The organism is Collinsella sp. AM31-2AC, assembly GCF_003469285.1.
Lineage (GTDB): Bacteria > Actinomycetota > Coriobacteriia > Coriobacteriales > Coriobacteriaceae > Collinsella > Collinsella aerofaciens_AT.
Window position 1 is genome coordinate 57672 of sequence record NZ_QSJB01000005.1, and the last position, 57671, is coordinate 115342.

At 61.0% G+C, this 57671-nt stretch carries 55 protein-coding genes and 1 tRNA gene (2 of these 56 cut by a window edge); 7 read left to right on the top strand and 49 right to left on the bottom strand.

Translation table 11 applies throughout. From position 1 onward, the window contains the following. The 3 genes in view from DW796_RS03335 to pyrR are tightly spaced (at most 4 nt apart) and all read right to left on the bottom strand, a layout consistent with a single transcriptional unit that may run on beyond the window. On the bottom strand, nucleotides 1-177 hold the start of the coding sequence (locus DW796_RS03335; protein ID WP_118094259.1) for a dihydroorotase. Its footprint begins 1113 nt before the window's first position; only the first 177 of its 1290 coding nucleotides appear in the window; its start codon is at nucleotides 175-177; its stop codon lies beyond the left edge, outside the window. Continuing rightward, complete coding sequence (locus DW796_RS03340) at nucleotides 161-1105, bottom strand: aspartate carbamoyltransferase catalytic subunit (RefSeq protein ID WP_118094260.1); 945 nt, start codon at nucleotides 1103-1105, stop codon at nucleotides 161-163. Before DW796_RS03340 ends, DW796_RS03335 begins: the two co-directional genes overlap by 17 nt. 4 nt (nucleotides 1106-1109) lie before the next feature. Then, nucleotides 1110-1694 (bottom strand): bifunctional pyr operon transcriptional regulator/uracil phosphoribosyltransferase PyrR, encoded by a 585-nt coding sequence (gene pyrR / locus DW796_RS03345; protein ID WP_117654814.1) that lies wholly within the window; start codon nucleotides 1692-1694, stop codon nucleotides 1110-1112. 450 nt (nucleotides 1695-2144) lie between these two features. Here pyrR and rpmB point away from each other — a divergent pair, with 450 nt between their 5' ends. Continuing rightward, nucleotides 2145-2333 (top strand): 50S ribosomal protein L28, encoded by a 189-nt coding sequence (rpmB, locus tag DW796_RS03350; RefSeq protein ID WP_022094725.1) that lies wholly within the window; start codon nucleotides 2145-2147, stop codon nucleotides 2331-2333. Between the two features lie 207 nt (nucleotides 2334-2540). Here the strand turns inward: rpmB and DW796_RS03355 are convergent, their stop codons facing one another. Further along, on the bottom strand, nucleotides 2541-3317 hold the full coding sequence (locus tag DW796_RS03355) for a transposase (protein ID WP_118094261.1): 777 nt from the start codon (nucleotides 3315-3317) through the stop codon (nucleotides 2541-2543). A gap of 331 nt (nucleotides 3318-3648) precedes the next feature. Here DW796_RS03355 and adhE point away from each other — a divergent pair, with 331 nt between their 5' ends. Both adhE and DW796_RS03365 read left to right on the top strand, forming a co-directional pair. Continuing rightward, nucleotides 3649-6297, top strand: a complete 2649-nt coding sequence (gene adhE, locus DW796_RS03360) for a bifunctional acetaldehyde-CoA/alcohol dehydrogenase (protein ID WP_117716641.1) — start codon at nucleotides 3649-3651, stop codon at nucleotides 6295-6297. An 88-nt stretch (nucleotides 6298-6385) separates the two neighbouring features. Beyond that, nucleotides 6386-7150 (top strand): aminoglycoside phosphotransferase family protein, encoded by a 765-nt coding sequence (locus DW796_RS03365; protein ID WP_006236119.1) that lies wholly within the window; start codon nucleotides 6386-6388, stop codon nucleotides 7148-7150. A 177-nt stretch (nucleotides 7151-7327) separates the two neighbouring features. On the opposite strand, the gene DW796_RS03370 is transcribed toward DW796_RS03365, so the two are convergent. From DW796_RS03370 to rpsP, 26 genes are all read right to left on the bottom strand, one after another. Continuing rightward, entirely contained in the window at nucleotides 7328-9049 is a 1722-nt protein-coding gene (locus DW796_RS03370; protein ID WP_233539648.1) for a proline--tRNA ligase, read from the bottom strand. Then, nucleotides 9050-10132 carry a flavodoxin-dependent (E)-4-hydroxy-3-methylbut-2-enyl-diphosphate synthase gene (ispG, locus tag DW796_RS03375; RefSeq protein ID WP_117564267.1) on the bottom strand — a complete coding sequence of 361 codons (1083 nt, stop codon included), beginning with the start codon at nucleotides 10130-10132 and terminating at the stop codon, nucleotides 9050-9052. A 13-nt stretch (nucleotides 10133-10145) separates the two neighbouring features. Further along, a complete protein-coding gene (locus DW796_RS03380; protein WP_117564266.1) occupies nucleotides 10146-11507 on the bottom strand; it encodes an RIP metalloprotease in 1362 nt (453 codons plus the stop codon). Nucleotides 11508-11532: 25 nt separating this feature from the next. After that, nucleotides 11533-12720 (bottom strand): 1-deoxy-D-xylulose-5-phosphate reductoisomerase, encoded by a 1188-nt coding sequence (gene dxr / locus DW796_RS03385; protein WP_117716645.1) that lies wholly within the window; start codon nucleotides 12718-12720, stop codon nucleotides 11533-11535. After that, a complete protein-coding gene (locus DW796_RS03390) occupies nucleotides 12720-13634 on the bottom strand; it encodes a phosphatidate cytidylyltransferase (protein ID WP_233502344.1) in 915 nt (304 codons plus the stop codon). Before DW796_RS03390 ends, dxr begins: the two co-directional genes overlap by 1 nt. A gap of 2 nt (nucleotides 13635-13636) precedes the next feature. Then, complete coding sequence (locus tag DW796_RS03395) at nucleotides 13637-14431, bottom strand: isoprenyl transferase (RefSeq protein WP_118094262.1); 795 nt, start codon at nucleotides 14429-14431, stop codon at nucleotides 13637-13639. 1 nt (nucleotide 14432) lies between these two features. Continuing rightward, nucleotides 14433-14969, bottom strand: coding sequence for a ribosome recycling factor (frr, locus tag DW796_RS03400; protein ID WP_006236112.1), 537 nt, complete (start codon nucleotides 14967-14969; stop codon nucleotides 14433-14435). A gap of 2 nt (nucleotides 14970-14971) precedes the next feature. Further along, nucleotides 14972-15694, bottom strand: coding sequence for a UMP kinase (pyrH, locus tag DW796_RS03405; RefSeq protein WP_040359955.1), 723 nt, complete (start codon nucleotides 15692-15694; stop codon nucleotides 14972-14974). Between the two features lie 117 nt (nucleotides 15695-15811). Next, entirely contained in the window at nucleotides 15812-16681 is an 870-nt protein-coding gene (gene tsf, locus DW796_RS03410; RefSeq protein WP_022094736.1) for a translation elongation factor Ts, read from the bottom strand. Between the two features lie 45 nt (nucleotides 16682-16726). Further along, entirely contained in the window at nucleotides 16727-17455 is a 729-nt protein-coding gene (rpsB, locus tag DW796_RS03415) for a 30S ribosomal protein S2 (protein ID WP_006236109.1), read from the bottom strand. Nucleotides 17456-17674: 219 nt separating this feature from the next. Beyond that, nucleotides 17675-18595: a tyrosine recombinase XerC gene (locus DW796_RS03420; RefSeq protein ID WP_117716646.1), complete on the bottom strand. Its 921-nt coding sequence runs from the start codon at nucleotides 18593-18595 to the stop codon at nucleotides 17675-17677. Next, nucleotides 18592-19929, bottom strand: a complete 1338-nt coding sequence (gene trmFO / locus DW796_RS03425) for a methylenetetrahydrofolate--tRNA-(uracil(54)-C(5))-methyltransferase (FADH(2)-oxidizing) TrmFO (RefSeq protein ID WP_118094263.1) — start codon at nucleotides 19927-19929, stop codon at nucleotides 18592-18594. The genes DW796_RS03420 and trmFO overlap by 4 nt, the downstream gene beginning before the upstream one ends. A 14-nt stretch (nucleotides 19930-19943) precedes the next feature. Further along, nucleotides 19944-20879, bottom strand: a complete 936-nt coding sequence (locus DW796_RS03430) for a DNA-processing protein DprA (protein WP_338134615.1) — start codon at nucleotides 20877-20879, stop codon at nucleotides 19944-19946. Next, entirely contained in the window at nucleotides 20876-22399 is a 1524-nt protein-coding gene (locus DW796_RS03435) for a YifB family Mg chelatase-like AAA ATPase (protein ID WP_117637239.1), read from the bottom strand. The genes DW796_RS03430 and DW796_RS03435 overlap by 4 nt, the downstream gene beginning before the upstream one ends. Further along, on the bottom strand, nucleotides 22399-22884 hold the full coding sequence (locus tag DW796_RS03440; protein ID WP_117637238.1) for a YraN family protein: 486 nt from the start codon (nucleotides 22882-22884) through the stop codon (nucleotides 22399-22401). Before DW796_RS03440 ends, DW796_RS03435 begins: the two co-directional genes overlap by 1 nt. 189 nt (nucleotides 22885-23073) lie before the next feature. Beyond that, on the bottom strand, nucleotides 23074-23862 hold the full coding sequence (locus DW796_RS03445) for a ribonuclease HII (RefSeq protein ID WP_117639929.1): 789 nt from the start codon (nucleotides 23860-23862) through the stop codon (nucleotides 23074-23076). 93 nt (nucleotides 23863-23955) lie between these two features. Continuing rightward, the gene (rplS, locus tag DW796_RS03450) at nucleotides 23956-24297 is read right to left on the bottom strand and encodes a 50S ribosomal protein L19 (RefSeq protein ID WP_006236098.1); all 342 of its coding nucleotides are present in this window, start codon (nucleotides 24295-24297) and stop codon (nucleotides 23956-23958) included. A 209-nt stretch (nucleotides 24298-24506) separates the two neighbouring features. Continuing rightward, nucleotides 24507-27257, bottom strand: a complete 2751-nt coding sequence (gene ppdK, locus DW796_RS03455; RefSeq protein WP_118094264.1) for a pyruvate, phosphate dikinase — start codon at nucleotides 27255-27257, stop codon at nucleotides 24507-24509. 325 nt (nucleotides 27258-27582) lie between these two features. Then, nucleotides 27583-28458: a pyruvate, water dikinase regulatory protein gene (locus tag DW796_RS03460; RefSeq protein WP_118094265.1), complete on the bottom strand. Its 876-nt coding sequence runs from the start codon at nucleotides 28456-28458 to the stop codon at nucleotides 27583-27585. Between the two features lie 34 nt (nucleotides 28459-28492). Further along, complete coding sequence (gene glyS, locus DW796_RS03465; RefSeq protein WP_118094266.1) at nucleotides 28493-30589, bottom strand: glycine--tRNA ligase subunit beta; 2097 nt, start codon at nucleotides 30587-30589, stop codon at nucleotides 28493-28495. A 3-nt stretch (nucleotides 30590-30592) separates the two neighbouring features. Next, a complete protein-coding gene (locus tag DW796_RS03470) occupies nucleotides 30593-31504 on the bottom strand; it encodes a glycine--tRNA ligase subunit alpha (protein ID WP_006236091.1) in 912 nt (303 codons plus the stop codon). A gap of 59 nt (nucleotides 31505-31563) precedes the next feature. After that, nucleotides 31564-32127: a signal peptidase I gene (gene lepB / locus DW796_RS03475; protein ID WP_055250011.1), complete on the bottom strand. Its 564-nt coding sequence runs from the start codon at nucleotides 32125-32127 to the stop codon at nucleotides 31564-31566. 2 nt (nucleotides 32128-32129) lie between these two features. Further along, nucleotides 32130-32888, bottom strand: a complete 759-nt coding sequence (gene trmD / locus DW796_RS03480) for a tRNA (guanosine(37)-N1)-methyltransferase TrmD (protein ID WP_117654832.1) — start codon at nucleotides 32886-32888, stop codon at nucleotides 32130-32132. Nucleotides 32889-32898: 10 nt separating this feature from the next. After that, on the bottom strand, nucleotides 32899-33390 hold the full coding sequence (gene rimM, locus DW796_RS03485) for a ribosome maturation factor RimM (RefSeq protein WP_226812527.1): 492 nt from the start codon (nucleotides 33388-33390) through the stop codon (nucleotides 32899-32901). 34 nt (nucleotides 33391-33424) lie between these two features. Further along, complete coding sequence (locus tag DW796_RS03490) at nucleotides 33425-33670, bottom strand: KH domain-containing protein (protein WP_171021534.1); 246 nt, start codon at nucleotides 33668-33670, stop codon at nucleotides 33425-33427. A 42-nt stretch (nucleotides 33671-33712) separates the two neighbouring features. Then, a complete protein-coding gene (rpsP, locus tag DW796_RS03495) occupies nucleotides 33713-34054 on the bottom strand; it encodes a 30S ribosomal protein S16 (protein ID WP_022094749.1) in 342 nt (113 codons plus the stop codon). 201 nt (nucleotides 34055-34255) lie between these two features. On the opposite strand from rpsP, the gene dinB reads away from it, so the two are divergent. Next, nucleotides 34256-35509 (top strand): DNA polymerase IV, encoded by a 1254-nt coding sequence (gene dinB, locus DW796_RS03500; protein ID WP_187362362.1) that lies wholly within the window; start codon nucleotides 34256-34258, stop codon nucleotides 35507-35509. 97 nt (nucleotides 35510-35606) lie between these two features. On the opposite strand, the gene rsfS is transcribed toward dinB, so the two are convergent. The 19 genes from rsfS to DW796_RS03595 all read right to left on the bottom strand — a co-directional run bounded on the left by rsfS (nucleotide 35607) and on the right by DW796_RS03595 (nucleotide 55479). Then, the gene (rsfS, locus tag DW796_RS03505; protein WP_118094268.1) at nucleotides 35607-36062 is read right to left on the bottom strand and encodes a ribosome silencing factor; all 456 of its coding nucleotides are present in this window, start codon (nucleotides 36060-36062) and stop codon (nucleotides 35607-35609) included. 27 nt (nucleotides 36063-36089) lie between these two features. Then, a complete protein-coding gene (gene yqeK / locus DW796_RS03510; RefSeq protein ID WP_187362364.1) occupies nucleotides 36090-36623 on the bottom strand; it encodes a bis(5'-nucleosyl)-tetraphosphatase (symmetrical) YqeK in 534 nt (177 codons plus the stop codon). An 87-nt stretch (nucleotides 36624-36710) separates the two neighbouring features. Further along, entirely contained in the window at nucleotides 36711-37388 is a 678-nt protein-coding gene (gene nadD, locus DW796_RS03515; RefSeq protein WP_055285119.1) for a nicotinate-nucleotide adenylyltransferase, read from the bottom strand. A 3-nt stretch (nucleotides 37389-37391) separates the two neighbouring features. Beyond that, nucleotides 37392-38858 (bottom strand): GTPase ObgE, encoded by a 1467-nt coding sequence (obgE, locus tag DW796_RS03520; protein ID WP_172676293.1) that lies wholly within the window; start codon nucleotides 38856-38858, stop codon nucleotides 37392-37394. Nucleotides 38859-38942: 84 nt separating this feature from the next. Further along, nucleotides 38943-39200 (bottom strand): 50S ribosomal protein L27, encoded by a 258-nt coding sequence (gene rpmA / locus DW796_RS03525; protein WP_006236075.1) that lies wholly within the window; start codon nucleotides 39198-39200, stop codon nucleotides 38943-38945. Nucleotides 39201-39233: 33 nt separating this feature from the next. Further along, nucleotides 39234-39608 (bottom strand): 50S ribosomal protein L21, encoded by a 375-nt coding sequence (rplU, locus tag DW796_RS03530; protein ID WP_035138585.1) that lies wholly within the window; start codon nucleotides 39606-39608, stop codon nucleotides 39234-39236. 67 nt (nucleotides 39609-39675) lie between these two features. Further along, complete coding sequence (locus DW796_RS03535) at nucleotides 39676-40488, bottom strand: TIGR03936 family radical SAM-associated protein (RefSeq protein WP_117757141.1); 813 nt, start codon at nucleotides 40486-40488, stop codon at nucleotides 39676-39678. Beyond that, nucleotides 40485-42362, bottom strand: coding sequence for a TIGR03960 family B12-binding radical SAM protein (locus DW796_RS03540; protein ID WP_118094270.1), 1878 nt, complete (start codon nucleotides 42360-42362; stop codon nucleotides 40485-40487). The genes DW796_RS03535 and DW796_RS03540 overlap by 4 nt, the downstream gene beginning before the upstream one ends. A 10-nt stretch (nucleotides 42363-42372) precedes the next feature. Continuing rightward, a complete protein-coding gene (locus DW796_RS03545; protein ID WP_118094271.1) occupies nucleotides 42373-43302 on the bottom strand; it encodes a YcjF family protein in 930 nt (309 codons plus the stop codon). 18 nt (nucleotides 43303-43320) lie between these two features. Continuing rightward, entirely contained in the window at nucleotides 43321-44547 is a 1227-nt protein-coding gene (locus DW796_RS03550) for an FtsW/RodA/SpoVE family cell cycle protein (RefSeq protein ID WP_022094759.1), read from the bottom strand. Between the two features lie 9 nt (nucleotides 44548-44556). Continuing rightward, on the bottom strand, nucleotides 44557-46626 hold the full coding sequence (mrdA, locus tag DW796_RS03555) for a penicillin-binding protein 2 (RefSeq protein ID WP_118094272.1): 2070 nt from the start codon (nucleotides 46624-46626) through the stop codon (nucleotides 44557-44559). A gap of 13 nt (nucleotides 46627-46639) precedes the next feature. Then, nucleotides 46640-47206, bottom strand: coding sequence for a hypothetical protein (locus tag DW796_RS03560; protein ID WP_117646379.1), 567 nt, complete (start codon nucleotides 47204-47206; stop codon nucleotides 46640-46642). Nucleotides 47207-47217: 11 nt separating this feature from the next. Beyond that, the gene (gene mreC / locus DW796_RS03565) at nucleotides 47218-48159 is read right to left on the bottom strand and encodes a rod shape-determining protein MreC (protein WP_117564242.1); all 942 of its coding nucleotides are present in this window, start codon (nucleotides 48157-48159) and stop codon (nucleotides 47218-47220) included. Between the two features lie 78 nt (nucleotides 48160-48237). Continuing rightward, complete coding sequence (locus tag DW796_RS03570; protein WP_006236061.1) at nucleotides 48238-49269, bottom strand: rod shape-determining protein; 1032 nt, start codon at nucleotides 49267-49269, stop codon at nucleotides 48238-48240. 127 nt (nucleotides 49270-49396) lie between these two features. Continuing rightward, nucleotides 49397-50701, bottom strand: a complete 1305-nt coding sequence (locus DW796_RS03575; protein WP_233539649.1) for a tetratricopeptide repeat protein — start codon at nucleotides 50699-50701, stop codon at nucleotides 49397-49399. A gap of 11 nt (nucleotides 50702-50712) precedes the next feature. Next, nucleotides 50713-51255, bottom strand: a complete 543-nt coding sequence (locus DW796_RS03580) for a peptidylprolyl isomerase (protein WP_117842713.1) — start codon at nucleotides 51253-51255, stop codon at nucleotides 50713-50715. A gap of 107 nt (nucleotides 51256-51362) precedes the next feature. Then, the gene (locus tag DW796_RS03585; RefSeq protein ID WP_158550965.1) at nucleotides 51363-52505 is read right to left on the bottom strand and encodes a zinc ribbon domain-containing protein; all 1143 of its coding nucleotides are present in this window, start codon (nucleotides 52503-52505) and stop codon (nucleotides 51363-51365) included. A gap of 103 nt (nucleotides 52506-52608) precedes the next feature. Next, nucleotides 52609-55326: an HAD-IC family P-type ATPase gene (locus DW796_RS03590; protein ID WP_118094273.1), complete on the bottom strand. Its 2718-nt coding sequence runs from the start codon at nucleotides 55324-55326 to the stop codon at nucleotides 52609-52611. 76 nt (nucleotides 55327-55402) lie between these two features. Beyond that, a tRNA-Arg gene (locus DW796_RS03595) sits at nucleotides 55403-55479 on the bottom strand. A gap of 204 nt (nucleotides 55480-55683) precedes the next feature. On the opposite strand from DW796_RS03595, the gene aroF reads away from it, so the two are divergent. The 3 genes in view from aroF to aroB are tightly spaced (at most 36 nt apart) and all read left to right on the top strand, a layout consistent with a single transcriptional unit that may run on beyond the window. Beyond that, entirely contained in the window at nucleotides 55684-56709 is a 1026-nt protein-coding gene (aroF, locus tag DW796_RS03600; RefSeq protein WP_117716665.1) for a 3-deoxy-7-phosphoheptulonate synthase, read from the top strand. A 3-nt stretch (nucleotides 56710-56712) separates the two neighbouring features. Further along, the gene (locus DW796_RS03605) at nucleotides 56713-57627 is read left to right on the top strand and encodes a prephenate dehydrogenase/arogenate dehydrogenase family protein (RefSeq protein WP_117820546.1); all 915 of its coding nucleotides are present in this window, start codon (nucleotides 56713-56715) and stop codon (nucleotides 57625-57627) included. 36 nt (nucleotides 57628-57663) lie between these two features. Then, nucleotides 57664-57671 carry the 5' end (the start) of a 3-dehydroquinate synthase gene (gene aroB, locus DW796_RS03610; RefSeq protein WP_118094274.1) on the top strand. It continues 1099 nt past the right edge of the window, so the window shows 8 of its 1107 coding nt (coding positions 1-8); the start codon lies at nucleotides 57664-57666; its stop codon lies off the right edge, out of view.

Consider the following 57671-nt stretch of genomic DNA (forward strand, 5'->3'; position numbering starts at 1 on the left):
CATATCCACCAGGCCGGGGACGAGGTACTTGCCGGAAAGGTCGCGGACCTCGGCTCCCTCGACGGCGAGATTCTCGCCGACCTCGGCGATCTTGTCGCCGTCAATCAGGACGTCAACGACACCGTCAAGCTCGACAGACGGGTCGACGACGTGGGCATTCTTAAGAAGCAAGGCCATTATCGGCACCTCCAAGCAGCAGATACAGGATAGCCATACGCACGCAGATACCGGCGTAGACCTGCTCCAGGATGACGGAGCGTTGCGGGTGGTCGGCCATATAGGAGTCGAACTCGACGCCGCGGTTGATGGGGCCCGGGTGGCAGATGATCGTATCGGGCTTCATGAGCTTCTCGCGGTCCTTGGTCAGGCCGAAGAGCTTGTGATACTCGCGAATCGTGGGGAACGGAGCGCCCTCAAGGCGCTCCTGCTGCACGCGCAGCATGTAGACGACGTCCAGCTCGGGCAGGACGGAATCGAGGTCGCTCGTCACGTGGTCGCAACCCAGAACCTCGGGCGCCGGCGGCAGCAGCGTGCCGGGGGCGACAGCGTAGGTCTCGCAGCCCATGATCTTAAGGGCGGGGATCAGCGAGCCGCAGACACGGGAGTGCGCGATATCGCCGACGACAGCGACCTTCAGACCGTGGAAGTCACCCTTGTGCTCCCAGATGGTGTACAGGTCGAGCAGGGCCTGCGTAGGATGGTTGTGCTTGCCGTCGCCGGCGCAGATAACGCTCGCGGGCGAGTTCTGCGTGACGATGTAGGGAGCACCGGCGTGCTTATCGCGAACGACGATGCAATCAATCTTGTAGGCGTTGAGGGTCTCGACGGTGTCGACGAGGCTCTCGCCCTTGACCGTGGAGGTCGAGGAGCCGCCAAAGTTGAGGCTGTCGGCCGAAAGGCGCTTCTCGGCGAGCTCGAAGGAGCTGCGGGTGCGCGTCGAGGGCTCGTTGAACATGTTGACGATGGTCTTGCCCTTGAGCGTGGGGACCTTCTTGATCGCACGCTCGTTGACCTCGGAGAACGCCTTGGCGGTCTCGAGGATGAGCTTGATGTCCTCTTCGGAGTACTCGGTAATGTCGATCAGGTGCTTATGGTTGAACGCCACGGTACTACTCACCTCCCAGCGGCGCGGAGCCCACATGGGAACCCGGCGCGACGTCGTTAATCTCGACAGCGGTGCGGCCGTCTACTTCCTTCATATATAGGTGCACGTTCTCCTCATGCGACGAGGGAACGTTCTTGCCGACAAAGTCCGGCGAGATGGGGAGCTCACGGTGACCGCGGTCAACGAGAACTGCCAGCTCGATGCGGCTCGGACGGCCCAGGTCCATGACAGCATCCAGAGCGGCGCGGATAGTACGGCCCGTATACAGGATGTCGTCCACCAGCACGACGCGCTTGCCGTCGACGCTGAAGGGAATGTTGGTAGCGTGGATCGCGGGAGCAAAATTGGTAGCGTAGTCATCGCGGTAGAAGCTGATGTCGAGGCTACCGAGCGGAACGTCGACGCCCTCGATCTCCTTGATCTCCTCGGCGAGCTTCTTTGCCAGAAGGTCGCCGCGCGTGACGATGCCGACCAGAGCGAGGTCTTCACAGCCCTCGTTGCGCTCGAGAATCTCGTGCGCAATGCGGGTCATCGCTCGATTGACGGCGGTCTCGTCCATGATGACCGCCTTGGGGGAAGTCGTGCCCATCGATCTCCTTCCTCACATGTCTTGACTGCTGACACAGTCAAAAAAATAGATGCCCGACCGCTTAAGCGGACCAGACACCCACAGGAAAGGCTGCTCTTTGGCAGCTATGTAATTCCATGTGGGTATCTCGTACCCCTTTAATGGTCAAGGGATAGTGTAGCCAACCTCGAGCTTAATTGCGAGCATAAATACAGAGCAATCCGTAAACGTGCGCAGGCGCTCCATAAACCTATATATATTTGTGGGACGAGCTTGAAAACACACGCACGAGCTGGCATAATCCCCTCTGCTGCACGCAAATCGGATCTACGTCCAGGGCCGTAGCGTGGGCACTATCGCCAAAAGAGGAATATCTCTGTGTAGATTGCGCACAGGGAGCGACTTCTGTGCTATAGTTCAGGCTTGTTTGTTAACGCGACATGTTCGTTTGTCGCCCAAGGAGGGTCAGTTATGTCCAAAGTTTGCGAAGTTTGCGGTAAGCACCCCGTTGCCGGTCGCTCCATCAGCCACTCTCACCGCGTCACCAACCGTAAGTTCCGCCCCAACATCCAGCGCGTCTACGTCGTCGTCGATGGTCACCGTCGCAAGATGAACGTTTGCTCCACCTGCCTTAAGTCTGGCAAGGTTGCGCGCTCCTAAATAAGGTCTTACCAACAAGTACCTCGGACTCTCCGGGTCAAAGACCTCGCGTTCATATAGAACTTACCAAAGGCGTCCTCCCCCACGGAGGGCGCCTTTTTGCACTCATTGGGGACAGACTTACATGAGTGTTTTCACGCATTGGGGACAGACTTAGATGAATGCTTTCCTAAGCTCACAGTGCATCGATCGGCCCCAATCCATACCTCAGGCCGCCTCGTTCCAGCCTGTGGTGGCCTTGGTTACGCTTGTAGCGCCGATACCGGTGATACGGGCAATTTGCTTGACCGTAAGATGGGCCCGCCTGAGCCTTAGCAGACAGGCATCGCGTTCGGGGCGTGGCAGGGCCTTGAGCAGCGCAGGATCAATGCTCGGCAGGGCCTCGTGTGCGACGGTAAGGGCATCCTCGTCGGGAATCCGTCGACGCGGAAGAATCTCAACTGACCAGATCCGCTCGGCAACTTCCTTAAGATGCTCGCAATAGCGACGGGAACCCCCGACAATATCGAGCATGGGGGCCGCATCGCAGATATCAAAGGGATCGTATCCCAGCTGGTATGCCTTGTAGCTTGACCAGCGGTAGGCATCAAGCGAGTCGAGCGCACCTTTCACGGGATTGAGATGGATATAATCGAGCAACTGCACCGCCTGCGTGTCCGACTCGACCGCGACCCGCGAATAGCGATTATCAAACAGGTGGCCCGTTCTTCCGGTTTTCCCATTGAAATACTTGGCATAGGCCGTCAGCGCGCACTGCATTGCCTTTGAAAGGTTGTCAAATGGATCATCAACCATCAAATGAAAGTGGTTGTCCATAAGGCACCAAGCCAACACCGCCACTTCAAGGCGCGCAAACCTGTCCGAGATATCCGATAGGAAACGATAGCGGTCGGAATCATCTTCAAAAATAATCTGTTTGGAGTTGCCGCGGTCAAAGACGTGGTAATAGCCGGTAATCGAAACGGCGCGGGCGCATCGGGGCATAATCTCTCCTTTCAAAGCTGTACAGGCAACACCTAAAAGGAGAGAAGCAACGCGAAATGCTGAGCCTGTGACCTATTTATATCCAATGAGCGGCAAAAACAGGCCCAGAACGGCAAAATGGCAAATCGATGTCTGTCCCCAATGAGTGAAACCACTCATGTAAGTCTGTCCCCAATGAGCGGGACGATGCACTGGCAGATAGTTTTAGTTAAAACGCTTCAGTTTGTTAAAGCGTTTTAGTGTGCCTTTTACGGGAATCTTACCGTTCGCCGAATAATTTCTTGCTATCATGCAAGACGTAGGGTAAATCTCCGATCGCAAGGAGACACAAATGGTGAAAAAGTCACCGGAAAACACTACTCCCGCAATTGTGGACAACGTAGAGGCGCTTGAGGCTAAGCTCGCTCAGATGCGAGAGGCCCAGGCGCTTTTTGCTACGTACACGCAGGAGCAGGTCGACAAGATCTTCTATGAGGCCGCCATGGCCGCCAACAAGGCTCGTATCCCGTTGGCGAAGATGGCCATCGAGGAGACCGGCCGCGGCGTTCTTGAGGACAAGGTCATCAAGAACCACTACGCCGCAGAGTACATCTACAACGCTTACAAGAACACCAAGACCTGTGGTGTCCTGGAGCGCGACGAGGCCTACGGCATCACCAAGATCGCCGAGCCCATCGGCATCGTGGGCGCCGTCATCCCGACGACCAACCCCACCTCCACCGCGATCTTCAAGACGCTGATCAGCCTGAAGACCCGCAACGCCATCATCATCTCCCCGCACCCGGCTGCCGCCAAGTGCACCATCGCCGCCGCTAAGCTCGTGCTTGACGCCGCCGTCAAGGCCGGTGCCCCCGAGGGCATCATCGGCTGGGTCGATGTCCCCTCCATCGAGCTGACCAACATGGTCATGCGCGACGTCGACATCATCCTCGCAACCGGTGGCCCGGGCATGGTCAAGGCCGCCTACTCCTCGGGCAAGCCCGCCCTGGGCGTTGGCGCCGGTAACACCCCGGTCGTCATCGACGACACCGCCGACGTGCTGCTCGCCGTCAACTCCATCATCCACTCCAAGACCTTCGACAACGGCATGATCTGCGCTTCCGAGCAGTCCGTGACCGTCATCGACACCATCTATGACCAGGTTAAGGCCGAGTTCCAGAAGCGCGGCTGCTACTTCGTCAAGCAGGGTGCCGAGATGGAGGCCCTGCGTGCCGCCATGTTCAAGAATGGCGCCCTCGATCACCGCATCCCCGGCATGGCTGCCGCCAAGATTGCCGAGCTCGCCGGCATCGAGGTTCCCGCCAAGACCAAGATCCTGATCGCCGAGGTCACCTCCACCGACCCCGCCAAGGAGGAGTTCTCCCACGAGAAGCTCTCCCCGGTCCTGGCCATGTACCACGCCAAGGACTTCCAGGAGGCCGTCGACAAGGCTGAGCACCTGGTGCTCGCCGGTGGCCCGGGCCACACCGCCTCTCTGTACGTGCACCCCGCCCAGGCCGAGAAGATCAGCCTGTTCGAGCACGTCATGAAGGCCTGCCGTATCGTCATCAACACCCCGTCCTCGCACGGCGGCATCGGTGACCTGTACAACTTTGGCATGAAGCCGTCTCTGACCCTGGGCTGCGGCTCCTGGGGCGGCAACTCCGTCTCCGAGAACGTTGGGGTGAAGCACTTGATCAACGTTAAGACTGTGGCCGAGCGCCGTGAGAACATGCTGTGGTTCCGCGCTCCCGAGAAGGTCTACTTCAAGAAGGGTTCCACGCCCGTCGCCCTCGACGAGCTGGGCAACGTCATGGGCAAGAAGCGCGCCTTCATCGTCACCGACCAGTTCCTCTTCAAGAATGGCAACACCCGCGCCATCGAGGCCAAGCTCGACGAGATGGGCATCGCCCACGACTGCTTCTACGACGTCGAGCCCGATCCGTCGCTGCAGTGCGCACGTCGTGGTGCCAAGCAGATGGCTCTCTTTGAGCCGGACGTCATCATCGCCGTCGGCGGTGGCTCCGCTATGGACGCCGGCAAGATCATGTGGATGATGTACGAGCACCCCGAGTGCAAGTTTGAGGACATGGCCATGGACTTCATGGACATCCGCAAGCGTATCTTCACCTTCCCCGAGATGGGCAAGAAGGCCTACTTCGTCGCCGTCCCGACCTCCTCGGGTACCGGCTCCGAGTGCACGCCGTTCGCCATCATCACGGACAAGGAGACCGGCATCAAGTGGCCGCTCGCCGACTACGCGCTGCTCCCCAACATGGCTATCGTCGACGCCGACAACTGCATGACCGCCCCGCGCGGCCTGACCGCCGCCTCCGGCATCGATGTCATGACCCACGCCATCGAGTCCTACGTCTCCATCATGGCTTCCGACTACACCAAGGGCCTCTCCGAGCGCGCTGCTAAGCTCGTCTTTGAGAACCTGCCCTCCAGCTTCACGAACGGCGCCAAGGACCCGCACGCCCGCGAGGAGATGCACAACGCCTCCTGCATGGCCGGTATGGCCTTCGCCAACGCCTTCCTGGGCCTCAACCACTCCATGGCCCACAAGCTCGGCGCTTTCCATCACCTGCCCCACGGCATCGCCAACGCCGTCATCCTGACCCGCGTTATGCGCTACAACGCCGCCGAGGCTCCCGTCAAGATGGGTACCTTCTCTCAGTATCCTTACCCCAACGCGCTGCACAACTACGCCGAGATGGCCAAGTACTGCGGCATCGAGGGCAAGGACGACAAGGAGGTCTTCGAGAACTTCATCACGAAGCTCGAGGAGCTCAAGGACTTCATCGGCGTCAAGAAGACCATCGCCGACTACGGTGTCGACGAGCAGTACTTCCTCGACACCCTCGACGAGATGACCGAGCAGGCATTCAACGACCAGTGCACCGGCGCTAACCCGCGCTACCCGCTCATGAGCGAGATCAAGGAGCTCTATCTGGACGCCTACTACGGCCGCGAGCCTCAGGATTACGCCGTCTGCTAGTTCTAGCACGGTTTTTAACGGCGGGGGTGCACGGGTGTTTCACACACCCCCGCCGTCGCTTCTATCGCATCGTTGAAAGGATGCAACCATGCTGCTACCCGATTCCAAGACCGAGCTCGTCCGCCGTGGCAACAAGGTCGTTTACGACCTGGGCGACAAGATCGTCAAGGTCTTTAACGAGACCAAGCCCGTCTCCGACGTGTTCAACGAGGCTTTGAATCTTGCCCGCATCAATGAGTGCGGCATCCGCAGCCCCAAGGCTCTCGAGGTTTCCCAGCTCGAGAACGCCAACGGCTGGGCGCTCGTGACCGAGAAGGTCCCGGGTACCACCCTTGCCGAGAAGATGACTGCCGAGCCCCAGCGCTTCGGTGAGTACCTCGAGATGTTCGTCGACCTCCAGATCGAGATCCACGGCTACACCTCCCCGCTGCTCAACCGTCAGCGCGACAAGTTCGCCCGCATGATCGACAGCCTGGATCAGCTCAATGCCACCACGCGCTACAACCTTCAGGAGCGCTTGGACGGCATGACCAAGGAGTTCAAGGTCTGCCACGGCGACTTCAACCCCTCCAACGTCATCGTCGGCGACGACGGCCAGCTGTACGTCTGCGACTGGGCACACGCCACCCAGGGCTCCCCTGCTGCCGACGTTGCCACCACCTACCTGCTCTTTGCCCTCAACAGCAAGGATCAGGCCGAGGCCTACCTGGAGCTCTACTGCGACCGCGCCGACATGCCCATGCAGGTCGTGCGTCAGTGGACGAGCATCGTAGCCGCTTCCGAGCTCGCTCGTAAGCGCAACGTGAACGATGAGTTCCTGAAGAACTGGATCGACGTCGTCGATTATCAGTAATATCTGAGCGATTTATTTCGCATCGGAGGCACAAGAAAACCCCGCAGCTCATTAGGGCTGTGGGGTTTTCCTTTTAGATATCGAGCATGCCACAAGATAAAAGGACGACCCCACATGTCCCCGATCTGGAGAAATGCGGGGCCGTCCCGTATTTCGAACTACATGTGAAATCGCCGATTAACGGCGGGCAGCCTTCACGAGCTCGGCGACCTTGGCGACGACCTCGTCGATCGCCACGTCCTCACGCTCGCCCGTGGCACGGTCCTTGAGCTCCACAGTACCATTCTTGAGGCCACGCTTGCCAAGCACGACCTGATACGGGAAGCCCATGAGGTCGTTATCGGCAAACTTAAAGCCGGGACGCTCATCGCGGTCGTCGACGACGACCTCGATACCCTCGGCGCACAGACCGTCGACGATCTGTTCACAGACGGTAGCGCACTCCTCCTTCTTGGGGTCGAGCGGAATCACCGCGACCTCGTACGGGGCGACTGAGACCGGCCAGACGATACCGTGCTCGTCGTTGTGCTGCTCCACGACGGCAGCGAGCGAGCGGGAAACACCAACGCCGTAGCAACCCATGATGAGCGGCTTCTCCTTGCCGTCCTCGTCCATAAAGGTGGCACCCATGGCCTCGGAATACTTGGTGCCCAGCTGGAACACCTGGGAGACCTCGATACCGCGGGCAGCAGAGAGCGGCTTGCCGCAGTGCGGGCAGGGATCGCCGGCAACGACGGTGACCAGGTCAGCCCACTCATCGACGGTAAAGTCGCGCTCGGGGCAGGCACCGGTAAAGTGGTAGTCGACCTCGTTGGCGCCACAGGCCCACTGTTTGGACTCGCGCAGGCTCTCATCGCAGACCAGACGAATGCCCTCGGGCAGGTTAACCGGTCCGATAAAGCCCTTATGCAGACCGTAGGTCTGGAGCTCCTCGTCGGTCATCATGCGATAGCCCTTGCCAAAGACATGCTCAGCCTTGCAATCGTTGAGCTCGTGGTCTCCCGGGACAATGGCAACGACCGGTTTGCCCTCGGCGTCGATCAACGCCAGGGACTTGCGCGTACCGTTCTCGGGGAACCCAAAGAACTTAGCGACGGCCTCAATGGTGCCCATACCCGGGGTCTCGACCTTGGTGAGCTTACCATCGCCGGGGCCCTCGGCCACGACCACCTTAGTGCTCGCGGCCTCGTCATCGGCGGCAAAGCCGCAATCGTCGCAGTAGACCAGTGAAGCCTCACCAGCGTCAGCAAGAGCCATGTACTCGACGGAGGTGTCGCCGCCGATCTCGCCGGAGTCGGCGACAACGGGCAGAGCCTTGATGTAGCAGCGCTCGCAGATGTTGGCGTAAGCCTGCTTCATCTTGTCGTACTCCTCCTGCAGACTCTCCTGCGTGGCAGAGAAGCTGTAGGCGTCCTTCATGATAAACTCGCGGCCGCGCATCAGGCCAAAGCGGGGACGGAACTCGTCGCGGAACTTGTCCTGAATGTGGTACAGGTTGACGGGCAGCTGTTTGTAGGAGCGCAGCTCGTTGCGCACCAGGGCCGTGACGGTCTCCTCGTGCGTGGGGCCCAGGACGAACTCGCGACCGTGACGGTCGTCAAAGCGCACAAGCTCCTTGCCATAGGCGTCGATGCGGCCGGACTCACGCCACAACTCGGCGTCGACCATGATAGGCATCATAAGCTCCTGGGCGCCAGCGGCGTCCATCTCGTCTCGCACGATATTCTCGATCTTGCGAATCGAGCGCCAAGCAAGCGGCAGATAGGAATAGAGACCGGCGGCCTCCTTGCGGATCATACCGGCACGAAGCAGCAGACGATGGCTTGCAAGCTCGGCGTCGGCCGGATCCTCTTTGAGCGTCGGCGCATAGAGCTTAGACATATACATTGCTCGGGTCATTTATTTCTCCTCAATAAGTTTGTCGACCTCGGCCATAAGCGCGTCGACAATTTGATCCTCAGCTACTTTACCAATGATCTGGCCATGCGAAAAGAGCAGGCCCTGACCACGTCCGCAGGCAACACCCAGGTCGGCGTCAGATGCCTCTCCGGGGCCGTTGACCGCACATCCCATCACGGCGATCGAAAGCGGCGCGGAATAGTTCTTAAGCCGCTCGGTGACCTCCTCGGCGATGGGAATCAGGTTAACCTGGCAGCGGGCGCACGTGGGGCACGAGACAATCTCGGGACCACGGCGACGCAGGCCCAGCGACTGTAGAATTCCCCAGGCGACCGGCGGCTCCTCAACCGGATCGGCCGTGAGCGACACACGCATGGTGTCACCGATGCCTTCGGAAAGCAAGATACCCAAGCCTACAGAGCTCTTGATGGTGCCCTGAAGCTTGGTCCCCGCCTCCGTCACGCCCAGGTGGAGCGGAACATGCGGTATCTCGCGCGACAGGGCGCGATAGGTATCAAGTGTCGTCTGTACGCTATGGGCCTTGGCGGATAGCACGATGTTGGTAAACCCACGGTCCTCAAAGTGCCGCACAAAGCGTTCGCTCGACATCACGAGCTTTTCGGGCTGCGTGAGGTCGTCGCGCTCGGCAATATCTTGCTCAAGCGAGCCCGCGTTCACGCCGATGCGAATCGCGCAGCCCGCGGCACCCGCGGCATCGATGACGGCATCGACCTTAGCCCAATCGCCGATATTGCCGGGGTTGATGCGCAGCTTAGAGGCGCCAGCCTCGACAGCGCCAATGGCAAGCTTATGGTTAAAATGGATATCGGCGACGATTGGCACCGGAGACTCGGCACAAATCGTGCGAAAGCCCTCGAGCGCAGCCTCGGTAGGCACGCTCACGCGCACGATATCGCAGCCAGCCTGCGCCAACGCGCACACTTGCGCAAGCGTTGCCTGGGCATCAGCAGTATCGGTGCAGGTCATAGACTGAACCACGACCGGAGCGCCACCACCGATCTGCACGCCGCCCACATGCACGGGGCGCGTCAACTCGCGAGGCAAAGGATGGGATAAAGACAATCCAAACACTCCCCTACAGAATAAATCGAAGGATGTCGGAACGAAGCATATAGACAAACAGCAGTGCAAAGAGCGCGATGCCGACATAGCTGACGATTGTCTGCACTTTGAGCGGCAGCTCGCGGCCCGCAATCTTTTGAATGATCTCGATGACCAGCTTGCCGCCATCGAGCGGTGGGATGGGCAGCAGGTTCATAAAGCCAAGCGAGAACGAAATGAGGGCGGCAAAGGAAAGGAACGTGGCAGGGCCGGCAGCAGCGGCCTGTGAGGACATAACGCTAATACCCACGATCGAAGAAGACTGATCGAGAATCTCCATCGTATGCTGCGGCTGGAGCAGGCGCATCACGCCATCCGCTGTCTGCACGACATAGGAGAACGACAGGCGAGCCGACGTGATGGGGTCTAAACGGACCACCTGCGTAGAGGCATACACACCTAGGCGCTCGTCCTCTTTGAGCGCAACCGTGGTCGAATGCTGCTTGCCGTCACGCTCGTACTCGATGGCGATATCGTCCTTACCGGCAGCCTTGCCGATGGCATCGTAGACATCCATCCAAGTGGAACATGAGACACCGTCAACCGAAAGGATCGCGTCACCGCCCTCGATACCCGCCTTGGCGGCAATAGACCCCTCGTCAACCTGACCGATCACGTTGGTATCCATCGGCACGGTGACACCCGCAATGGAATAGATGCTCATAAGGAGCAAAAAACCCGTCAAGATATTGACGATAATGCCCGCGAGCAGCATAAAGGCGCGCTTGAGAAAGCCTTGGCCAAGATAGGTGTGCGAGCGCTCTTGCGCAAGGAACTCGGCCTCGCCGCACGGCAGCTCCCACACATCGCCCTCGGCAGTCGCATGTTCGCGATCGAAACGGCGACCATCAAAGGTGGTATAGCCTGCCTTGTCTCGCGGCAACGTCTGATATTTGGTGGGATAGTAGCTCGGCGAGGGCTTCTCCCCTTCCTCATACCAGGGCGCGATGGAGCCCCAGCCCAGCAAAAGGGCGCATGCCTCGAGCACATCCTCCTCGGAAAGCTCGAGCTCGACAGCAAGGTCGGCCACGGTCACGCGACCATGACGATAGATAGCCGCGAGCACGCGGTCGGCGCACGAAACATCGGTCGGATCCATACCGCAGATGGCAGCGTAGCCACCCAGCAGCAGCGGGGTCACGCCAAACTTGGTTCCAATGCGACGCGACGTGTAATGGATGTCAAAGCGGCACGGCAGACCCAAAAAGAACTCGGTCACACGGACGCCGCAGGCGCGCGCCGCCAAAAAGTGGCCGCCCTCGTGCAAAAACACGAGGACGGAAAGCATCAGCAGGCCCCAAAAGACCGATGAGAGAACGCTCAGAACAGTATCCATAAAACGAAAAAGCAATCCTTATGGGTTAGGAACGGGTTGCGGCGAGCACCTGCGCAGCCTTTTCACGCGCCCACGCATCGATGTCGCGAAGCTGCTCAAACGAATCGACCACCTGCATATCGTGGGCGTCCATGCAGGATTCCACAATGCGATCGATATCGGTAAAGCTGCAGCCATCGTGCAGGAAGGCATCGACGGCGACCTCGTTGGCGGCATTGAGCACGCACGGCATGGTGCCACCCGTCTTGCCGGCACGCTCGGCCAGTGCCAGACAGCGGAAGGTATCCATGTCGGCAGCATCAAACGTGAGCTGCCCCAGCTCGCGGAAATCGATACGAGGCGCCGGAGTATCCCAACGCTCGGGATACGAGAACGCGAACTGGATGGGAATACGCATGTCGGATGCACCGAGATGCGCCATCACGGAGCCGTCGGCGAACTCGACCATAGAGTGAATCTTGGACTGACGCTGCACGACCACGTTAATGAAATCGAGGTCGCAGTTAAACAGATGCATGGCCTCAATGCGCTCCAGGCCCTTGTTCATGAGGGTGGCGGAGTCAATGGTGATCTTGGCACCCATGGCCCACGTGGGATGCGCGAGGGCATCGGCACGCGTCACGCGATCGAGCTCGTCGCGCGTGCAGCCAAAGAACGGACCGCCCGAGCAGGTGAGCCAAATGCAGTGGGCCTCGCGCGGGTTCTCCCCCAGATAGCACTGGTAGATGGCGGAATGCTCAGAGTCGACCGGAATAAGCTGGCCCGGTTGCGCCAACGGCATAAGCAAGTCGCCACCGACGACGAGGGACTCCTTGTTGGCAAGGGCAAGGCGCTTATTCGAGGTCAAGGCCGCATGGCTCGCCTCGAGACCGGCGGCGCCCACAATAGCGACGAGCACGCAGTCGACATCGTCGCGACGCGCGAGCTCGCAAACCGCCTGCGCGCCAACGCCGAGCTGTGTGCCCTCGGGCAACTCCTGCAGCACGGCGTCATCGCCATGAGCGACATCGGCAACGGCAACCGCCGGAACCGAGAACTCGCGGGCAGCGGCAACGAGCTCCGAGGTGCTGGAATTAACGGACAGCGCCGTCACCTGCAGGCGATCGGCATGCTGGCGGCACACATCGAGCGCCTGGGTGCCGATAGAGCCCGTACAACCCAGGATGGCAACGCGAAGGCGTCCATCGGGGCCATACGTCGTCTGGAAGGACATTACAGCACGCCTCCAATCATCAGCAACAGCTGTGCGGTGATGCAACCGAAGATAAGCGAATCGCTACGATCGAGCATTCCGCCGTGGCCCGGGATAAGGTTGCCGGAATCCTTGACGCCCACACCGCGCTTGATGCGCGACTCGATAAGGTCGCCGATAACGCCCAGAATGGACACGACCACGCCGCACAGCAGCGCATAGGGCAGGCTGAGCTTGTAGAAGTGCGTCGCCCACAGGATGAGCCAAATCAAAACCGAGCCCAAGATGCCGCCGGCAAACCCCTCCCAGCTCTTTTTGGGGGAGATCTTGGGAACCATCTTGTGCTTGCCGATACGGCTGCCCACGATGTAGGCAAACGAATCGGAGACCCAAAGGGACGCGCAAACGCCCACTGAAAGCAGGGCGCCGGCAAAACCGGGCACGGCATCGCGCAGCAGCACGATAGCCGACAGCATAAAGCCAGTGTAGATGGGACCCATGAGCGTCACGGCCACATCAGAGATGCGGGTACGCGGCGACCAGACATACCAAATGCCCACCGCGAGCATCAAGGCAAAAAGCAGGGCATTCAGCAACATCGAATCGCCCAACGCCGACAGCGGAAAGAGTACGGCGGCAGCGATACCCATGCGCTCGTTAGCCATCTTGCCATCGAGCCTTGTCATACGGAAAAACTCATAGCAGCACAGACCGCTCATGACAGAAACAAAGATGGCCGTGGGCACGATACCCAAAACCAGGCACAGGATAAAGACAACGGCGTAGACGATACCGGCGGCGGCACGGGTAATAAAGCCCGCCAGCCACGAACCGGTGCCGCTCTTCGCTGCAGGCGCTCCCGCAGTGGCAGCCTTGCGCGCAGGCGCCGCGGAAACTGGCGTCTTGGGAGCAGATGCCTTGGGACGATCGGACACGATTAAGCCTCCTCGGTCTTGCTCAGTCCACCAAACCTACGGTCACGGCCCTGATAGGCCAAAATGGCGTCGACAAGGCCCCAACGATCAAAGTCGGGCCAATAGGTATCGGTGACGTAGAATTCGGAATAAGCCACCTGCCACAGCAGATAGTTCGAAAGGCGCAGCTCACCAGAGGTGCGAATCACAAGTTCGGGATCGGGAAGACCGGCGGTATAGAGGTGGGAAGTCACCATGTCGTCATCAATTGCGGCAGGATCGATCTTACCGGCGGCAGCGTCGGATGCGATCTGACGGACAGCGCGGGTAATCTCGGCACGCGCGCCGTAGTTGACGGCAAGCGCCAGCGTCATACCGGTGTGATCGGCGCACTCGGCAAGACCGCGCTCAAAAACGTCGCGAGTCTTCTTGGGCAGCGCGGAAATGTCGCCCAAAAAGACAACACGCACATTTTCGCGCTTCAGAAGCGGCAGCTCGTCGATAAACGTCTTGGCAAACAGATGCATCAAGACGTTGACCTCGTGCTGCGGTCGATTCCAGTTTTCAGTCGAAAATGCATAGGCCGAAAGCACGTCGACGCCCAGGCGCACGCAGGCGGTAATGATCTCGCGCAGCGAGACGATACCCGCCTTGTGGCCCTCGGTGCGTGCAAGACCGCGCGACGTGGCCCAACGACCGTTGCCGTCCATGATGCACGAGATATGGTGCGGAATGTTATTGAGGTCAAGGTCGGAAAAACCGACGCCCGCAGGGGCGTCGGCAAAGTACTCGACCAGTTTATGCTCGTCGTATTGCACCTTAGATCTCCATGACCTCGGCTTCTTTTTCCTTCAGAAGCTCCTCGACCTTGGCGACATACTCATCGGTATGCTTCTGGACCTTGGCCTGCTCGCGACGTACGTCGTCCTCGGTGAGCTCCTCATCGCGCTCGAGCTTGTTGTTGAAGTCGCGACGGATGTTACGGATAGACACCTTGGCCTGCTCGGCGTACTCGCGGCACTCCTTGACGAGCTCGCGACGGCGCTCCTCAGTGGGAGCCGGGAACGGAAGACGAACGACGGTGCCATCGGAGTTGGGGGTAATACCCAGATCGGAAGCGCCGATGGCCTTGACGATAGCATTGATGAGCGCCTTATCCCACGGCTCGATGAGCAGCATGTGAGCCTCGGGGGTCTTGACGGCGGCAACCTGCGTGACCGGCGTGGGGACACCGTAATAATCGACGGTGATGTCGGACAGAATGTTGGCGTTGGCACGACCGGTACGGACCTTGGAGAAGTTATGCTTGAGGGACTCGAGCGACTTGTCCATATGGGCGGTGATGTTCTCTGCCATGCTTAATCCTCCTGATAGACGAGCGTGCCGACGGGCTCACCCGCGAGCGCGCGCTTGACGGTGTCCTCGCCATCGATGTTGAGGACCAAAATCGGCATACGGTTATCCTGGCACAGTGCCGTAGCCGTGGAATCCATAACCTGCAGACCGCGGACGAGAACCTCGTGATAGGTAATCTTGTCAAAACGGACGGCATCGGCGCACTTGACGGGATCCTTGTCGTAGATGCCGTCAACCTTGGTGGCCTTAATCAGAATCTCCGCACCGATCTCGCAGGCGCGAAGGGCCGCGGCGGTGTCAGTCGTAAAGTACGGATTGCCCGAGCCGGCGGCGAAGATAACGACATTACCCTTGGACAGGTGGTTGATAGCACGACGACGAATATAGGGCTCGCAGATCTCGTTCATCTGGATAGCGCTCATCACGCGGCAGGGAACATCGTTATGCTCGAAGGCATCCTGCAGGGCGAGCGCGTTCATAACGGTTGCCAGCATGCCCATGTAGTCGGCCTGAGCACGCTCCATGCCACCGGCAGCGCCGGCCATGCCACGGAAAATATTGCCGCCGCCGACAACGACGCCGACCTCATGGCCAACGGCGAGCAGCTCCTTGACCTGCTTGGCAAGATGGTCGGTAACCTTGGGGTCAATGCCATATTGGCCGTCGCCCATCAGTGCTTCGCCGGAAAGCTTAAGAAGCACGCGTTTATATCGGATGTCGGACAAAGCGATCCTCCTTTAATTAGACTCTCAATATGATATCAAAGGCTCTGATAAGAGCCATGAAAAAGCAGGCTGTGAGTAAAACCCACAGCCTGCTCATTACCAGCTACAAGAGCTTATTTACTCGCCACGGACCAGACGGTCAAAGGCAACGACGGTAATGGTGTCGCCGAGCTCCTTGGAGACCTGCTCAGCGTACTTCTTGATGGTGAGGGAGCTGTCCTTGATGAACTCCTGCTCGGTGAGCACGGACTGCTTGTAGAACTTCTCCAGACGACCAACAGCCATCTTCTCCTGGATAGCCTCGGGCTTGCCGGACTCGGCAGCCTGGGCCATGTAGATCTGCTTCTCGTGCTCGACGGTCTCGGCCGGAACCTGATCGCGGGTGGCGCAGATCGGTGCGACGGCGGCAACCTGAAGGGCAACGTCGTGAGCGAAGGTCTTGAAGGACTCAGCCTGAGCGGTCTCGGCCTTCTCGAAGGCGAACTCGACGAGGACGCCGATCTTACCACCCATGTGGATGTAAGAAGCGAGCGCGCCGTTCTCAGCCTTGCGGGCAGCGAAGCGGGAGATCTTCATGTTCTCGCCCATGATGTGAATCATCTCGGTGAGCTCGGAGGAAACGGTCTCCTCGCCCATCGGCTTCTCGAGCAGAGCGTCGACGTCAGCAGGCTCGGTGGTAGCGACAACCTCAGCGACCTTGGAAGCAAAGCCAGTGAACTTGGCGTTGGAGCCAACGAAGTCGGTCTCGCAGGAGAGCTCGAGCAGAGCGCCGGTCTTGCCATCCTCGGAGACGAACGCGGCGACAGCGCCCTCGTTGGTCTCACGGCCAGCCTTCTTGGCAGCCTTGGCAAGGCCGTTCTTACGCAGAACGTCGACAGCGGCGTCCATGTCGCCGTCAGCCTCGACGAGAGCCTTCTTGCACTCCATCATCGGGGAGTCGGTCATCTCGCGGAGCTGCTTGACCATAGCGGCGGTAATCTGGGCCATTGTGGTTCCTTTCAAAGAGATGAAAAAGAATTAACTAAGACTGATTTACTCGGCCTTGGGCTCAGCGGCCATCTCGGCCTCGGAGACCTGCTCCTTGCCGGAGCCAGCGAGGCAGGCGTCAGCCATGAGCTCGCACATAAGGGTGACAGCAGAGATAGCGTCATCGTTGCAGGGGATGCCGTACTCGACCTCGTCGGGATCGGAGTTGGTGTCGATCAGAGCGACGACGGGGATGTTCAGGCGCTGAGCCTCCTTGATGGCGTTCTCCTCGCGCTTGGTGTCGATGACGAAGAGAGCCTGGGGCAGACCCTTCATGTCGCGGGCACCACCGAGGTTGGTCTGGAGCTTGGTGAGCTCCTTGCCGAGAACAGCCTGCTCCTTCTTGGGGAGCACTGCCATGCGGCCGTCCTCGACCATGGCCTCGAGCTCCTCCATGCGGTTGATGCGGGAGCGGATGGTGACGAAGTTGGTCAGCATGCCGCCGAGCCAACGCTGGTTGATGTAAGGCATGTTGGCGCGCTCAGCAGCGTTCTTGACGGCCTCCTGAGCCTGCTTCTTGGTGCCGACGAACAGCACATTGCCGCCCTTGGCGACGTTCTTGACGAAGGTGTAGGCCTGATCGGCGTCGAGGATGGTCTGCTTGAGGTCGAGGATGTAGATGCCGTTGCGCTCACCGAAGATGAACGGCTTCATCTTGGGGTTCCAGCGACGGGTCTGGTGACCGAAGTGGCAGCCGGCCTCGAGCAGGGTGCGGATATTAATCTTGGTAGCCATGTTAAACCTCCTGTGGTTTGCCTCCGCGCGGGGTCATCCTCCAAAACCAACCCGGACATGTGCTACCAAAGCCCGGGCACCACGGTATGAAGTAGCCGCGCGTGCGTGATAAAAACCTGTTGCCGTGAAGCAACCCGATGAATGATAGCAGGAATGCATCTTCCTGCCAACCCGCAATCAAAACCACACACCTGAGCGCGGCGCGGGACGTCCCAGCCACTATTCGCCGCGGGGATGGGCTTGAGCCACAGCCCGCTTAAGCCGATCGGGTGTGAGATGCGTGTAGATCTGCGTCGTGGACAGGCTCGCATGACCCAGCAGCTCTTGAACCGAGCGCAGGTCCGCGCCGCCCTCGAGCAAGTCGGTCGCAAAGGTATGGCGCATCGCATGCGGGGCGATGTCGGCCGGAATGCCGGCGAGCGTCGCCAGCGTATGGAACCGCCGCCTGAGCATGGCTGCACTCATGCGATTACCGCGCGCCGATATAAGCAGCGGATGCGGCCCGGTAGCGGGGTCACGACGCTTTGCCTGAGCGAGCAACTTCGGCCTCCCCTCCTCAATATAGAGACGCGTCGCCTCGAGCGCACGACGATACAGGGGGACGATACGTTCTTTGCTCCCCTTGCCCCACAGGCGCAGCGTGCGTTCGGACCACGCAATGGACTCCACATTGAGTGCTGCGAGCTCTGAGATACGGGCGCCCGAGGCATAGAGCAGCTCGAGCATCGCCGCATCGCGCAGTCCCGCGGGTGTTGAGGTATCAGGCGTCTTGAGCAGCGCATCGACCTGCTTGATCGTAAGGACGCCCGGCAGGTCACGCGGCAGCTTGGGCGATGCGATCGCCGAGACTGCATCGCCCTCGACAATCCCCTCGGCAGCCATCCAGCGATAGAGCGATCGGATAGCCGAAAGGTGCGCCGCAAGCGTTCGGGGAGCCACCTGTTCACGCGAAAGCTCGGCAAGATAGCGACGAATGGTGCGCACGTCGGCAGCGAAGGCATCGATATCCTCGCGCTCGCACCAGGCAGCAAAGCGCTCCAGCCTCGAGCCATAGGCCGTCACCGTGTTGGGAGAAAGTCCCTCGACACGTGCGATATAGGCGATAAACGAGTCGACGGCATCGTACAGGTCAAAGGCTATGACCGGTCGCCTCCAAACAGATCGGGGCGAGTGGCCAGATAGGCATCAAGAGCCTCGAGCGCACGGTCCGCATACGCCTGGTAGCGGTCGCGCTTGCTGCGACGCTTACCGTCCTCGAGCGGCGGCACCAGGCCAAAGTTGACATGCATGGGCTGGTAGCCCACGGTGGCAGGATCGGTCGCATAGCCCACGAGCGCGCCCAGGGCGCCCACGCGGGGCAACTCGACGCCCGCGGCGCCGATAGCCTCGGCATAGGTGTTGAGCGCCGCGAGCAGACCGGTCGCCACGGCTTCCATGTACCCCTCGGTGCCGGTGATCTGACCGGCCAGGCGCACGCCGGTACCAGGCACGGCAAAGGTGCCATCGAGCACGTGCGGGGCGTCGACAAAGGTATTACGGTGCATGACACCGTAGCGGAAGAACTCAGCGTTCTCCAGGCCCGGCACCATATGGAAGACGCGCTTCTGCTCGCCAAAGGTCAAGTTGGTCTGGAAGCCCACCAGGTTATAGGCGGTCTTCTCCTTATTCTCGGCACGCAGCTGAATCGCCGCCCAGGGACGACGACCGGTTCGCGGGTCGGTGAGGCCGACGGGCTTCATGGCGCCAAAGCGAATGGCGTCCTTGCCGGTGCGCGCAACTTCCTCGGCAGGCTGGCAGGCCTGGAACAGATCGCCGCCCTCAAAGTCCTTGAGCACCACGCGGTCTGCCGTGGTAAGCGCCTCGATAAAGGCCTCGTACTCCTCCTTGTTGAGCGGAGCGTTGAGATAGTCGCCGCTCCCCTGCTCCTCGTAGCGCGACTGCGAGAACAGCACGTCCATATCGAGCGTGGAGGCATCGACGATCGGCGCCGCGGCATCGAAGAACGCAAGGGCGTCGCCACCGACGAGCTTCATGACCTCTTCGCTCAGCGCCGGCGAGCACAAGGGGCCGGCGGCAATGACCACGTGACCTTCGGGAATCTGCGTGACCTCGCCGTGAATGATCTCGATATTGGGACGGGCGGCAACCTCGGCCTCGACAAGCTCGGAAAACTTGACGCGGTCGACCGCCAGGGCACCGCCGGCGGGAACAGCCGCGCGATGGGCGCAATCGAGCAGGACTGAACCCATGCGCTCAAGCTCGGCCTTCAGCAAACCAGCCGCGGAATCCGGACGGGTCGACTTAAACGAATTGGAACAGACGAGCTCTGCCAGGTGATCGGTATGGTGGGCCGGGGAGCTCACCTGGGGGCGCATCTCGCACAGCTTTACGGAAAACCCGCGATCCGCCAGCTGAATCGCGCACTCCGAACCCGCCAGACCGCCACCGATAACCGTCACCTGATCAAACAGCATCTGCAAACACCTTTCTAATTGACATGTTTTCCATTGTGACCGAAGGGTGTCTGGGCGTGAAGAGCAAACTTGGAGGGCGCATACCTTCCATCCATCATGCGCTCGATAAGGCCCTCGAGCTCAAGCGAACCCAGGAGCTTAAGTACGCCAACGGCATCGAGCGAGACGAGTGCCGCGATGTCGTCGACCTTGAGCGGAGAGGCGATGAGTGCATGCATCACGGTCTGCTGTGTTTGATCTAGGTCGGCAATGCCGGGAGCATCGGGGCGCGAGTAGCGCAGGGTGCCGTAGATGCGTGAAATAGCCATCTCGATAGATTCCTCGTCGATGATGCAGCAGGCACCGTTCGCAATGAGGTAATTCGTGCCACGCGACTCGGGCGATAGGATCGACCCCGGCACGGCAAGAAGTTCTCGCCCCAAATCCATAGCAGCCTCGGCTGTAGAAAACGTCCCGGAAGGCATACCCGCCTCGGATACAAAGAGGGCTTGCGACAAGGCCGCGATTACGCGATTGCGGCGCGGAAAGGCAAACTTGCGCGGACCCATGCCCCACGGAGAGATCGACACGACCGCGCCACCCGTATCGAGCGTGCGCGTAATAAGCCCCGCGCTCGAACGCGGGTAGACCACGTCGGCGCCCGTCCCCAGCACCACGACGTGTTTGCCGCCAGTGTTGACCGCAGCCCAACCCGAGGCCTGGTCACAACCGACCGCGCCGCCCGAGACTACCGTCACGCCCGCCTCGACCGCCACCTTTGACGCAAGCTCTGCCACGGCAAGACCATACGGCGAGGCCTTGCGCGCGCCGATGATGGAGAGCGCGGGCGTCGAAAGCACCTCGGGGTTGCCGCGCACATAGAGCGTCTGGGGTACATCAGAAAGCTCCAAAACGGTCTCGGGATACAACGTATCACCTGGATGCAGCTCGAAGGTTCCCTCGGCCATCATTGGTCCCTCCTTCCCTGGTACATCGCCGCCTCGAGCACGTGGTCCTGCGTCACATGCTCGCTCTCGGCGACATCTGCGATCGTGCGCGCAATGCGAACCAGGCGCACGATGCCGCGGCCCGTGAGATGCGTGCGCTTCGACAGGCCGAGCACACACTTCTCCGCCGCATCATCGAGCTCAAAGGTCGAAACGACGCCGTCAATGGACCGTGTCTCGTCATCCTCGGCCTCGGCATCCGCATCGTCCATACGGGATTCGCGCCAAGCGCGAAAAGCGCGACCGCGCACAACGTAGTCACGTAACTCAGCTGACGACATACCCTCCGCGCCCTCGATAATCACCTGAGGGTCGGGACGGGTCACATCGATCATCATGTCGATACGGTCGGCCAAAGGACCGCGCAGTTTAGACCGATAGCGCTCGACCATCGCCGCCGAGCAGCGACACGGTACCTCACGATCGCCCAAAAAGCCGCAGGGGCAGGGATTGCTCGCAGCCAGCAGCTGAAAGCGCGACGGGAAGGTAAAAGCCCCGTCGACGCGTACGATCCTGACGTAGCCGCGTTCGATGGGCTGACGCAGCGTCTGCAGCACACCCGTGGGAAACTCGGCAAGCTCGTCCAAAAATAGCACGCCGCCATGAGCAAGGCTGATCTCACCCGGGTGCACCGGGCGCCCACCGCCGATAAGACCTGCGGTCGAAATACTGTGATGGGGACTGCGGAAGGGCCGGTGCCCCGCCAACAAGCCATCAATGTTCTCACCCAAAACCGAATGGATGCACAGCGCCTCCTGTTGATCCTCAACGGAAAGCTCGGGCAGGATGCCGGTCATACGACGCGCGAGCATCGTCTTGCCCGATCCCGGGGACCCGATCATGAGCAAGCCGAGTTCTCCTGCCGCCGCAAGCGCCATGCCGCGTTTAGCGACTTCCTGCCCCAGCACGTCGGCATAGTCGAGCTCAGGCTCAAAGGTCGCCTCGACGCCCTCGGAATCCAGATAGTGCCGAGCCGCCTCGCCCATGCCATGGGCAAGCTGAGACAAATGATCGATGAATCCACAATCCACGCCCGCGAGCGGCACATGCTGATCGGACCTGCCGGCGATAAAGGACAGCCCCATATCACGCGCCAATAGCTGAAACGCCACCTCGCCCTTGACGGGAAGCACCGTACCGTCCAAGCCGAGCTCGCCGGCGATAAGGCAGCGATCGAGGTTGTCACGGGGAATCTGCCCATCGGCCGCCAGAACCGCGATGGCGATGGGCAGATCAAAGCCGCTACCGGTCTTGCGAATATCGCCGGGCGCTAAGTTGACCGTAATGCCCGAGCGTGGGATCTCGAACCCGGCGGAGCGCATCGCGCAGCGAATACGACCGCGTGACTCCATCACCTCCATACTCGGAATGCCGAGCATTTGGATGCCCGGAACACCACCGGCAAGCGAGACCTCGACCGTGACATGAATCGCCTCGACGCCACGGATGCAGGCCGCGTGAACGGCAAACGTCTCGAACGCCATCACGACACCTGCCAATCGAACGCGTTGTACTGATGCTCGATCTCGGCGATATGCCCGCCACGAATGGTGACACCCACGGCATCGAAGCGAATCGCCTTGAGCGGATAATGCTCCATGAGATAGCAACTTGCGATGCGGCGGTAACGGCGTTGCTTTTGGGCGTCCACGGCCTCCTCGGGAAAGACCCGCGTGCTGCAATCCAGTGCGACGCGTCTGGTCTTGACCTCGGCCATCACCACGACATCGTCGAGTTCATCGAGCAGCACCAGATCGGCCTCGCCCTCGGAGCAACGATAACCCTGCTCCAGCAAGGTGTAGCCGCGCTCGTTAAAGTAGTCGATGGTGATCAGCTCGCCCAGCATGCCCAGCTCGCGGGGACTGAGTCCCTTGATAAACTCAGGCGTCATCGCCCCGCAGTCGAGCTCGCCGTTTTCCCAACGCTCCTTGAGCTGCTGCGTCTTGCTCTTTTTGCTTGCGGCACTCATGGGGTCTCCTTTCCCGCACGCTGCATTGCCCCGATGATGAGGGCACCTTTCGTGCGGGTAAGTACCGGAAGCAAACCAAAAGCTGACCAAATGCCGTCAAAAAACGGGCCGTACGCAGCAATGGTGTTGCATACGGCCCGCCACCAGCAGGTTTATAAAACCCCAGAGGTCCCTGTCTCCACAATTGACCTAGAAAAGGCGCTCAGTCTGCAGAAAGTTTCCGCAAAAGCTCACGCGGTGCAGTGGACAAAGTCCATGTTTGCGAATGGCCTCGATATGCTCGGGGCTTGCATAGCCCTTCGACTCGGCCAGATGGTACTCGGGATACTCGGCGTCGTACTCGACCATCATCTCGTCACGCGTGACCTTGGCCATGATGGACGCCGCGGCGATACAGGCGATCTTGGCATCGCCCTTCACCACGTCGCGCTCGTTGGGAACGGCGCCCAAGGGGTTACCGTCCATAAGCACGCAATCGGGCTCGAGCCCCGTATCGGCCACGGCGCCCGCGACAGCGGCTCGAATGGCGCGGGCCATGCCCATCTCATCGATATCCTTAGGCGCGATATGGCAAAAACCAATTGCCGTCGCCACCTCGGCAATCTTCACTGAGAGCAACTCGCGGCGCGCCGGCGTGAGCTTTTTGGAATCGTTGATGCCCCAGACGCGCGGCTCCATAGGAAGGCAGACGGCGCATACCGTCAAAGGACCGGCCACCGATCCGCGACCTACCTCGTCGACACCAACGACTACCCCATCGCCGCCAAGCTCATGCATAAGCTCGTACATGTCATTGACGCGCTCGCGCTCGGCAAGTTCCTTGGCATGGCGCTTAAGAGCACGCTCGCAAGCCTTGATCACCTGCTGGCGCGGGTCCTCGCGATAATGCTCCACGAGGGCGGGGATCTCCTCAAACGTAGCGCTCGCCAACTCACCGGCAACCTGCGATGCCGAAACCGAGCTCGTCATATTGGCCATACCAGGCCCTCCTTGCATGCAAATCAGATAAAAAGAAGGGCCACCCGAAGGTGACCCTTGTGTCCAAACGAGTGGACAGACGCTGCGATCTTCTTAGCGCTTCTCGGGGATGCGAGCAGCCTTGCCCACCTTGTCGCGGAGGTAGTACAGCTTGGCGCGACGGACGCGACCATGACGAACGACCTCGAGCTTGGCGATCTTGGGGCTGTGAAGCGGGAAGGTACGCTCAACACCGACACCGAAGGACATCTTGCGGACGGTGAAGGTCTCGCGGGCACCGGCGCCGGCCATGCGGATGACGTCGCCCTGGAAGACCTGAATGCGCTCGCGGTCGCCTTCCTTAATGCGGTAGTGAACCTTGACGTTGTCGGCGACGCGAACCTGAGGAATGTCCTCGCGGATCTGCTGACGCTCGATTGCGCGGATGTAATCCATGTGCAATTCCTTACTCTTCTAGAGGTGCCGTACCATCTTGGCCGGCACGTAGTTGAACAAACGTATTCGAGTATACACGCGCGGGTTTCTGCTGCAAGAACAATTTTTTACGCAGACAAAAAGACAAAACCCGCACATGATAACCGCCCGCCTCGCGAATGAGACGGGCGGCATGAGGGGGGCTACACTAGGCGTCTACACCCAAAACGTTAGGCGTTGCGCTTGGCCTCGAGCTTGGCCTGAGCGGCAGCCAGGCGCGCGAGGGGCACGCGATAGGGCGAGCAGGACACGTAGTCCACGTCGGCCACGTTAAACAGGCCCTTGATGGACTTGGGGTCGCCGCCGTGCTCGCCGCACACGCCAAAGTGCATGTCGGGATTGGTGGCGCGGCCCTTCTCGACGGCCAGGCGCACGAGCTCCAGCACCGCCGCGTCGATGGTCTCGAAGGGGTTGTCTTTCAGGATCTTTTTATGCATGTACAGCGGGATGAACTTGGCCTCGGCGTCATCGCGCGAGAAGCCAAAGGTCGTCTGGGTGAGGTCGTTGGTGCCAAAGCAGAAGAAGTCGGCATGATGGGCGATCTCGTCAGCGACCATGCAGGCACGCGGCAGCTCGAGCATCGTGCCCACGGGAATATTGAGCCCGACGCCCTCTTCGGCGGAAACCTCGGCGATTACGCGCTCAATGACCTCGCGGGTCTGGACATGCTCGGCCGTGATGGAAACGAGCGGAACCATGATCTCGGGGCGCGGGTCGACACCCTCCTTGATAAGGCGGGCAGCGGCCGTGGCGACGGCGCGAACCTGCATGAGCGGCAGATCGCCAAAGACGACGGACAGGCGCACGCCGCGCAAGCCCAGCATGGGGTTGGACTCGACCATGCCGTCGATGCGACGCAGGCGGGCGCGCAGGGCAGTGAGCTCCTCCTCGGGAGCGCCGGCGGCCTCCTTCTTGGTGATGGCGACCTCGAGCTCGCGAGGATTATCAAGGAACTCATGAAGCGGCGGATCGAGCAGGCGGACGACCACATCGCGACCGGACATGGTCTTGAACATCGCCAGGAAGTCCTCGGTCTGAACCTTGAGCAAGTCGGCCAGGGCCTGCTGCTTCACGGCCTCATCGTCAGACAGGATAAAGCTCTGGATGATGTTCTTGCGATCGCCCAGGAACATGTGCTCGGTGCGGCATAGACCGATGGCCTCGGCGCCAAACTCGAGCGCGAGCTCGGCATCCTCGGGGTTGTCGGCGTTGACGCGCACGTGGTTGGCGTGACCGTCGGTCTCGTCCAAACGGATCTCATCGGCCCAAGACAGGATGGTGTCCAGGTCGCCGGTGAGCTCTGCAGAGACCAGGTCAACCGCGCCGTCGACGACGATACCCTGGGTGCCGTCGATGGAGATGACATCGCCCTCGCGCAGCACGCGGTCGCTGCCCTCGATGCGCACGACCTTCTCTGCCGCGTCAATGTGGAAGCGCTCAACGCCGCAAACGCAGGGCGTACCCATGCCGCGGGCGATAACGGCGGCATGGCTCGTCTTGCCACCGTGGCTGGTCAGGATGCCCTCGGCGGCGACCATGCCCTTCAGGTCGTCGGGGTTGGTCTCCCAGCGGACCAGAATGACCTTGTGGCCCTCGTTGGCGCGCGCGACGGCGTCATCACTCGAGAACACGACCTCGCCCACGGCGGCACCAGGGCTGGCGTTAAGGCCGCTGGCCAGGGCCTCGTACTTCTTGGAGGCGTCGAACTGCGGGTGCAGGAGCTGGTCGAGCTGCGCGGGATCGATGCGGCTCACAGCCTCCTCGCGGGTGATGAGGCCCTCCTCGACCATTTCGATAGCAATGCGCAGGGCGGCAGTGGCGGTGCGCTTGCCCACGCGGGTCTGGAGCATCCAGAGCTTGCCCTGCTCGATGGTAAACTCGATATCGCACATATCGCGGTAATGATCCTCGAGCGTCAGGAACACGCGCTCGAGCTCCTCGCCTGCGGACTCGAGGCCCGAGGTGGTCTTGAGGTCGGCGATGGGCTCGGTGTTTCGGATGCCGGCGACGACGTCCTCGCCCTGGGCATTCACCAAAAAGTCGCCATAGAACTCCTTGGTGCCGTCGGCCGGGTTGCGCGTAAAGGCGACGCCGGTCGCAGAGGTCTCGCCCTTGTTGCCAAAGGCCATGGCCTGGACGTTGACGGCGGTGCCGAGCTCGTCGGAAATGCCGTGCTGCTTGCGGTAGATGCAGGCGCGCTCGTTCATCCAGCTGCCAAAGACGGCCTGGATGGCAAGGCGCAGCTGGAGCTCCGGATCGTGCGGGAAGACAGGCTTGCCGTCAACAACCTCGAGCTCGGGGTACAGGGCGGCATCAACGTTCTCGGAGAAGATGCCCTTGAAGGTCTCGACGAGCTCCTGCAGGTCCTCGGCCGAAAGCTCGGAATCGACACGAACGCCGGCGACCAGGCGGGCCTGGGTCAGGGCGTTCTCGAATAGGTCGGCGTCGACGCCCATGACGACGTTGGAGAACATCTGGATAAAGCGACGGTAGCTGTCCCAGGCAAAACGCGGGTTTTGTGTCTGGGCGATAAGGCCCTGAACGGAGTCGTCGTTGAGGCCCAGGTTGAGAACCGTGTCCATCATGCCGGGCATGGAGAACGGAGCGCCCGAGCGAACCGACACGAGCAGCGGATCGGAGGCGTCGCCGAGCTTCTTGCCGCAACGGGCCTCGAGGTCCGCCTCGGCGGCAACGATCTCATCGAGTGCGCCTTCGGGCCAGACGTTGCCGGCACCGGAGTACTCGACACAGGTCTGGCAGGTAATGGTAAAGCCACCGGGAACCGGCAGACCGATGCGGCTCATCTCGGCAAGGTTTGCGCCTTTGCCGCCAAGCACGAAGTTCATGGATTTGTCGCCCTCAGTGACACAGGTGCCCTGGGCGTCGGTTCCAAAACGGTAAACCCTCTTGCAATCGCTCACGATACTTCCCCTTCCATGCGCTTACGCGCACGACCGTGGTAACGAATCGACCCGCCGGATGCGGGCCGTGAGGGAACTATACGGCGGGTTTTGGACAGGCTTGAGCAGAGGGTGCGCGGTTTGGTAAACGTGCTAAAACCGGCGGTAAACGGTAGGTAAAGGTGGTTACCTTATGAAGATACACTACAAGAAAAGTGCAGGTCGGATGCGGTGTTTTTGCTAAATCGCTTTACCATTTATCAGCATTATTTCCAAGTATTCTCTTTGGTTAGCTAAAAGAGCCCCGTCCCAAATTAGCTACCCAAACAACCTTGTCCCAAGTGAGCTACTTTTGTTGAGCGCGGCGGGCGGCACGGCGGGCTCTTGCCTCTTGAACCTCTTCAAGGTGAGCAATGATCTCGGCAGCGCTTTCCTCGATGGCCTTGCCATCGGTACGCACCACAAAGCAGCCTAGGCGCTTCATGAGGGCACGGGCTTCCTCAAGCTCGCTGCGCACACTCTCGGGCTCGGCATAGGAGCCGACAACGGCACGGGCGTAGTCATCGCCCAAGCGACTATCGCGAATTTCGGAAATCACATCGACGGTCGAGATCAGACCAAACAACCGCATCGGGTCAACCTCGTAAATCGACTTCGGCGGCTCCATGCCATGCGCCAGTGGGACATTGGCGACCTTGTAGCCCTGATAGGCTAAATACATCGACAGCGGCGTCTTGGATGTACGCGACACACCCAGCAGCACGATATCGGCACCCGACAGATCGTCGCAACCGCGCCCGTCATCGTGCTCAACGAAATACTCCATGGCCTCGATACGATGGAAATAGCGGTCATCGGTCTTGTGAATCACGCCCGCAACGCACTTGGGCGGCACACCGATGAGCGACGACAGCACGGCAAGCGTCGGGCCGATCAGGTCGACCGAACGGATATGCAGCATACCCAGGTAATCGAGCACGCGGGCGCGAAGCGCCGGATCGACAATGGTATGGAACACGGCGACATCGCGATGGTCGGCATCGACGCGCGGCCCCACAAATGACTTGACCTGCTCAACGGAGGTCACCTTGGGCAGGCGCAAAACGCGAAAAGCCCCTTCATCAAATTGCCCGGACGCCGCAAGCACCACCTCACAAGCGGTATCGCCGAGCGAGTCGGAGATAACGATAACGGTGGGACGAGCGGTGACCGGGCAATCCATGCGGGGCTCCTTTTGCGCTTATGCGCAGGCTGGCTTACTTTTTGCGGGCAAGCTCACCGATGTTGGCAATGCCGGAGAAAACGGCCTCGAAGCGGTTGAGCAGCTTAAGGCGATTATCGCGAAGCAGCTCGTCCTTGTCCATGACCATGACCTCATCGAAGAAACGGTCGATGGGCGCGCGCAGGGCGGCGAGGGCGGCAAATGCGGTCGGGTAGTCCTCGGCAGCAAGGGCGGCATCGACGGCGGTCTGAGCAGCCTCGGAGGCGTCGGCGAGCGCAAGCTCGACCTCGCCCATCAGGCTGCGGTCATACTCCGCACCCAGCTCGGGCTTGGAGATATGCGCGGCGCGGGCATAGGCGGTCGCCAGGTTGTCGAACGTCTCAGCGTCGTTCTTGCGGGCCTCGTCGAGGGCGGCGCAGCGGGCGAAGAAGACGGACGGGGCGATGATGTGCACCGCGGAGACGGCGGCGACGGTATCGGCCGGAATCTTTTCGTCGCGGGCCATGCTCACCAGGCGGCCATGGAAGAAGTCACGAACCTGCTGGGCGACCTCGGCGGCGTCGAACTCAATGCCCTGCTCACTGTAGAGTTCGAGGGCAAAGTCGATGAGCGACGTGGGGTCGATCGGCAGACGGTCGCGCAGGATGTTGATAATGCCGATAGCGGCACGACGCAGCGCGTAGGGGTCGGAGGAGCCGGTCGGGGGCTCGCCGATGGCAAAGATACCGGCGATGGTATCGAGCTTGTCGGCGCAGGCCACGATGCAGCCAGCGGTGCCCTCGGGCAGCTCGTCACCGGCAAAACGGGGACGATAGTGATCGCGAATAGCATGGGCGACCTCGTCGTTCTCCCCCATCGCGGTCGCGTAATAACCGCCCATCACGCCCTGCTGGCTCGTGAACTCGACGACGGCGTTGGACACCAGGTCTGCCTTGCACAGGTGTGCGGCGCGAGCAGCGTCGGCGGCAAGATGGGCGCCCAGGTGAGCCTCGCGGGCGATAGCGAGCGCGAGCTGCTCGATGCGCTCGGACTTGGCGAGCACGCTACCGAGCTTCTCCTGGAAGGCAACCTTGGACAGACGCTCACGGAACTCGTCGAGGGAGATCTTCAGGTCCTCCTCGTAGAAGAACTTAGCGTCGTCCAGACGGGCGCGCACGACGCGCTCGTTACCGTCGATCACTCGCTCGGCGTTCTCGGGCTTGCTGTTGGAGACGACCACGAACTCACGCGTCAGCTTGCCCTCGCCGTCATAGATCGGGAAGTAGCGCTGATTGGTGAGCATGGACTCGCAGATAATCTCGTGCGGGACCTTGAGGAACTCCTCGTCGAAAGTACCGACGAGCACCGTCGGCCACTCGCAGAGGTTAATGACCTCCTCAAAGACCTTCTTGGGCGTATCGACATGGCAGCCGGGGCGAGCGGCCTCGACCTCGGAGATACCGGCAAGGATGGCCTCGCGACGGCGCTCGGCAGAAAGCACGCCGGCGTCCTCGAGTACCTGCTCGTAGGCGGCGGGGCTGGCGACAACGTGGTCACCGGGGCCGAGCACGCGATGGCCGCGCGTGGTGTTGCCGCTCGTCACGTCGGCAAATGACACAGGCACAACATCCTCGCCCAGAAGGCAGCAAATCCAGCGGACCGGACGCACGAACGTCGCGTGCTCGTGGCCCCAGCGCTGGGAGCGGTAGTTGGGCCACTGCAGGCCGGCAATGGTCTTCTCGCACAGGGCCGTCAGGATCGGGGTTGCCGGTGCGGAGGGAATGTTCTTCTCGGCAAAGACATACTCGCGACCGTCGGTATCCTCACGACGGACCAGGTCCTCGGCAGCCACACCGCACTTGCGGGCGAAGCCCTGGGCGGCCTTGGTGGCGTTACCGTCAGCGTCGAAGGCGATGTTTGCCGCGGGGCCACGCTTGACCTCGTGAACCTCATCGGTCGCGGTGGCAACGTCGGCAACGAGCGCAGCCAGGCGACGCGGGCTCGAGATCACGCGGACCTCGCCGTGGGCCAGACCGGCCTCGTCGAGACCCTTGGCGATCATGGTACCAAGCTGCTTGACGGCATTGTTCAGCGGTGCAGAGGGCATTTCCTCCGTACCGATCTCAAACAGGAAATCCTTAGCGTCTGCCATGGCTTACGCCACCTCGCCTTCCTGGTCGGCATTCTCGTTGACTCCGGCGACCTCGGCCATGTAGGCCTCGCAGCACGCCTTGGCGACGGCGCGGACGCGCAGGATGTAGTTGGCACGCTCGACCGCGGACAGGGCGCCGCGGGCATCGAGCAGGTTGAAGGCGTGGCTGCACTTCATGACACAGTCGTACGCCGGCAACGGCAGCTTGCGCTCCAGGCAGGAATGGCACTCGGCCTCGTAGTCGTCAAACTTCTGACGCATCATCTCGACGTTGGCGACCTCAAAGTTATAGGCACTGAACTCGCGCTCGTTCTCGAGGAACACGTCGCCGTAGGTCATGGGCGTGCCGTCGGGCAGATAGCTCCACACCAGATCGTAGACCGAGTTGACGCCCTGAGCGTACATGGCGATACGCTCCAGGCCATAGGTGATCTCGACGGGCACGGGGTCGACCTCGATACCGCCCACCTGCTGGAAGTACGTAAACTGCGTGACCTCCATGCCGTTGAGCCAGACCTCCCAGCCAAGGCCCCAGGCGCCCAGCGTCGGGCTCTCCCAGTCGTCCTCGACAAAACGGACGTCATGGTCGTTGGGGTCCAGGCCAATGGCAGCAAGAGACCCCAGGTAAAGCTCCTGAGCATTAACCGGAGAGGGCTTAATGAGCACCTGAAACTGATAGTAGTGCTGCATGCGGTTAGGGTTCTCGCCGTAGCGGCCGTCGGCGGGACGGCGGCAGGGCTGCGCATAGCAGGTGCGCCATTCGGCGGGACCGAGCGAGCGCAGCGTGGTCGCGGTATGGAAGGTACCGGCACCGACCTCGGAGTCATAGGGCTGCATAATGACGCAGCCCTGCTCGCCCCAGTACTGCTGGAGGCGCAGGATGATGTCTTGGAAGGAAAGCGATGAAGCGTTCATGCCTCTAATATCCCCTCGTCGAAACGATTACACGGTTAGGTACTGTACTATAGCGGTTTTTAGTCGATAGCGCCGATGCGGTTGAGCGGCCAGTAGCGCACAAGCGCCACAGCGATCAAATCAGAGCGATCGACGGGACCAAAGTAGCGCGAGTCGGCAGAGTTTTCGCGGTTGTCGCCCATCACCCACACGCACCCGTCGGGAACGGTGTAGGGATAACTCACCTGGGCGCCAGGCGCTTGGACCGAAAGCGGCCAACTCATGCCGGTCGTATAGTCCTCATCGAGCGCCTGGCCGTCGACGACGACCTTGCCGTCCTGCAGGTCGACCGTCTGGCCGGCCGTGGCAATAACACGCTTGACAAGAACATCATGCTCGGAAGTGGCATCGGGGTTGTGGAACACCACGATATCGCCCTGTTTGACGGGCTGACCGAGCTCGAGGCTCACCTTTTGTGCCAGGATCTGGTCGCCAATCTCGATCGTGTCCTCCATGGAGCCGGTGGGTACCACAAAGGGCTCGACCACAAAGGTGCGGATCAGGAAGGTGGCCACGAGCGCGATCGCGATGACCGCGACCCACTCAAAAGCGCCCCTCAACGCGGAATGCTGCGATGGAACCATTCTCACTCCTCGCTCTGCGAATACGAAGCGTCCAGAATCTCCTGCGCGTATGCGCGCTCCTGGGGCGTAAGCCGTGCCGTCTCGATCAGGTCGGGACGCCAGCGGCAGGTGCGCTCGATGGCATTCTTACGGCGCCAGGCATCGACCTTGGCATGGTCACCGCTCACGAGCACCGGCGGCACGCCCTCGCCGTTGAATTCAGCAGGGCGAGTGTACTGCGCATACTCGAGCAGGCCTCCGTCCTCGGCGGTCGAGAACGACTCGTCGACGTTGCTCATCTCGTCACCAAGGGCGCCGGGAATCAGGCGTACGACAGCATCGGCAACGACCATAGCGGGAAGCTCGCCGCCCGTGAGCACGTAATCGCCGATCGACAGGCGCTCGTCGGCATACGCATAGGCACGCTCGTCGACACCCTCGTAACGGCTGCACACAAACAGCAAGCGCTCGCTTTTGAGCAGGCGCTCGGCCACATGCTGCGTAAAAGGCTCGCCGCACGGGGTGAAGAACACCACCGTCGGCTTGGGGCCCTCCGCGCTAATGGCCTCGATGGCCTCGGCGATAGGCTCGACCTTCATGAGCATGCCCTGCCCGCCGCCGTACGGCTCGTCATCGACGGTACGATGGCGGTCGTGCGTCCAGTCGCGCAGGTTATACGCCTTAAAATCAAAAAGGCCGGCCTTGCGGGCGCGGCCCAAAATCGATGTGGACATGACGGGCTCAAACATCTCGGGAAAGACCGAAAGGGTCTCAATCAGCATGTTGTCCTCCCTACTTGTCCATATCGATCAGGCCGTCCATAACGTGGACGGAAATTGTTCCAGTGTCGGGAAGATCGAGCACGACCTGCTCGATCACGGGAATCAGTACCTCGCCGTACCGATCACCCTCGACAACCCAAACATCGTTAGCGGGCGTCGACATGATCTCGACGATCGTGCCGAGCGAACCGAAGCGCTCATCGACCACCTCGCGACCCATCAGGTCGGTATAGGCAGCGTCGAGCGAATCGAGCTCAAAGTCGTCACGATTTGCCAGCACATAGCATCCCGTGATGCCCTCGGCGGCCGTTAAGTCGTCAATGCCCTCAAACGAGACCAGATCGCCATCGCCCGTATCGGTGACGGACACGACCGTGCAAAAACGGTCGCGCTTGAGCGCCGGCGGCGTCAGGGCGACGCGCATACCCGGCTCTAATACAGAAGGAAGCCCCCGCAGCGGCTGCGCGAGGACCTCCCCCTTCCTTCCGTGCGGCTTGACCACACGGGCGATGTTTTTGTACTGGGACCTCAAGGTCCTAGCCCAGAACCTCTACCTCGACAGCAGTGTCGAGGCGAGCGGCCAGTGCACGGGCGAGCGTGCGAATGGCCTTGATGGTACGGCCACGACGGCCGATGACCTTAGCGACGTCATCCTCGGCGACAGAAACCTCGATCGTAGAGGCGTCGTCACCATCGATGACCTCAAGGCTCACGGAATCCGGGTCGTCGACGATCTGAACAACGAGATATTCGACGAGATCGGCGATGCGATCTGAGAGCATTGCCTCACCCTCGAGCTGTGCAGCGTCAACCTCAGGCACGATTTACTCCTCGGCGCCCTCAGCGGCCTCAGCGGCAGCCTTAGCGGCCTCGGCCTCTTTGGCGAGCTGCTTCTTGGACTTCTTGACGACGGTCTCGGTCTTCTCGCCCTCGTTGGCGGCCTTGACCAGAGCGGCGACAGCGTCGGTGAGCTGTGCACCCTTGGACTGCCAGTCGGCGATCTTCTCGAGGTCGAGGTTGATGGTCTTGGGGGCGGTCATCGGGTTGTAGCGGCCAACCTCCTCGATGATACGACCGTCACGCGGGGCGCGGGAATCGGCGACGACGACACGGTAGTACGGACGCTTCTTAGCGCCGTGACGAGCAAGGCGAATCTTGACTGCCAAAGGAAACTCCTCCAACCAAGCAGCTTTAGGCTGCAACTACAAACAAACAGTTGAACATAATACGCCATCGACGCGGGCAGGTGAAGTCCGTGAGACCAACTTCTTCGGTGTAGTCGAGGGCAAATCCATATCTTAGACAAGAATTCGGGATTTGCAAGCACATACACGCACCCCACATGAGCTGCGCGGTATACTCATGACATGGAAAGACGCGAACATACATACGGTTATGAGGATGCCATGGGCGTCACGCCGCCTCCCTGGACGGGTCCGGCGGTGGGCCTCATGGACCTCGATGCGTTTTTTGCGAGCGTGGAGATGCTCGATCATCCCGAATGGCGCGGAAAGCCGCTCATCGTGGGCGGAGACGCCGATTCGCGTGGCGTCGTGTCCACATGCTCGTATGAGGCACGTCGCTTTGGCGTGCACTCTGCCATGGCCTCGGCCGAGGCGCGGCGCTTGTGCCCGCAAGCCATTTGGACGCACGGGCACTTTGATCGCTACCGCGAGGTGAGCGCGCAGGTCATGGCGATTCTTGCCGAGGAGACGCCGCGCGTTGAGCGCGTATCCATCGACGAAGCCTTTATCGATATCACACCGGGTCGCTTTGCGCCCGAAGACCCGCTACTGGTAGCACGGCGTATAAGCGACCGCGTGGCAGCGCTGGGAGTGACGTGTTCCATTGGCGTGGGCTGCAACAAGACGGTCGCAAAGATCGCAAGCGAGCGTGACAAGCCGTTTGGATTGACGATTGTGCGCCCCGGAACCGAGCAGCGCTTTTTGGCCGCGCTGCCGGTATCTGCCATGAGCGGCATCGGGCGCTCGGCCGAGGAGCGACTGCGCCGTATGCGCATCTACACGCTCGGCGAGCTGTCACGCGCGCCGGAATCCACGCTAGCTGCAATTTTTGGCGTCAACGGCGAACGCATGCGCCAGCGTGCGCTGGGACTCGAAATCTCCGAAGTCACGAGTCTCGATGAAGAGCGTGAGGTCAAGTCGGTCAGCAATGAACGCACCTTTGCGAAAGATTTGACTGAGCGCGGGGACATCGAAGCGGCGATTGCGCTGCTGGGCGAGTCAGTGGGACGCCGCCTGCGCCGTCAGGGACTGACGGGCGGCACGGTAACGCTCAAGCTTAAGTATTCGTATGGAAGCGGCCGTACGGCACAGCGCCGGCTGCCTCATCCGACCGACGATGAGAACATCTTTGTGGCGGTTGCGCTCGAACTGCTCGACAACATCTGGCAGGAAGGCATGCATGTTCGCTTAGCAGGCATCGGCATGAGCGACTTTGACCATCAGGGCGGCATCCAGACCGACCTGTTCTGCGAAGTCGACGACCGCGGAGCCCAATCCAGCGACCGCCGCGAGCTCTCCGTCGCGATCGACGCCGTCCGAGACAAGTTCGGCGACACCGCCCTATCCTTCGGCCGTCAATCCCGCTTCAACGATTAACCGCCTTTGGGCAAAAAGAAAGCCGGGCAGATACGGAAAACCGCAACTGCCCGGCGATATGCGTGAGAGTAACTAAAACCCCGTCCCAAATGAGCTCCTAGAGGAGGTCGAGGGGAAGCTGGGGAGCGTCGCCCCAGAGCTTCTCGAGACGGTAGAAGTCGCGCGCTTCGGGAGTGAAAACGTGGACGACAACCGAACCATAGTCCATGAGCATCCAGGTCTTCTGCTCGCGGCCCTCGATGGAGAACGGATGCTCGCCGCAAGCCTCGGCGACCTTCTCCTCGATCTCGTCGACGATCGAATCGACCTGGCGGTTGTTGGTACCGGTGGCAAGCACAAAGTAGTCGCACACGTCGGAAAGCTCGGTCAGGTCGAGCACCTGAACGTCCTCGCCCTTCTTATCGTAGGCGGCCTGCGCGGCGGCGCGGGCGACATCCTCGGCGGCGACACCGCTCGTGGACAGCGAGGCGGCGGTGCGGTCGGACGTGGCAATGAAGCTCTTGTGCTCCACGCCTTCAAGAATCTGCTCGTCGGTCATGGTCTCGTCGGCCATGGAATACCTCTTTCTAGACAGCCCGAGCTAGCGTAGCTGGGCGTAATGGTTGTAAATCGAAATAGCCGTGGGATAAAGATAGCGCCCAGACTGGATCACATAAACCAAACCCTGCGCAAAACAGGAGAAGAACAACTCGTCGAGCGTCGACTCCCCCACCATCTTGCGCAGCGCATGGGCATAGTCGCCGTGGCGGTTGGGCTCGATGGCATCGGCCACAAAGACCACCATATCGAGCGGCGTCATGTCGCAGGCACCCACGGTGTGACGGTCGACAGCCTGGAAAACGGCCGGCGACAGCTCGGGAAAAAGCTGCGGAAGCTCATAGGCGGCAACAGGGCCATGCAAAAGCGGCGTCGCGGCAGACGGAGAGCCGGCAATCTTAATGCCGTAATGCAGGGCGCGCGTGACCAGCTCGTCGTCGGAGAGCACTTTGTCCCAGTCATGGATCAAGCCGGCGGCAGCGGCATCAAAGCGGTCAACGCCGTAGATCTCGGCCAGATGAAGTGCGGTCTCGGCAACACCCAGCGAATGCACATAGCGCTTGCGCTTATCCTTCATGCGAACATCGAGCAGCTCTTGAATGCGCTTGAGCAGCGCGCGCTCATCGCCCTCAAACTGATCCTCTACCGACAACGTAGACCCCCATCACTCAAAATCTTCTTGGCCCAAATCGGCATATAGCCTGCGCTTGCGAATGTAGCCGAGCACGGACTCGCTCGTAAGATAGCGCACGCTCATGCCGCGGGCAACTCGCTTACGGATGTTCGTCGAGCTGATCGCCAGCGCCGGAATCTGAATATAGCGCACGTCGAACGGCAGCCCCGACTCTTTGATTCGGGCACGCGCCGTATCGATATCAAAGCCCGGTCGCGTCGCCGCAATAAAGGTAGCAAGCTCAGCGATTCGTTCGGCATCATGCCAGGTCACAATATCGATAATCGCATCGGCGCCCGTAATAAAGTAGAGCTTTACCTGCGGCGGGTAAAAGTCGCGAAGGGCATGAAGCGTATCGGCCGTATAGGTTACACCCGGACGGTCAATCTCGAACCGGCTCGCCAAAAAGGCCGGGTTCGCGGCGGTGGCGAGGACCGTCATGGCATAACGGTCCTCGGCAGGCGTCACCGGCTTGTCAAGCTTAAAGGCAGGAGAACCCGCCGGCATAAAAAGCACAGCGTCCAAGTCGAGCGACTCGCGCGCCTGCTCGGCGGTCACCAGGTGCCCGTAATGAATGGGATCAAAGGTGCCACCCATAATGCCGAGCCTAAACTCCTGCCCATCCTCTAGAGGAAGCTCGGGCAGACCGATTCCACCGCGCAGCGACATGGCTTACTCGCCCTCCGAGGTCTCGGCATCGCCCGCGGCATCCGCCGCATCGACAACCTCGACGCCCTCATCCGCAGCATCGGCCACGTCAATGGCTTCAACGGCAACGTCCTCGCCAGCATCCTCGAGCTCCTCGTACTCCGAGAAGTCCTCGGCGCCCTCAAAGTCAAAGGCGCGCTGGCAAATGCGGACCTCGTCGCCCGCACGGCAACCGGCCTTCTCGAGCGCGTCGTCAACACCCATACGCGCAAACTTATGCTGCAGGTAAATGACGGCTTCCTCGTTTTCCCAGTCGGTCTGGATGACCATGCGTTCGATGGCACGACCGACCACGCGGAAGGCACCGGGCTCTTCCTGAACAATGCGGAAACGCTTCTCGCGCTGCAGACGACGGCGCTCCCACTCATCGTCGCGCAGAACGACCGGCTCATCGGAGACAGCCAACTCGGCACGCAGCTTAGCCACCTGCTCGCCCACGGCAAGCATCAGCGTGTTGAGGCCGGCGCCCGTCACAGCAGACACGGCAAAGAACATATGACCATCGTCGAGCGCCGCACGCTTAAGGTCGGCAATCTTGTCGGCCGTGCCCGGCGCATCGCACTTGTTGGCGACAACGATCTGCGGGCGCTCCGAGAGCTCTGCGCCATACTGCTCGAGCTCACGGTTAATAATGCGATAATCCTCGACCGGATCGCGATCCTCAAAACCACCCGTCATGTCGACGACATGCATGATCAGGGCCGTACGCTCAATGTGGCGCAGGAACTGGTGACCCAGGCCCTTGCCTTCGCTCGCGCCCTCAATAAGGCCGGGGACGTCGGCAACGACGTAAGAATATTCGCCGGCACGCACCATGCCGAGGTTTGGCACGAGCGTGGTAAACGGGTAGTCGGCAATCTTAGGACGGGCGGCACTCATGCGCGCGATGAGCGATGACTTACCCACCGAGGGGAAGCCCACGAGTGCGGCATCGGCCATGAGCTTCATCTCGAGCTCAATCCAGTGCTCCTCGGCCGGCTCGCCCAGCTGGGCGAATGCGGGCGCGCGGCGCACCGACGTCACAAAGTGCGTATTGCCCAGACCGCCGGCACCGCCGGGCGCCACAACGACGCGCTCGCCATCATGCACCAAGTCGGCAATCTCGAACATCGGGGTCTGCGTCTCGGGGTCGAGCTCGCGCACCACGGTACCCATGGGAACCTTGAGAATAAGGTCCTCGCCGCTCTTACCGTTACGACGGGCACCCTGCCCGTGCGTGCCGCGCTCGGCGCGGAAGTGATGCTTAAAGCGGTAATCGATCAGCGAAGACAGCTGAGCATCGGCCTGGATGACGACATTGCCGCCACGACCGCCGTCGCCGCCATCGGGGCCGCCCTTGGGGACAAATGCCTCGCGCCTAAACGACATGCATCCGGCTCCGCCGTCGCCGCCGCACACGTTAATGCGGCTGATATCGGTGAACTGTGACAACAGAATCGCCTCCTACAAAAAGAGGGAGACCCTTGAATCCTAAAACTCAAGTGCCTCCCACATATGTGCTCTATGAAGGGTGAATTACGCGTTCGCGAGCGGGCGTACGCTGACCCTGTGCTTGATACCCTTGTGGAACTCAACGGTACCGTCGACCAGCGCGAACAGCGTGTCGTCCTTGCCACGGCCAACGTTCTCACCCGGGTGGATGTGCGTGCCGTGCTGACGGACGAGAATCGTGCCCGTGGTTACCGTCTGGCCGGCATAGCGCTTCGTGCCAAGGCGCTGACCGCGGGAGTCACGGCCATTACGGGAGGAACCGAGTCCTTTTTTGTGTGCCATTGTGTATACCTACTCTTTCGTTACGAGTGTAATCTACTCGGCGACGGGAGCCTCGGCAACAGCCTCGGCCTCTGCCTTGACAGCCTTCTTGGCTCGGGACGTAGCCTGGACCTTCACGATCTTCAGCTTGGTGAGCTGCTGACGGTGACCCTTCAGACGACGATAGCGCTTACGCTTGTGGAACTTGAAGACCAGCTGCTTCTCGCCCTTGAACTGCTCAACGATCTGAGCGGTAACCTTGGCCTTGGCCAGCTTGTCGGGATCGGTGACGATCTTTTTACCATCGTTGAGGAAGATGACCGGCAGGGTGACCTTGTCGCCCTCATTGCCCTCGATCTTCTCGACGGTGATGACATCGTCGGTGGCGACCTTGTACTGCTTGCCGCCCGTGTTAACGATTGCGTACATGTTTACTTGCCCTTCATGCATCAGTTAGTGCAACAGCCGAATATAGTAGCAGGCGAAAATACCCCCGTCAACGAGTATGTGGAGCAAATCCACAAGTTCGCACAGGTATGGGGCTGACGAGTCGGCCCTCGTCGTCCTCGCATGCTTGATTCTGACGCTCGACATCGTAGGAGCAGATGGTCACGAGGTCTTGCATACCGGTGGAAACAATAGGTGCATCCACGCCCGGGGTCAAGCCCTGCAACAAAACATCAGCAGCGGAAAGCAAAATTTCCGGACGCATGGAGCCCTCGTTGTCGGCATGGGTGTCGAGCATGAGCACCAAATGGTCAGGGCGCTCCCCCGCCGTGAGCTCATAGCCCACGAGCGTGTGATCCAAATCCAAGCGCTTGCTCTTTTTGCCGCGCGCGTAGTCGATGCCATGGTCCGCGCGCAGCGTGTCGATCGCACGACGCACCTCGTCGGCGCTTACGGGCGCCTCGGGATCCAAGTGCAGGTCGATGCGATACGACAGACGCGTGAGCTGCGCCGTCAACGCCGGCGTGCGCACGTCGATGTACGCCGCCTCGATGGGCGCCAGATCGGCCGGAGACGCCGCAGCCAGGCGCCCAAACGCCTCGTCGAGCGCCACGAACTCGGTCATAAACAGGTCATACCACTCGCAGATCGACGACGTACCCACCGGTAGCGCCGAAGAGAAGCCCACTCGCATGTGCGGAGAGAAGCCCTGCGTGACGGCATAGGGAAGTCCCGCACGGCGCACGATGCGCTCAATGGTATGGATTACTTCGAGATGGCCCAGGTACTTAAGGCGATCGCGCTTGCCATAGCGAACACGAAGTCTAAAGAGCGTGGGGTTGTCGGTCAGGCGCTCACTCATGCGCGATCACCCATCAATACATTCTTGGCGTGGAGCGTGGGGCAGATTCCGCAGCCGGTGCACGACGTGCGGGTGCAGTCGGGAGTCGTGACACCCTCGAGCGAGCGACGGTACTCGCGCTCGAGGAAGCCGCGCGTGCAGCCGGGGCTCACATGCTCCCACGGCAGACGCCAGTCCAACTCGTAGGGCAGGTGCACGAGCTCATTGAGGTCGATGCCGTTTTTGGCAGCAGCCTCCTTCCAGTTATCGAGCGAGAAATGCTCTACCCAGGCGTCAAAGCGAGACCCCGAGCGCCAAGCATCGATGATGACGGGCGTCATGTCACGACCGGCGCGGGAGAGCGCGGCCTCGATGAGCGAGGTCTCGGCATCGTGGTAATGCACGCGGACGGCACGGTTGCGAACGCTCGTGATGAGCAGCTTCTGGCGACGCTTGACGTCGTCGTAGTCGAGCTGCGGGCACCACTGGAACGGCGTGGCAGCCTTGGGGATAAAGACCGAAACCGAGATGGACACCGAGATCGAGCCGCGACGAGCCTTGGGCACCACGGAACGACCGAGCTCCAGCACGTGATCGGCCAGATTGGCGATGGCCACGATGTCCTCGTCGCGCTCGCCGGGAAGGCCCATCATAAAGTAGAGCTTCATGCGGTTCCAGCCGGCCTCGAAGGCCGCCTTGGCCGCACGGTCCAGGTCCTCCTCGGTCACGTTCTTGTTAATGATGTCGCGCATGCGTTGGCTGCCGGCCTCGGGCGCGAACGTCAGGCCGCCCTTCTTTTCGCCGGCGACCGACTCGGCCATATCCACGCCAAACGAATCCAAGCGCTGCGACGGAATAGACACGCGAATACCCGTATCCTCCAGGCGACGGTTGAGCCTGCCGAGCACGTCACGAATGCAGGAGTGGTCGGTCGTGGAGAGCGAGGTCAGCGACACCTCGTCATAGCCGGTCTTTTCCAGACCCTGAATCACCGACGAGACGATCTGGTCGGCCGAGCGCTCGCGCACCGGGCGATACGTCATGCCGGCCTGGCAAAAACGACAGCCGCGGGCGCAGCCGCGCAGGATCTCGATAGACAGGCGGTCGTGGACCAGCTGCGCATAGGGTACGCACGACTGCGACAGCGGATTCGTGGCGCCGAAATCCTCGACGACGCGTTTGTAGACCACGGTCGGCGCATCCTTGCCCTCACGCGGCACGGTGTAGCCATGCGGCGAGCAGGGCTCGTCGTGACGAACCTCATAGAGCGACGGCACGTAGTTGCCGGCAATGGATGCAAGCTGCTCAACAATCTGCGCGCGCGGGACTCCTTCGTCGCGCAGGCGGCGATGCAGCTGGCAGGTCTCGAGCAGCGATTCCTCGCCCTCGCCGATGAGGATGGCATCGAAGAAGGCCGCGTACGGCTCGGGGTTGTACACCGAGGGACCGCCGGCGATGATGATGGGGTCGTCTTCACCTCGGTCGGCCGCTAACAGCGGAATGCCAGCGAGGTCGAGTGCCTCAAGGAAGTTCGTCACCGCCATCTCGTGCGGCACATGCAGGCCGACGATATCAAACGAAGCGACCGGCGCTGCACCCTCGAGCGAGAGCAGCGGAATGCCTGCCTCGCGCATAGCGTCACCCATATCGGGCCACGGCACATAGCCACGCTCGCAGGAGATGCCCTCGGCCTGGTTAAGGATGTTGTAGAGGATGGCGATACCCTGGTTGGGCAGACCAACCTCGTACACATCCGGGTAGATCAGGCAGCAACGGTAGTCGGCATCGGCCTTGGAAAGCGTGCCCCACTCGTGATCGATATAGCGACTCGGCTTTTCGACCTTGGCGAGCAACGGCTCAATTAAATGAAAACAATCTTGGTACGGAACGCGCAACGGAAAACCCCTAAGCAGCGAGATCTGATGTGTCCTGATAGGACGCCATAGGACGGGTAGCGCCCGCGACCGTGGTCACCAGATCGCGAACGCGGGAGAACGTGGCAGTAACCACCTCGTTGGCACGGCTGTAGTCGACATCGCGTTCGTAGAGCGAAACGAGCGCACGGCCCATGCCATAGGTGCCCGCGGCAGCAGTGAGCGCCTTGACGGCAAACCCAATATGCGGCGTCTGCTTGACGAGCGCGCGGGTGACCGCGCGGATCACAAGACCGCCGACAAGCACGCCCGCGACCTCGTAGCCGCGCTCAGGCTTAATGCCGCGTCCAAAGACGGCAGCGAGCTCAAAGAGCATGCCCACCTGCGCCAGCGCCATAACGGGATAATCGGCGCCCGGCAAAAACACCAGCGCACCGGTCGCCATATTAGTGAGCGCGCACGAGGTGATGATACGATTGGCCGCTGCGATGCGCATGAAGGCAAAGTTCGCCGCAAAAGCCGTTTCCTTTTCGGTGCGATCGAGAATCCAGCGGGCAAGCGTCTCGAGCAGATACGTCTTATCGGTTGCCGCCACCACGCCGAGCATGGGCGTGGACTCCTCGATAAACGGCACCTCCACAGCTGACTCGGCAAGCACGCACACGGGCGCGCCGGCGATCACGAGCTCCTGCACGGCACTCTCCAAGCGGTCGGAACCGCACGAGAGCACCAGTACCACATCGGTATCGGTCTTTGGAGCAATTCGCTCCTCCCCCAGACGCTCGACGCGCACAATGCCCGAGGTCGTCTGCGGCACAAAGGCGTCACGCACCGTCTCGGCCAGAAAGCGCGAGGCGGACGAATCCAAATAGACCGAGACGCGCACCGGCGTATCGGAATCCTTCTTAACGGACGCGCCCATCTTAAAAGCGCGGGTCAGCTTATCTACGGGAATTTTCATAGCAAACCCCTCCAGCGGTTACGCGGCGCCCGAACGATGCCGCCATATGGATTGTACGATACCCACCGTCAGCAGCTGAATCATCATCGAAGACGAACCGAAGCTAATAAACGGTAGCGGAATACCGGTAATCGGCATCATGCCAATGCACATGCCGATGTTTTCGAAGGTCTGGAACGCCCACATGCCAACGATGCCCACACACGATAGGCGCAAGAACAGCGACTCACACTTAAAGGCGACGCGAATCGTCGAAAAGATCAGCAGCACGTAGAGGCATAGGAGCAAAAAGGAACCGCAAAAGCCAAAGGTCTCGGACAGGAAGGCGAAGACGAAGTCGGTGTGGAACTCAGGCAGAAAGCCGCCGGCCGACTGCGTCGCATGGCCCAAACCCTTACCAAAGAAGCCACCCGAGCCAACGGCGATAAGCGACTGCTGCAGGTTGTAGGCATCGTCCGAATCGGCATTATCGGGGTCGATAAAGACCGTCAGGCGGTTCATCTGATACTGCTTGATGAGCACATCGTGGCCGAGCAACGAATCAAAGACCGAATCGAGCGCCAGGACGAGGGCCACCAGGCCCACGAGCAGGGCCAGGGTCGACAGCACCCATTCGCGGCGCGCACCGCTCATGCAGATGACGATGGCGCCCGAGACCAGCACGACCAGGCCCGAGCCCAGGTCGCCCATGGCGACGACGGCCAAAAACGGGATGGACAGCATGCCGCAGAGCTTAACGTAGTCGCGAACGGTATCGATGCGGCCGTTATACTGCGAGCCAAGCGTGGCGATAAAGAAGATGGTGATAAGCTTGGCAAGCTCAACCGGCTGGAATGTCAAGCCGATACCGGGAATCTTGATCCAGCCCGTCATGCCCAGACCGCCTGTATAGGACAGACCCGGAATCTTGGGTGAGAAGATAACGATCAGGTCGATGACGAGCAACGCTGTCGAGAAATTGGAAATACCGCGCAGGTCGGTACGCCAGACCAGCACCGCCAGCACCGCCCCGATGCCAATTCCCAGAAGATGACGTGAGAACGAAGCATCGGCCTTAAACTGCGAAGCCGACCAGATAATGATGGCACCGTAGGCGACGAGCGCCACTGTAGCCACGAGCACACCGATATGCACCTTTTGGCGAAACGTGCCGCGCGAGGCCGAAAGTTGCTTGTTGACGCGGTCCAGGCTGCTGCGAGAGCCGGTCTTGGTTGAACGGAACAGATCCGCCGGAGAAAAATCCATCGCAACCTCCTATCGAACCGAAGAATCGCCCGAGGCCGAAGAGGTATCGGGCTCGTCATAAATCACGCCGAGCACATCGCGCACGACATGCATCGCGGTATCTGAGCCACCGCCGCCCTGCTCCAGAACAGTAGCGATGACATACTTGGGATCATCGGCCGGCGCATAGGCGCAGAACCACGCGTATTCGTCCTCGCCGCTTTTCTCGCCCGTGCCCGACTTGCCGTATACCTGCGGCGTCAGGGTGCCAAAGTGAGCCGCCAGGGACGTCGATGCCGTGTAAATCACATCGTGCATGCCGTTGCGAACAAGAGTCAAATCCGAATCGCTGTTGATCTTGGCCTCCAGGCGCTTCTTCTTGCCTTTGCCGTTGTACTTATAGGCATCGCCGTCGCCATCGCGCGACACGGCAGACAAAAACACGTGAGGCACGTACTGCTTACCGCCGTTGGCGAGGCCCATGTAGGCGCATGCCATCTGCAGAGGCGTCACCAGGATGTCGCCCTGGCCGATGGCAATGTTGGTCATATCGCCGGCATTCCACTTGCGGTCCTCGGCAGAGGCGTCGGTAAAGTACGACTCTTTCCACTCGGCATCGGGAATACGGCCCGCGCCCTCACTCGGCAGATCGATACCGCAGGTCTTGCCTAGGCCCCAGCGACGAAAGACCTCCTGCAGCCCCTCGGAATGTTGCTCGTCATAAAAGAAGGCCTTGCCCATGTCGTAGAAGACGGGGTCGCACGAGTTGGCGATACCCGACTGCAGCGTCATGGTGCCGTGTCCAGACGTCAGCCAGCAGCGCTTGCCCCAAGCCTTGCCCAGGCCCGTCCAATAGCCCGTGCAGTTGGTTGTCTGCGTTGAAGTGTAGGTTCCAAACTCAAGACCGGCCAGTGCCGAGAGCGGCTTGATGGTCGAGGCCGACATGTACTGTCCGCTAATGGCGCGGTTGAGCAGCGGGTGCGAACCCTTGTCATCATTGAGCTCGGTCCACACGTCATTTGAGACGCCGCCGATAAAGACGGACGGATCGAACTTGGGCTCGCTCGCCATGCCCAGGATCTCGCCATTGTTGGGATCGAGACACACCACAGCGCCGTTGCCGGCATTGCTGTAGCCAGTGGTCTTGGCAAGCTCGATGGCGCTCGCCAGCGCCGTCTCACAGGCCTGTTGGATCTTAAGGTCGAGCGTGAGCTTAATGTCGGAGCCGGCCTTGGCGGGCACGGCGCCGGCCTGACCGGTCACATTGCCCGAGGCATCGACCTTGACGGTCTGCTCGCCACGAATACCCTGCAGCAGGTTTTCGTAGTAGCTCTCAACACCCGCCTGGCCCACGATATCGCCCGACTGGTACGTAATCTTGCCAGCAGAAGCATCATCATCGCCAGAGGTTTTCTTATTCTGGGCCTCGAGCTGCTCGGAGGTAATGGTGCCGGTATATCCCAAGATATGGCATGCCGTCTCGCCATATGGATACTGGCGCTCGGTACGCTCGGCAATCTTGACGCCCGGGAACTCGCCGGCGTGCTCCTGAATATAGGCAACCGTGGAGCGACGGACGTCCGTCGCGATGGTATGCAGGCTCTGGGCGCCCTCGGAATTGTCCTGAATATTGCGCAGCACCGCCACGTAGGGCATACCGAGCACGTTGGCAAGATGACGAACCAGAACCTCATCCTCAGCAAGGTCGCGATAGGCCACGACAGCAAGTGAGGGACGGTTCTGGACAAGCGCCACGCCATTGCGGTCGAGGATGCGACCGCGCACAGCGGGTGTGGTAACGGTGCGCGTCTGATTGCTATTAGCCTGCTTTTCGTAATAGTCCGACGAGACCATCTGCATGCCCCACAGCTTGACGGCAAGCGCCGCGAACATCGCGCCCACACCCGTGGTGAGGATGGAGAAGCGGCCCTTAAAGGCGGTCGCCGCGGTATTGCCCTCGCCCTCGGTGGCGCGCGGGGCCGTTCCATGCTGCGTATCGTAGGTAAAACGAGAATCGCCGCGACGCATGATGACCAGTGCGACCACGATGGCCACAACCAGCACGATACCGGCGATAATAACCGTCATCTGGGAAGACATCTACGAGCCTCCCCTATTTGAGCTTACGGGTCTTGGGCTTAAAGCGCATGCCCGTCTGGCGTCCGCCACGTGCGGAGAATCCATAACCGGACTGCGGCACGACGCCGGACATCAAAAACGGAATGGCAACCAGACCCGTCAGGATCGAAGACGGCAGCGCATGGCCGAAGATCGCCACGACAAAGCTCGTCTCCAAACCCATAAACAGCAAGATGATGCTGTAGATCACATTAATGACGAACGCGAAGGCGCCCACAGTGATGCCGCGCGCACTCGGAGTACCGCCCGTCTGACCGGCGGCGCTATGCACCAGGGCAAAAGAACCCACGGTCAGCAGGAGCGACATAACGCCCACCGGCACGGCAGCGGAAAGGTCATAGAACAAGCCGCTGCAAAAACCGCACACGACGGCACGGGTCGGGTCGCCCGAGAACACGCTTAGGCACACCAGGATAATCATAAAGTTGACGCGACCGCCCGCAATGGAGATCTGCGGTGCCAGGCCTGCCTGCAGCAGCACGCACACAATGGCGGCGATTACAAACGTGCGGGAGCTCATCCCCTGCTCGTGTAGATCCATGGACATGCCCCCTATTCGCTCGAGCCGGAATCGGTCGTCTCGGACGTGTCGGAACTGTCATCCGGGCTCTCGTCCTTCGTCTTGGTCGCAGCATCGCGCGACGTTCCCTGCGGCGTGCTGTTGGCCGTGTTCACGTCCTCATCCGAGGCCGACTGTTCGTCGGTCAGCGAGGTAATGACCAGCACTTCCTCGTTGTTCTCGGCCGTCGTCTGGGCGCGCACCACAATGGTGTAGTACACGTCGTTAGCCGATTTCTCAACAGACGAGACGGTGCCGAGCGGTAGACCCTTGGGGAACACACCGCCAATGCCCGAGGTCACGATGATGTCACCAACCTTAACGTCGGAATCGACGCTCACGTACTCAAGACGCAGCGTGCCGTCAGCCTGACCCTGCAGCATGCCCTGGGCGCGCGTGTCCTGCACCATAGCGGACACGCCCGAGTTCTCATCGCCAATCAGGCGCACGGTGGACGTCTTGGCCGAGACCTCGATAATCTGGCCTATGACACCGGCAGAACTCGTCACAGGCATGTTGATGGTAAGACCGTCGGCAGAACCCTTATCGATGGTGACGGTCGAGGTCCAGGCATCGCCCGAAGCGCCGACGATACGAGCTGCGGTTGATTTGAGGTTGTAGGTCGACTGCAGGCCGACCAGCCCCTCCAGTCGCTCGGCGGTCTTTTGAGCCTCGGAGAGCTCGGCAACCTTAGAGGTCAGTTCCTCGTTTTGTTTCTTAAGCTCGTCAAGCGTGTCCTGCGACGCCGTAAGGTTAGAGAACACGTTACCGATCGCATTGAAGGGAGCCGCCACAGCCGAGCCCACAAAGCGCACCGGCGAGGTAATCGTCGTCACGCCCGAGCGCACGGCATGAATCGGTCCTGCCTCGCCCTCGCGGATGTAAAACGTGAGCAGCAACACCGAAATCAGGCTGAAAACAATCAACGGGCGCATACCCGTTGATTGTCGCTTGGTATTCAGATTTGTGGAGAAACCCGAAGATCGTGCCAAATGGAATCCACCTTTTGGAAATTAAGCATTGGTCTGGACGAAGCCGCCATCAAACGCATTGGCCTCGAGCACGCGGGCACAGCCGTTAACAACGTTATCGAGCGCCGTGGGGCTGACGTTGACCGAAACGCCGGTCTCATCGCGCAGGCGCACGTCGAGACCGCGCAGCAGCGCGCCGCCACCGGTCAGCAAAATGCCGTAGTACATAAGGTCCGAGGCAAGATCGGGAGGCGTAGCGTCGAGTGCGTCCTTGACGGCCTTGGCCATCTCGTCGAGCGGCTTGTTGAGCGCGCGACGAATCTCCTCGCTCTCGATGCGCACGGTCTTGGGCAGACCGGTGATCACGTCGCGGCCGTTGACCTCGACGTCGAGCTCGTCCTTGAGCGGCACGGCGGAGCCGACCTTGATCTTGATGTCCTCTGCCGTACGCTCGCCGATGGCCAGGTTGTAGGCATCGCGAACGTGCGTGAGGATGGCCTGATCGAACTCGTCGCCGGCAATACGGATGGACTGCGAGACGACGATGCCGCCCATAGCGATAACAGCGACCTCGGTGGTACCGCCGCCGATGTCGATGACCATGGAGCCGGTGGGTTCCTCGACGGGCAGGTCGGCGCCGATAGCGGCGGCCATAGGCTCTTCGATCAGATAGGCCTGGCGGGCACCGGCCTGGATCGTGGCCTCAAAGACAGCGCGCTTCTCGACCGACGTGACACCGGAGGGAACGCAGACGACAACACGCGGACGCGGAGTCCACGGATAGCGCTTCTCGGACGCCTTATCGATAAAGTAGCGAAGCATGGCCTCGGTAACATCGAAGTCGGCGATGACGCCGTCCTTCAGGGGACGAACGGCCACGATGTTGCCGGGCGTACGGCCGAGCATGCGCTTTGCCTCGATACCGACCGCCAGGATGCGCTCGTCGTTTTTGTCGATGGCGACAACGGAGGGCTCGCGAATGACGATGCCCTTGCCGCGCACGGAGACAAGCGTATTTGCGGTGCCGAGGTCGATGGCAAGATCGCCCGCATAGCTACCGAAGAACATATCCATCAAAGAAAACAACGCAACTCCTGATGTGTTGGATGATTGCTGGAAAACTACTAGCTCATCATACTAGCGCAAGCCCGGCACCTCACTTGCGGTGAAGCGCCGGGCAAAGCTAAATCCCATAAGGTCACTACTGGTTGTCAGCAGCCGAGAAATCCATATCGAGCGAAGAAACGGCCCAGCCGATATGATTGTCGGAGCGCACGAATTTGACGGTGTACTCCTGCTCGCCGCCCTTGGACAGCGATGCCTTCACCTTAGCGGTCGTCTCGGTCATGGACTGATCCATGCCCTCGACGGACACGGTGGCACCCTGCGGAATCGAGGAGATGATCATCGACTTAGCGTCCTCGGACAGGCTCGAGGCCAGGCAAGACTCGGCCTTTGCGGTGTCACCGTCACCGGCAGCCTGGAACAGATCGGTAACGACAGACTCCTGAGACGGGAAGCCAAAGCCGCGCGTGTAGGCAAAGCCCAGACCGCCCGCGGCGATCAAAATGAGCAGAAGCAGCACGATGAAGACTTTGAGGCCCGTGTGGCGATGGCGGCGACGGACCTTGGCCTGCTTACGATCCTGACGGTCCTGCTGGACCATCTCGGACTCGGACAGCGTAAAGAAGCCGGTGTCCGAGGGATCGGGCATAAACTGACCGGTCGCGCCCGTAGGATCGAGCGGATCGACGGCAGGAGCGTCCATCGCGGGCGCCGGAGCCGTGGCCATAGCCGTCTGGGCAGACAGCGCAGCAAGCGAATCCTGCACGCGGGCAAGCTCATCGGCCTGCTCGGAGGTGAGCTGGTAGATGTCATCGGCAGTAGCGGCGTTAAAGGCGTCGAGTGCGTCGGAGGGACGGCCGGCGGCAGAAAGCGCCTGACCCATGCCGGCGTTGAGCGCACGCGTGTCGTCGCGGGGGCCGGCGAAGTCGATAGCCGTGCGGTAGGTCTCCACGGCATCCGCCGGACGGCCGAGCTTAATGAAGCAACGACCGAGCTCGCCGAGTGCGGCGGCAGGAGCCGGATTGGCACCGTCGATGGCAGCCTGACGGAAGGCGGTTCCTGCGTTGGCATAGTCGCCCGACTGGAACAGCGCATTGCCCAGGCCCAGATAGGCCTTGAACGGCGTGGCATAGGAAGCATCCTGCGTAGCAGCAGAGAACGCCTGAGCGGCCGTCGTGTAGTCGCCCACGGCGGCAAGCGCCTTGCCGCGGTTGGTGAGCAGCGCGCCGCGCTTGCCGTAGGTGCCGTCGTTGAGGGCGGCGGCATAGGCCTCGGCGGCCTCGGCATACATGCCCAGGTGCATCAAGGCGTTGCCACGAAGGTGATCTGCCTCGCCCATAATCTCATCGGGAGTCTTTGCCGCCCCAAGCATCTGGGCTGCAGCGGAAAAATCACCCGCGCGGTAAGCGGCGCGGCCCTGTTGGATCAGCTGGCTATTCAAGGAAGTCCCCTTTACTCGTGAACGATCTCGACATGGACGATCTCGTCGCCGGCACGCAGCTGCGAAATCACATCGAGACCCTCGACCGTGGTACCAAAGACGGTGTAACCGGAATCGAGGTTATGCTGGGCGCCCAGGCAGAAGTAGAACTGCGAACCCGCGGAATCGGGGTCCATGGAGCGTGCCATGGCAAGGGCGCCATCGACATGGCTGTTGCGCGGATTGGTGGCGAACTCGCCCTTGATGCAGTAGCCGGGGCCACCGGTACCGGGCATGCCGTCGGGGCCCTCAAGACCGGCGGCGACGTCGGCGCCGGACATGTCGCGGGTATTGGGGTCGCCACCTTGGATAACAAAACCGGGCACATAGCGATGGAACTTAAGGCCATCATAGAAACCCATCGTGGAAAGCTCGCAGAAGTTCGCGACATGAATGGGAGCGCCCTCGCCGTCAAACTTGACCTTGATGGCACCCTTCGACGTCTCGATTACGGCGCACTCGTCGCCGACAAGCTGATACTCGGGCGTGTAGAGCTCTTTCTTAAAACCAAACATGTGGTTCCTTCCTCGTGCGTTTAAAGCATATTTGTACGAATTGTAGCAATAAGCACGGGCTTACATCAATTGCGCACGTAGGTTATGCCGACTATGGCGAACTAGTTTTAGGAACGCTGCTGCGGCTTCCAGGAACCCACATTGGCATCGTACTGGTTCAGCGCGCTATTGCCGCCCTGCGCGATGGGCGCCAGGATCTCGCTTTGGTGGGAACTCATCGACTCGCCATCGGGAATGGCCAGCGAAATATCCCAGCTCTGGCAGATCACGTCGACGCGCTCATACATCCACTCGGCAAGCTGCTTTAAGTGGGCGATGTCATCCGCATAGACCGAATCGTCCTGGTACTTAAGGTTGTTGAGCTCATCTTGCGTCTTTTTGATCTGGTCGCGCAGGGCGTAGGCACTCTGCGACAGCTCCTGACGGGTGGACAGCGGCGTTCGGAGATAGCCGTTGTTAAAGGAATCGATGACCTCGCCGATCTGGTCTTCGTCAGCGTAGGACACGATGGTCTGATACAGACCGTCGAGCCTGGTATAGAGCTGATCATCGGTGAGCACGGTTTCTTCCTGGACCACCTCGGCAGAATCGCCCTGCTTGGTATCGTCCTCAGTCGCCTCGCCCTTTTGGCGCGTGGGGAAGGTGGTTTGTGCAGCTTGGCCAAACTGGTCGTAGAAGCCGGGCATGACACCCATGGGATCGGTCGTCACGAACCAATAGGCACCGCCGCAAACGACGGCAAGGACCGCGATGACGATAAGCGGCTTGGGAATATGACGCTTGTGCTTGTGATAGGCGTCCTCGTCGGGGTGCACCTTGCGCTTGGGTTTTTGAGCATCGTCATGCAGGGAAACGGGCATGGGAATATCGACCTTGGGGATACCGAAATCCTTATCGAAAGCCGGCAGCACGCAGGTCTCATTGGGGTCGGCGGCGTCCGAAAGCACCGCAGCGGCAGAGGCCGGCGCATGCGGCACCTCGGTATCGATCTGCTCTTGCGTTAGGCGCGGAAAGCCCGCCGTGCGGCCCGCTGCCAGGTCGGATGCGGCCGCGTCCTCGGAGAGGATACCCGGAGCGGGGCGTCCGCATTTGGGGCACGTACGATCATGCGGAGAAAGACGGGCACCGCAGCCCTCACAGAACACGAACTCGGTGTGCTCGGGACCATCGCCCGGACCCACATAGGCGTTGCAGTAGGGGCAGAACGAGGCGCCGTCCTCGATGGTCTTAAGGCAATGCGGACAGATCACGGCATCCTCTTTTCGAAGCAATTCAAACAATCGAGGTTAGAGCATAACATCGCCAAGGCCCCACAGGAGCAAGGCACCAATTCAACATCGCCAGGGCGCGTAGTTACTTCTTCTTTTTGCTCGGCATCGAGACTTTGATGCCTTGGGCGGACTTGGTTACGCGGGAGCGCTTGACTCCGGTACTCTTCTTTTTCTTGGGCTGGGCCTGGGCCACGCCCTCGAGTGCGCGGGCCTCGGCCTCACGAACGGTGCGAGCTTCGCGGCGCTGCGCCATGTCGGCGGCGACGCGCTTGGCAAAACGCTCGGCCGTCGAACCCGTCGAGCTCACCTTGCCGCCACCGCGACCCAAGCGGACGCGCACACCGCGGCCAAAACCAGTTGCGGCATGACGACGACGCGGCTTGAGCGAATCCATCATCGTGGCGAGCTTAAAGAACACCGAGCAGGTGATGACCACGATGACAGCCAAGATAACCATCTGGCCCATCGACAGGTTGGCAATAGACAGCAGCTTCGGGAATCCGATAACGCCCGTCAGGATGCCGGCAACTACAAACACAAAGAGCGCCACACGTAAGGGCGTGAGGGGCTGCGAGATACGCCAGATCAGGCTGACACTCGCCGCGCACGACGTAAGTAGGCACATCGTAGACAGCGTGAGCTGGTTAAAGCCGAACACGCGCGCCACAAAGATATCGAGCGCCGCGGCCAAAATGACCGCAAGCGACGCCGGCAGTGCCCGCTTGAGCACGTTCGTCAGGAACGACCCCTTCACGCGAGCATTGTTGGGCTCCAGGCCCAACACAAAGCCCGGCGCGCCAATGCAGAAGAAGTTGATGAGCGTCATCTGAATCGGCTCGAAAGGGTACGGCGGCAGTGCGATGCACAGCGCCGCCAGGCCCATCGAGAACAGCGTCTTAGTCAGGAACAGCGAAGCCGAACGCTGCAGGTTGTTGATGGAGCGACGGCCCTCGGCCACCACGGCGGGCATCGAGGCAAAGTCGTTGTCGACGAGCACGATCTCGGCCACGTTACGCGCGGCATCGGAGCCGGCCGCCATGGCCACGGAGCAGTCGGCCTCCTTGAGCGCCAGCACGTCGTTGACGCCGTCGCCTGTCATGGCCACGGTGTGCTCGCGGCGCTTGAGCGCCTGCACGAGCTCGCGCTTCTGCTGCGGGGTCACACGACCAAAGACATGGTAGCGGTCCACTGCGGCATCGAGCTTGGCCGGCGTATCGAGCGTCGTGGCGTCCACATAAGCGTCCGCCCCCGGCACGCCCACCACGCGCGCGATCGACGACACCGTACGCGGGTCGTCGCCACTGATCACGTTGAGAGTCACGCCCTGCTCGTTAAAGTAGCCGATGGTCTCGGCCGCCGAGGTACGGATCTCGTCGCGTATGGTCACAAAGCCCACGGGCTCGGCCTCGCCCACCATATCGCCATCGGGCGTAAAGCCGTCAACGCGCGCCACCACGAGCACGCGGCAGGTATCGGCAAGCTCGGCGACACGGTTCTCGACCTGGGCAAACGCACGATCAGAGAGCACAAACTGCGCCGCACCCATCACATATGAGCCCTGTGCAAACGACGCGCCGCTCCACTTTTTGGAAGACGAGAACGGAATGACCGACAGCGGCTCGGACACCTCGACCGGACGGTCGGCGTAATAGTTGAGCAGCGCCTGACAGGTCTCGTTGGCATCGGCCGAGGTCGCACGTGCGACGTTAGCCAGCGCAAAATCGAGCACCGTGGTATCGACGGGAACGGCGGCGTCGCCCTCCCCCGCACCCATACCCTCGACCGGCAGCGGATAGGTACCCTCGACCTCCATGCGGCCCGACGTGATGGTGCCCGTCTTGTCCAGGCACAGCACGTCGACGCGCGCGAGCGTCTCAATGCAGTAGAGCTGCTGCGCGAGTACCTTGCGGCGGGCCAGGCGCACCGTGGCGATGGCGAGCACCGACGAGGTCAGCAGCACCAGGCCTTGCGGGATCATGCCCAGCAGGGCGCCCACCGTGGACAGCAGCGCCGACGAAGGCACATGACCAGCCAACAGCTCGGAGAAGCACCACGAAAGCGCGCTATTGCCTGGGGTTCCCGCGGCATCCCACAGCTCGCTCACGCTCGAGGCAAACAACGCCAAACCGAGCGGGATCATGATGATGCTCGCAAAGCGCACGATGGCGTTAAGCGCGTTCATGATCTCGGAATTGACCTTTTTGACGTACTTCGCCTCGTTATTAATTTTGGCCACGTAGTTGTCGGCGCCGACATGGATCACGCGGGCGCGCAGCAGGCCCGAGTCGATAAAGCTGCCGCTCATGAGCTCGGAACCGGGCTGTTTCTTAATGAGGTCGCTCTCACCCGTCAGCAGGCTCTCGTTCACGAGCGCCTCGCCCGAAACCACCACGGCGTCAGCGGGAATCTGGTCGCCGCGCCCCAGGCGGATGATATCGTCGAGCACGATCTGGTCCAGGTCGAGCTCCACCTCGGCGCCGTCGCGCACCGCAATGGCCTTCTTGGAGGTCAGCAGCGTGAGCTTATCGACCATCTTCTTGGAACGCATGGACTGGATGACGCCAATAGCAGTATTGAGGAACACTACGAACAGGAACGTCAGATTCTTAAACGAACCGGTCAAAATGACTAGGAACGCCAAAATCACGTTGATCAAATTGAACAGCGTGCAGAGGTTCTCGATGATGAGCTCTTTGACCGACTTGGTCTTGAGCTCCATGTTGCGGTTGATCTTACCGGCGGCGATGCGCTCCTCGACCTCGGCGGTCGAGAGTCCGCGCTCGATATCCGTTGCTGCCATACCACGTCCCATCACGTCGCGTCGGTATAAGAAAAACCGCCCGGACCATGCGAGGTTCGGACGGTCTCACGTTCGATGGTGCCCCATGTTGGATTCGAACCAACGGCCTTCTGCTCCGGAGGCAGACGCTCTAATCCCCTGAGCTAATAGGGCCAACGTTTGGCATTATACCCAAGTGCACCACGGGCTATCAAAATAAAAGAAAAAGCTTTGCAATTCCGGGGAAGACGCGGCGCAACGGCTCACTTTAGAAGGCAAAAGCGAATCAGATAGTATAAACTCTCATGCACCATATATACACGGCTCGCGATGCGGGCCGTTTTTGCAAGGGTTATCCATCGAGGTGAGAGGCACACCATGATTGCAATTTTAAAGCAGAGCGCCAGCGACGAGGCCGTCAGCCATATCGTCAGCTGGATTGAGAAAAAGGGCCTGAAGACCGACGTCTCGCGCGGCGAGAACGAGACGATCATCGGCCTGGTGGGCGATACGACCAAGATCGACCCATTCCTGCTCGAGTCCATGGACGTCGTCGAGCGCGTGCAGCGCGTCTCCGAGCCGTTCAAGCGCGCCAACCGCAAGTTCCACCCCGAGGACTCCGTCATCGACTGCGGCCACGGCGTCAAGATCGGCGGCGACCAGTTCCAGGTCATCGCCGGCCCGTGCTCCGTCGAGGGCGAGAACCTCATCCGCATCGCCCGCCGCGTGAAGGCAGCCGGCGCCACGATGCTGCGCGGCGGCGCCTACAAGCCCCGCACTTCCCCGTACGCCTACCAGGGCATGGGCCCCGCCGGTCTGGACCTGCTGTGCGAGGCATCCGCCGAGCTCGACATGCCGATCGTCACCGAGATCATGGACCCGCGCGACGTGCAGGTCTTCCTCGACAAGAAGATTGACGTCATGCAGATTGGCGCTCGCAACGCCCAGAATTTCCCCCTGCTCAAGGAGGTCGGCAAGACGCAGACCCCGGTTCTGCTCAAGCGCGGCATGTCCGGCACCGTCGACGAGCTGCTCATGGCTGCCGAGTACATCATGAGCGAGGGCAACGACAACGTCATCCTGTGTGAGCGCGGTATCCGCACCTTCGAGACCCGCACCCGCAACACCTTCGACCTCAACGCCGTGCCGGTGCTCCACCACCTGTCGCACCTGCCCGTCGTTGCCGACCCCAGCCACGCCACCGGCTACACCCGCTACGTTGAGCCTATGGCGCTCGCGGCGACCGCCTGCGGCGCCAACGGTCTGGAGATCGAGGTCCACGACGACCCGAGCCATGCTTGGTCCGACGGCGCTCAGGCCCTCACCCCCGACCAGTTCGACGACACCATGCGCCGCATCCGCGCCATCCGCGAGGTCGTCTGCCAAGAAACCGTTCAGGAGTAGCCCATGGGCACGGTGAGAAACGCACGCGTTAACCAGGGTGGCCCCAAGTGCGCCGGCATCGTGGGCCTGGGCCTCATCGGCGGCAGTTTTGCCCGCGGCTATGCGCAGGCGGGCGTCCGTGTGCTGGCCTGGGACCCCGATGACGACGTCATGACGGCCGCCAGCATGGGCACCGTTGCCGGCGAGCTCAACGACGAGACGCTCGGCGAGTGCGACATCATCGTCCTGGCATGCTACCCCGAGGCCTGCATCGAGTGGCTCGAGGCGCACGCCCAGGCACTCGCCGACGCCACCGACACCGAGGCCATCATGGGCCCCGTGGTGATCGACACCGTAGGCGTCAAGGGCATCGTGTGCGAGCGCGCCTTTGAGCTTGCCCGCGAGCACGGTTTTTACTTTGTGGGCGCGCACCCCATGGCGGGCACGCAGTTCTCGGGCTACGCGCATTCCCGCGCCGACCTGTTCCAGGGCGCCCCACTCGTGCTCGTGCCGCCCGCAGTGGACGATGCGCTCAAGCTGGAGCTTTTAGGCCAGGTGCGCGAGATGGTGCGCCCCTTGGGCTTTGGCAAGTTCAGCGTGACCAGCGCCGCCGAGCACGACCGCGTCATCGCTTTTACGAGCCAGCTCGCGCATGTCGTCTCAAACGCCTATGTTAAGAGCCCGACCGCTCAGGTCCACCACGGCTTTTCGGCCGGCAGCTACCGCGACCTCACCCGCGTGGCGCACCTCAACCCGCAAATGTGGTCCGAGCTCATGATCGACGACGCCGACGCGCTCGCCTTCGAGATCGACCATCTGATCGAATCGCTTGGCGCCTACAGCCGCGCGCTCAAGGACCGCGACCAGCGCTATCTGGAGAATCTCCTTGCCGAGGGCGACCGCATTAAGCGCGCACTCGACGACGAGGCCTCCCACTAGACAACCCATCACGCCAGGTCGAAAGGACCGAAGCTTATGGCGAT

Bases quoted from the DNA above. Each gene is read 5' to 3' on its own strand.
- DW796_RS03460 (WP_118094265.1), bottom strand. From the start codon at position 28,458: ATGGATTGCCCGGTCACCGCTCGTCCCACCGTTATCGTTATCTCCGAC.
- rpsB (WP_006236109.1), bottom strand. From the start codon at position 17,455: ATGGCTACCAAGATTAATATCCGCACCCTGCTCGAGGCCGGCTGCCAC.
- pyrR (WP_117654814.1), bottom strand. From the start codon at position 1,694: ATGGGCACGACTTCCCCCAAGGCGGTCATCATGGACGAGACCGCCGTC.
- aroF (WP_117716665.1), top strand. From the start codon at position 55,684: ATGATTGCAATTTTAAAGCAGAGCGCCAGCGACGAGGCCGTCAGCCAT.
- DW796_RS03430 (WP_338134615.1), bottom strand. From the start codon at position 20,879: ATGATGGCCGAGGGAACCTTCGAGCTGCATCCAGGTGATACGTTGTAT.
- DW796_RS03380 (WP_117564266.1), bottom strand. From the start codon at position 11,507: ATGGATACTGTTCTGAGCGTTCTCTCATCGGTCTTTTGGGGCCTGCTG.
- DW796_RS03355 (WP_118094261.1), bottom strand. From the start codon at position 3,317: ATGCCCCGATGCGCCCGCGCCGTTTCGATTACCGGCTATTACCACGTC.
- tsf (WP_022094736.1), bottom strand. From the start codon at position 16,681: ATGGCCCAGATTACCGCCGCTATGGTCAAGCAGCTCCGCGAGATGACC.
- mreC (WP_117564242.1), bottom strand. From the start codon at position 48,159: ATGCGCCCGTTGATTGTTTTCAGCCTGATTTCGGTGTTGCTGCTCACG.
- frr (WP_006236112.1), bottom strand. From the start codon at position 14,969: ATGGCAGAGAACATCACCGCCCATATGGACAAGTCGCTCGAGTCCCTC.
- glyS (WP_118094266.1), bottom strand. From the start codon at position 30,589: ATGGCAGACGCTAAGGATTTCCTGTTTGAGATCGGTACGGAGGAAATG.
- mrdA (WP_118094272.1), bottom strand. From the start codon at position 46,626: ATGTCTTCCCAGATGACGGTTATTATCGCCGGTATCGTGCTGGTTGTG.
- DW796_RS03605 (WP_117820546.1), top strand. From the start codon at position 56,713: ATGGGCACGGTGAGAAACGCACGCGTTAACCAGGGTGGCCCCAAGTGC.
- DW796_RS03370 (WP_233539648.1), bottom strand. From the start codon at position 9,049: ATGACCCGAGCAATGTATATGTCTAAGCTCTATGCGCCGACGCTCAAA.
- lepB (WP_055250011.1), bottom strand. From the start codon at position 32,127: ATGGTTCCATCGCAGCATTCCGCGTTGAGGGGCGCTTTTGAGTGGGTC.
- DW796_RS03535 (WP_117757141.1), bottom strand. From the start codon at position 40,488: ATGAGTGAGCGCCTGACCGACAACCCCACGCTCTTTAGACTTCGTGTT.
- DW796_RS03580 (WP_117842713.1), bottom strand. From the start codon at position 51,255: ATGTTTGGTTTTAAGAAAGAGCTCTACACGCCCGAGTATCAGCTTGTC.
- yqeK (WP_187362364.1), bottom strand. From the start codon at position 36,623: ATGAAGGATAAGCGCAAGCGCTATGTGCATTCGCTGGGTGTTGCCGAG.
- DW796_RS03445 (WP_117639929.1), bottom strand. From the start codon at position 23,862: ATGGCCAATATGACGAGCTCGGTTTCGGCATCGCAGGTTGCCGGTGAG.
- adhE (WP_117716641.1), top strand. From the start codon at position 3,649: ATGGTGAAAAAGTCACCGGAAAACACTACTCCCGCAATTGTGGACAAC.
- DW796_RS03470 (WP_006236091.1), bottom strand. From the start codon at position 31,504: ATGAACGCTTCATCGCTTTCCTTCCAAGACATCATCCTGCGCCTCCAG.
- dxr (WP_117716645.1), bottom strand. From the start codon at position 12,720: ATGTCCTTCCAGACGACGTATGGCCCCGATGGACGCCTTCGCGTTGCC.
- DW796_RS03440 (WP_117637238.1), bottom strand. From the start codon at position 22,884: ATGAGTGCCGCAAGCAAAAAGAGCAAGACGCAGCAGCTCAAGGAGCGT.
- DW796_RS03365 (WP_006236119.1), top strand. From the start codon at position 6,386: ATGCTGCTACCCGATTCCAAGACCGAGCTCGTCCGCCGTGGCAACAAG.
- DW796_RS03570 (WP_006236061.1), bottom strand. From the start codon at position 49,269: ATGGATATGTTCTTCGGTAGCTATGCGGGCGATCTTGCCATCGACCTC.
- trmFO (WP_118094263.1), bottom strand. From the start codon at position 19,929: ATGCTGTTTGATCAGGTGACGGTTATCGGTGGCGGTCTGGCGGGTTCG.
- trmD (WP_117654832.1), bottom strand. From the start codon at position 32,888: ATGCTGATTGAGACCCTTTCGGTCTTTCCCGAGATGTTTGAGCCCGTC.
- DW796_RS03550 (WP_022094759.1), bottom strand. From the start codon at position 44,547: ATGGATTTTTCTCCGGCGGATCTGTTCCGTTCAACCAAGACCGGCTCT.
- DW796_RS03490 (WP_171021534.1), bottom strand. From the start codon at position 33,670: ATGCTCTCAGATCGCATCGCCGATCTCGTCGAATATCTCGTTGTTCAG.
- rplS (WP_006236098.1), bottom strand. From the start codon at position 24,297: ATGGATTACATCCGCGCAATCGAGCGTCAGCAGATCCGCGAGGACATT.
- nadD (WP_055285119.1), bottom strand. From the start codon at position 37,388: ATGTCGCTGCGCGGTGGAATCGGTCTGCCCGAGCTTCCTCTAGAGGAT.
- rsfS (WP_118094268.1), bottom strand. From the start codon at position 36,062: ATGGCCGACGAGACCATGACCGACGAGCAGATTCTTGAAGGCGTGGAG.
- DW796_RS03590 (WP_118094273.1), bottom strand. From the start codon at position 55,326: ATGGCAGCAACGGATATCGAGCGCGGACTCTCGACCGCCGAGGTCGAG.
- rplU (WP_035138585.1), bottom strand. From the start codon at position 39,608: ATGTACGCAATCGTTAACACGGGCGGCAAGCAGTACAAGGTCGCCACC.
- DW796_RS03435 (WP_117637239.1), bottom strand. From the start codon at position 22,399: ATGGCGTTCGAGACGTTTGCCGTTCACGCGGCCTGCATCCGTGGCGTC.
- rpmA (WP_006236075.1), bottom strand. From the start codon at position 39,200: ATGGCACACAAAAAAGGACTCGGTTCCTCCCGTAATGGCCGTGACTCC.
- dinB (WP_187362362.1), top strand. From the start codon at position 34,256: ATGGAAAGACGCGAACATACATACGGTTATGAGGATGCCATGGGCGTC.
- DW796_RS03545 (WP_118094271.1), bottom strand. From the start codon at position 43,302: ATGAAAATTCCCGTAGATAAGCTGACCCGCGCTTTTAAGATGGGCGCG.
- DW796_RS03560 (WP_117646379.1), bottom strand. From the start codon at position 47,206: ATGGATCTACACGAGCAGGGGATGAGCTCCCGCACGTTTGTAATCGCC.
- rpmB (WP_022094725.1), top strand. From the start codon at position 2,145: ATGTCCAAAGTTTGCGAAGTTTGCGGTAAGCACCCCGTTGCCGGTCGC.